Here is a 57,388-nt window from a genome sequence, read left to right as displayed (position 1 = left end):
GGCCCTGTTCGGCTGGTGGAAGTGGGACGACCTGCCCGAACTCCCGCCGGAGCTCATCTACTTCCCCAAGTGGTTCCCGCTCAACATCTACGACTTCGGCTGCTGGGCGCGGCAGACCATCGTGCCGCTCACGATCGTCTCCGCCAAGCGCCCGGTGCGGCCCGCGCCGTTCGCCCTGGACGAGCTGCACGCCGACGCACGCCACCCGAACCCGGCCAGACCGCTTGCCCCCGTGGCGAGTTGGGACGGCGTCTTCCAGCGGCTCGACAAGGCGCTGCACCTCTACCACAAGGTCGCGCCGCGCCGGGTGCGCAAGGCGGCGATGAACAGCGCGGCGCGCTGGATCATCGAGCGGCAGGAGAACGACGGCTGCTGGGGCGGGATCCAGCCGCCCGCCGTCTACTCCGTCATCGCGCTGCACCTGCTCGGCTACGACCTGGACCACCCGGTCCTCAAGGCCGGGCTCGACTCGCTCGACCGGTTCGCCGTGTGGCGCGAGGACGGCGCGCGGATGATCGAGGCGTGTCAGTCGCCGGTGTGGGACACCTGCCTGGCCACCATCGCGCTCGCGGACGCCGGACTGCCCGCCGACCACCCGCAGTTGGTCAAGGCCGCCGACTGGATGCTGGGCGAGCAGATCGTCCGGCCGGGGGACTGGTCGGTGCGCAGGCCCGGACTCACCCCGGGCGGCTGGGCGTTCGAGTTCCACAACGACAACTACCCCGACATCGACGACACCGCCGAGGTCGCCCTCGCGCTGCGCCGGGTCAAGCACCCCGACAAGGCGCGTCTGGAGAACGCCATCGACCGCGGGGTGCGCTGGAACCTCGGCATGCAGTCGAAGAACGGCGCCTGGGGCGCCTTCGACGTCGACAACACCAGCGCCTTCCCCAACCGGCTGCCGTTCTGCGACTTCGGCGAGGTCATCGACCCGCCGTCCGCCGACGTCACCGGGCACGTGGTGGAGATGCTCGCCGTCGAGGGCAGATCCCACGACCCGCGCACCCGGCGCGGCATCGAGTGGCTGCTCGCCGAACAGGAGGAGAGCGGCGCCTGGTTCGGCCGCTGGGGCGTCAACTACGTCTACGGCACCGGGTCCGTGGTGCCCGCGCTCGTCGCGGCCGGACTGCCCGCCTCGCACCGCGCGATCCGCCGCGCCGTCAGCTGGCTGGAGTCCGTGCAGAACGACGACGGCGGCTGGGGCGAGGACCTGCGCTCCTACCGCGAGCGGGGCTGGGCCGGGCACGGCACGTCGACCGCCTCGCAGACCGCCTGGGCGCTGCTCGCACTCCTCTCGGCCGGTGAGCGCGAGTCCAAGTCGGTGGAGCGGGCCGTGAGCTGGCTCGCCGAGACGCAGCGCGAGGACGGCTCCTGGGACGAGCCGTACTTCACCGGCACCGGCTTCCCGTGGGACTTCTCCATCAACTACCACCTCTACCGGCAGGTGTTCCCGCTCACCGCGCTCGGCAGGTACGTCAACGGAGAGCCGTTCACGGGCGGCTCCGGCAAGGGGAGCTGATGGCCAAGGCCACGGCCCGCCCGCCGGACCACGCGCCGCTGCTGATCGCCTGTGCGCTCGGCATCGAGCGCCTCGCCCTGCGCACGGGCGACCGCGGCGGCGCCCCGGGCGCCACCACCGTGCTGCGTACCGGCATGGGTCCCAAGAACGCCGACCGCGCCGTCACGAAGGCGCTGGGCAAGGAGGCCCTGCGCGACGCGGCGGTCCTGGCCACCGGCTTCTGCGCCGGGCTCGCCCCCGGCATGCACCCCGGCGACCTGGTCGTCGCCGAGGAGACCAGGGACGCGCGCGGCAGCACCCGTTGTGAGGGCACGGATCTGCTGGTCGCGGAGCTGGTGCGGGCCGTGCCGGGGCGCACGGTGCACACCGGACCGCTCACCGGCTCCGACCACGTCGTCCGCGGCCACGAGCGGGAAGACCTGCTCGCCACGGGCGCGATCGCGGTGGACATGGAGTCCGCGGCGACCCTGCACAGCGCCGTACGCGCCGGACGGCGGCCCGTTGCGGCCGTCCGGGTGGTCGTGGACGCCCCACAGCACGAACTCGTCCGTATCGGCACGGTGCGCGGTGGAATATCAGCTTTCCGTGTTCTTCGTGCCGTGCTTCCCGCTTTCTTCGAATGGCACCGTTCTTCGCTGCTCCCCCGGAGGTGAGCCAGATGGTCATGCCGCTGCGTCAGTCCATCAAGGTCGCTACGTATCTCTTTGAACAGAAGTTGCGCAAGCGGGACAAGTTTCCGCTGATCGTCGAGTTGGAACCGCTTTTCGCGTGCAATCTGAAGTGCGAGGGATGCGGGAAGATCCAGCACCCGGCCGGTGTGCTCAAGCAGCGCATGCCGGTGGCGCAGGCCGTGGGCGCGGTGCTCGAATCCGGTGCGCCGATGGTGTCCATCGCCGGTGGCGAGCCGCTGATGCACCCTCAGATCGACGAGATCGTGCGGCAGTTGGTGGCGCGGAAGAAGTACGTCTTCCTCTGCACCAACGCGATGCTGTTGCGCAAGAAGATCGAAAAGTTCAAGCCCTCGCCGTATTTCGCGTTCGCCGTGCACATCGACGGCATGCGTGAGCGGCACGATGAATCCGTCGCCAAGGAGGGTGTGTTCGACGAGGCGGTGGCGGCCATCAAGGAGGCCAAGCGGCGCGGCTTCCGGGTCACCACCAATTCCACCTTCTTCAACACCGACACCCCGCAGACCATCATCGAGGTCCTGAATTTCCTCAACGACGACCTCCAGGTCGACGAGATGATGCTGTCGCCCGCGTACGCCTACGAGAAGGCGCCCGACCAGGAGCACTTCCTGGGCGTCGAGCAGACCCGCGAACTCTTCAAGAAGGCCTTCGCGGGCGGCAACCGGCGGCGCTGGCGGCTGAACCACTCGCCGCTGTTCCTCGACTTCCTGGAGGGCAAGGCGGACTTCCCGTGCACCGCGTGGGCGATCCCGAACTACTCGCTCTTCGGCTGGCAGCGCCCCTGCTACCTGATGAGCGACGGGTACGTGCCCACGTACCGGCAGCTCATCGAGGAGACCGACTGGAACAAGTACGGCCGCGGGAAGGACCCGCGCTGCGCCAACTGCATGGCGCACTGCGGCTACGAGCCGACCGCCGTCCTCGCCACCATGGGCTCCCTCAAGGAGTCCATCCGCGCGGCCCGTGAGACGGTCTCCGGAAACCGCGGGTGACGTCATGACCTCTGGAGAGCCCGTCTCTTTGGGCCTCCCCGAGCTGCCGGTCCGGCCCATCTCGGAGCGTCGCGTCTCGCGGCGCATCGAGGTCGGGCCGGTGGCCGTGGGGGGTGGTGCGCCGGTATCGGTGCAGTCGATGACGACGACGCGTACGTCCGACATCGGGGCGACGCTGCAGCAGATCGCGGAACTCACCGCGTCGGGCTGCCAGATCGTGCGGGTGGCCTGTCCCACGCAGGACGACGCGGACGCGCTCGCCACGATCGCGCGCAAGTCGCAGATCCCGGTGATCGCCGACATCCACTTCCAGCCGAAGTACGTCTTCGCGGCGATCGACGCCGGGTGTGCGGCGGTCCGGGTGAACCCCGGCAACATCAAGCAGTTCGACGACAAGGTGCGCGAGATCGCGCGGGCCGCGTCGGCGGCCGGCACGCCCATCCGGATCGGGGTCAACGCGGGCTCGCTCGACAAGCGGCTGCTCGCGAAGTACGGCAAGGCGACGCCCGAGGCCCTCGTCGAGTCGGCGCTGTGGGAAGCGTCCCTCTTCGAAGAGCACGATTTCCGCGACATCAAGATCTCGGTCAAGCACAACGACCCCGTCGTGATGGTCAACGCCTACCGCCAGTTGGCCGCGGCCTGCGACTATCCGCTGCACCTCGGCGTGACCGAGGCGGGCCCGGCCTTCCAGGGCACGATCAAGTCGGCCGTCGCCTTCGGGGCGTTGCTGAGCGAGGGCATCGGCGACACCATCCGGGTCTCGCTGTCCGCGCCGCCCGCCGAGGAGGTCAAGGTCGGCATCCAGATCCTGGAGTCCCTGAACCTGCGCCAGCGGCGCCTGGAGATCGTCTCCTGCCCGTCCTGCGGGCGCGCCCAGGTCGACGTCTACAAGCTGGCCGACGAGGTGACCGCGGGGCTCGACGGCATGGAGGTGCCGCTGCGTGTCGCCGTCATGGGGTGTGTCGTGAACGGCCCCGGTGAGGCCCGCGAGGCCGATCTCGGGGTCGCGTCCGGCAATGGCAAGGGCCAGATCTTCGTGAAGGGCGAGGTCATCAAGACCGTCCCCGAGTCGAAGATCGTGGAGACCCTCATCGAAGAGGCGATGAAGATCGCCGCGCAGATGGAGGACGACGGCATCCCGTCCGGGCTGCCCGATGTCACCGTGAGCTGAGAACAACCAGAGAGGGGGCCCGAGCATGACCATTCTGGACACCATTCGGGGGCCGCGCGATCTGAGGGCGCTGACCGAGGACCAGCTGGACGAACTGGCCGAGGAGATCCGGGAGTTCCTGGTGCACGCGGTCGCCAGAACCGGCGGTCACCTCGGACCCAACCTGGGGGTGGTGGAGCTCTCCATCGCACTCCACCGGGTCTTCGAGTCGCCGGTCGACCGCATCGTGTGGGACACCGGACACCAGAGCTATGTGCACAAGCTGCTCACGGGGCGGCAGGACTTCTCCAAGCTGCGCGGCAAGGGCGGCCTCTCGGGCTATCCCTCGCGCGAGGAGTCCGAGCACGACATCGTCGAGAACAGCCACGCCTCCACGGCGCTCGGCTGGGCCGACGGCCTCGCCAAGGCCCGCCAGGTCCTCGGCGAGCGGGGGCACGTCGTCGCGGTCATCGGGGACGGCGCGCTGACCGGCGGCATGGCCTGGGAGGCGCTCAACAACATCGCCGCCGCCAAGGACCGGCCGCTGATCATCGTCGTCAACGACAACGAGCGTTCGTACGCGCCGACCATCGGCGGACTCGCCAACCACCTCGCCACCCTCCGTACGACGGACAGCTACGAGCAGGTGCTCGCCTGGGGCAAGGACATACTCCAGCGCACCCCCGTCGTCGGGCGGACGCTCTACGAATCGCTGCACGGCGCCAAGAAGGGGTTCAAGGACGCCTTCGCGCCGCAGGGCATGTTCGAGGATCTGGGGCTCAAGTACGTCGGGCCGATCGACGGGCACGACATCAACGCGGTGGAGTCGGCGCTGCGCCGCGCGAAACGCTTCCACGGGCCCGTCCTGATCCACTGCCTCACCGAGAAGGGGCGCGGATACGAGCCCGCGCTCGCGGACGAGGCCGACCGCTTCCACACCGTCGGCGTGATGGACCCGCTCACCTGCGAGCCGCTCGCGCCGTCCAACGGACCTTCCTGGACCTCGGTGTTCGGCGACGAGATCGTCCGCATCGGCGCCGAGCGCGAGGACGTCGTCGCCATCACCGCCGCGATGCTCGGCCCGGTCGGCCTGACCAAGTTCGCCGAGGCGTACCCCGACCGGGTGTGGGACGTCGGCATCGCCGAGCAGCACGCGGCGGTGTCGGCGGCCGGGCTCGCCACGGGCGGGCTCCATCCCGTCGTCGCGCTCTACGCGACCTTCCTCAACCGGGCCTTCGACCAGCTCCTGATGGATGTGGCGCTGCACAAGTGCGGCGTGACGTTCGTCCTGGACCGGGCCGGAGTGACCGGCGCCGACGGTGCCTCGCACAACGGCATGTGGGACATGTCGATCCTGCAGGTCGTGCCGGGCCTGCGGATCGCGGCGCCGCGCGACGCCGACCAGCTGCGGACACAGCTGCGGGAGGCGGTCGCGGTGGACGACGCGCCGACGCTGGTCCGCTTCCCCAAGGAGTCGGTGGGGCCCGCGATCCCGGCGGTGGACCGGCTCGGCGGCATGGACGTGCTGCTCCAAGAGGCGGACGCCGACGTCCTGTTGGTCGCCGTGGGTGTGATGGCGCCGGTCTGTCTGCAGGCCGCCGAGCTGCTCCAGGAGCGCGGCCTGCGCTGCACCGTCGTCGACCCGCGCTGGGTCAAGCCGGTCGACGCGGAGCTGCCGGGGCTCGCCGGGCGCCACCGCGTCGTGGCGGTCGTCGAGGACAACAGCCGCTCCGCCGGGGTCGGTGCCGCGGTCGCGCTGGCGCTCGGCGAGGCCGAAGTGGACGTACCGGTGCGGCGGTTCGGGATCCCCGAGCAGTTCCTCGCGCACGCCAAGCGGGGCGAGGTGCTCGCGGACCTCGGGCTCACACCGGTCGAGATCGCGGGGCGGATCAGCGCCACGCTGGCGGCCAAGGAGAGCGTGGGGGAGCAGGGTTCGGGCAAGGAGCACAGCGCATGACCAAGGAGTTCGACAGCAAGGGCGCCAAGGGATTCGACCTCGGCAGACTCCTCGCCGAGCGGGGCGCCGAGCGGTACGAACTGCACGCACGGCACCTCAATCACCAACTGCCGCGCATGCTGCACACCATCGGCTTCGACAAGGTCTACGAACGGGCCGAGGGCGCGTACTTCTGGGACGCGGAGGGCAACGACTACCTGGACATGCTCGCGGGCTTCGGCGTGATGGGCCTCGGCAGGCACCACCCCGTCGTACGCAAGGCGCTGCACGACGTCCTCGACGCCTCGCTCGCCGACCTCACCCGCTTCGACTGCCAGCCGCTGCCCGGGCTGCTCGCCGAGCAACTGCTCACGCACAGCCCGCACCTGGACCGGGTGTTCTTCGGCAACAGCGGCACGGAGGCCGTCGAGACGGCGCTGAAGTTCGCGCGGTACGCGACGGGGAAGCCGCGGGTGCTCTACTGCGCGCACGCCTTCCACGGGCTGACCACCGGATCCCTCTCCGTCAACGGCGAGGACGGCTTCCGCGACGGCTTCGCGCCGCTGCTGCCCGACACCGCCGTACCGCTCGGGGATCTGGACGCGCTGCGCAAGGAGCTGAAGAAGGGCGACGTCGCGGGGCTCATCGTCGAGCCCATCCAGGGCAAGGGCGTGCACGAGACGCCGCCCGGATATCTGCGCGCCGCCCAGGAGCTGCTCCACCGGCACAAGGCGCTGCTGATCGCCGACGAGGTGCAGACCGGCCTCGGCAGGACCGGCGACTTCTACGCCTACCAGCACGAGGAGGGTGTCGAGCCGGATCTGGTCTGTGTCGCCAAGGCGCTGTCGGGCGGCTATGTGCCGGTCGGCGCGACCCTCGGCAAGGACTGGATCTTCAAGAAGGTCTACTCGTCGATGGACCGGGTGCTCGTGCACTCGGCGAGCTTCGGCTCGAACGCGCAGGCCATGGCGGCGGGGCTCGCCGTGCTCTCCGTGCTGGAGGACGAGAAGGTCGTCGAGAACGCGCGGCTGACGGGGGAGCTGCTCAAGACGCGGCTCGCGGCCCTCGTCGACCGCTATGAGCTGCTGAGCGAGGTGCGCGGCCGCGGCCTGATGGTCGGCATCGAGTTCGGCAGGCCCAAGTCGCTGAAGCTGCGCGGGCGTTGGACGATGCTCCAGGCCGCCCGCAAGGGACTCTTCGCGCAGATGGTCGTCGTACCGCTGCTCCAGAAGCACCGCATCCTCACCCAGGTCTCCGGCGACCATCTGGAGGTCATCAAGCTGATCCCGCCGCTGACCGTGGGGGAGGCGGAGGTCGACCGCTTCGTCGGGGCGTTTACCGAGGTGATGGACGAGGCGCACAGCGGCGGCGGACTGATGTGGGACTTCGGCAAGACGCTGGTGAAGCAGGCGGTCGCGAACCGCTGAGGGGTCGTCCTGGCCGCGGCCGATGCCCCTTTTTGCCTCTCGGGCAAGAAATTTGCCCGGGAGGCAAGGCTCTGGCTCAATCAAGGTATGAGCCCTGCCGAGCCCGACGAGCCCGACGAGCCGCCCCCGGCGGACGAAGCGCTGCCCGCCGTCGCGCCCCAGCTGCGTGAGCTGCGCCGCCGGGCGTCACTCACCCTGGAGGCCGCGGCCCGCACCGCCGGACTCTCGCCCGCCCATCTGTCCCGCCTGGAGACCGGGCAGCGCCAGCCCTCGCTGCCGATGCTGCTCGCGCTCGCCCGCATCTACGGTACGACGGTCTCGGAACTCCTCGGCGAGACGGTCGCCGACCGGGACTCCATCGTCCGCGCGGCCGACATGGAGCCGACCCGGGCGGGCGGCTGGACCTACTGGCAGGCGGGCGCCCCGGGCCGCGGCATGCAGGCCCTGCGGGTGCATGTGCCGCACGGCGCGCAGGGCGACATCGTGCGCGTGCACCCCGGTGAGGAGTGGCTGTACGTCCTGCAGGGGCGCCTCAGGCTGCGCCTCGGGGACACGGCGCACCTCCTCGGGCCCGGGGACAGCGCGCACTTCGACTCGCTGACCCCGCACCGGATCGCCGCCGCCGACCGGGACGGCGCCGACCTCCTCTTCGTCCACACGTTGCTGCAGAGCCCCGCCACCGCGCTGTGCCTCGGCGGCCCCACTCAGGGAGAACCGACATGACGGAATCCGAACCGCAGGGACCTGTCCAGCCGGAACAGCCTGCGAAGAAGGCGATGCGCCTGGAGGAGAAGTTCCCCCGGGCGCTCTGGGTCCGCCTGATCATCTATGTCGCGGTGGGCCACATCTTCGCGGCCTTCATCTATCTGCTGTTCGAGCTGGGGGCACAGAACCAGTAGCCGCTCGCGCGCCCGTCCTAGTCGAGCAGGCGCTCGCGGAGCCGCTCGCGGGTCTCGGGGGTCACCTCGAGACCGTCGGCGAGGTAGGTGTCCACGTCGCCCCAGGTCTGCTCGATCGTCTCGAAGGCCGCCGCCAGATACTCGGCGCGGGCGTCGAAGAGCGGGCTGAGCAGCTCCATGACCTCGGGGGACATCCCGTTCGGGGCGTCGATGGTGCGCTGCACCCGGTAGCGCCGGTGCGCCGCGTTCGACGCCAGGTAGTCCGCCTCGATGGCGTCGCGCTCGACGCCGACGGCCAGCAGCGTCACGGCTATGGAGAGGCCCGCACGGTCCTTGCCCGCCGCGCAGTGCATCAGGGCGGGCACGCTGTCCTCGGCGAGCGCGTGCAGGACGCGGCTGTGCTCGGCCGTCCGGTCCTTGATGATCGTGCGGTACGAGGACGACATGCGGCCCGCGGCCTTGCCGTCGGCGAGCAGCGTGCGCAGCTGGTCGAGGTCGCCGTCGCGGACCATCTTCCAGAACTCGGCGCCGTCGGCCGGGTCGGTCAGCGGCAGGTTCACGTTGCGCACGCCGGGCAGCGTCACATCGGGGCCCTCGAGGCGCTGGTCGGCGGCGTTGCGGAAGTCGAAGATCGTGTGCAGGTCGAGCGAGGCGAGGAACGCGGCGTCGGCCTCGGTGGCGTGCGCCAGGTGACCGCTGCGGAAGAGCCTGCCCCGGCGGACCCGGCGGCCGTCCACCGTCGGCAGCCCGCCCACGTCACGGAAGTTGCGCACTCCGGCAAGCTCGGGCTCTGACAGCTCTGACAGCTCTGACAGCTCTGTCGGCGGGACCTGCTGCGTCACGGGCTCTCCTCGGGCTCTGCTGCCGGCGCGGCTCGCCGGTGGATGCGCCTTCGACGATACGACATGGGTGTCTCGGGCAATCACCCCTGCACAGGCGTTGCCCCGGCGGCGATCCGCGCATCAGGATGTGCCCACGCGCGCGTGTCGGCGCGGCTCGCGGGACCGGGGCGTGGGGGCTTGATGATCCAGATCGGTGCGGACGGCCGCACATGGCTGCTCTCCGGCCCGACCAGCAGTTACGCCCTGCGGCTCACGGAACACGACGAGCTGCTCCACCTGTACTGGGGCGCGCGGATCGGCATCGCCGACGCCGAGGCCCTGGCCGCCGAGTCCCTGCCGCCCGAGCGGGGCTTCGAGTCGCGGCTCGACGGGCACGAGGAGTATCCGGTGGAGGGCGGCCGCCGCTTCGTACGGCCCGCGCTGTCCGTCCGCGACGACATGGTCCGCGGGACGGAGTGGCAGGGCACCGGCTCGGCGGTGGACGGCGACGAACTCCAAGTGCACTTCCACGACCCCCTGCACCACCTCCGGACGACGCTGCACTACCGGCTGCGCGGCGACGTCGTGGAGCGGTTCGTCATCCTCACCCACGAGGGAGACCACCGCACACCGGAACTGGAAGTGCTGCGCGCCGACTCCGCGACCTGGACGCTGCCCTGGCGCGAGCGCTGGCGGCTCTCCCACCTGCATGGCCGGTGGGGCGCCGAGTCACGCCTGACGCGGAGCGACCTCACGTACGGCGAGCAGACCATCGGCAGCCGGCGCGGGCACACCGGGCACGCGCATCTGCCCTGGGTCGCGCTCGACGCGGAGGGCGCGAGCGAGGAGTACGGCGAGGTCTACAGCTGCGCCCTCGCCTGGTCGGGGTCCTGGCGGATCACCGTGCACCAACTGCCCGACGGCGCCGTGCAGATCAGCGGCGGCGTGGGACACGACGACGCCGGTGTCACCGTCCTGCGGCCCGGCACGGCGATCGTCACGCCCGTGTTCGCCGCGCTGTGGAGCGACGGCGGCTTCGGCGGTGCGAGCCGGGCCTGGCACGCCTACCAGCGCGCGCACGTGATCCCGGACGCGGGCACGGTCCGGCCCGTGCTCTACAACTCCTGGGAGGCCACCGGGTTCGACATCTCCGAGGAGCAGCAGCGGGTGCTCGCGCACCGGGCCGCGCGGCTCGGCGTCGAGCTGTTCGTCGTCGACGACGCGTGGTTCGGCGGCCGGGTCAGCGACCGGGCGGGGCTCGGCGACTGGACGCCCAACCCGGACCGCTTCCCCGGCGGCCTGACGCCGCTCGCCGACGAGGTGCACGCGCTCGGCATGCGGTTCGGGATCTGGGTGGAGCCCGAGATGGTCAACCCCGACAGCGACCTCTACCGCGCGCACCCCGACTGGGTGCAGCACCAACCGGGCCGCGCCCGCACGGAGTTCCGCAACCAGCTGGTGCTCGACCTCTCGCGCGCGGACGTGCGCGCGTACCTGTGGCGACAGCTCGACGAGCTGCTCTCCGGAGCACCCGTCGACTATGTGAAGTGGGACTTCAACCGGAGCTTCACCGACGCGGGACGGCCGGGCGACGCCGGTCTGTCCGAGCCGTGGTGGTCCCATACGTGGCACCTGTACGACCTGCTGGACCGGCTGCGGGCCGCGCACCCCACGGTGTCCTTCGAGTCCTGCTCGGGCGGCGGCGGCCGGGTCGACCTCGGCATCCTGTCCCGCACCGACCAGGTGTGGACCTCGGACAACACCGATCCGCTGGACCGGCTCGCCATCCAGCACGGCTTCAGCCAGCTGCACCCCGCGCGCGTGATGGCCGCATGGGTCACCGACAGCCCCAACGTCCAGCTCAACGACCGGGTCAGCTCGCTGCGCTTCCGCTTCGTGAGCGCCATGGCCGGGGTGCTCGGCATCGGCGGCGACCTCGCCCGGTGGAGTGAGGACGAATTGGCCGAGGCACGCGAATGGGTGGACCTCTACAAGGAGATCAGGCCCCTGGTGCAATTCGGCGACCTGTACCGGCTGCGTTCTCCGGAGAGCGGACTCAGCGCCGTGCAGTACGTCCTCGGGGACCATGCCGTCGTCCTCGCCTGGCTGCGGGCGCAGTCGTACGGCCAGGAGCAGGCGCCCGTACGACTGCGCGGGCTCGACCCTGAAGCGGTGTACGCGTGCCGGGACACGGGGGAGACGTACCGGGGCGCCGTGCTGCTCCGCCGCGGGCTGCGGACCGGGCTCCAGGGCGACCTGGACGCGGGGGTGTTCCGGCTGCGGCGCGTATGACGCGGGGTCGTGGAGGCGCAGCGATCGCGGGCACGGCGCTTATTCCGGCTTGGTTGAAACTTGACCGGTGGCTTATCTCACGCCCCGTCAACCCTTCCCTACGGTGGCGTAGCTCACTTAGGGAGGTGAAAGATGTGACTTTGTGAGCGCAGAGTCGACATCCTTCATCAATCACCCCATCAACAACGGCGTATTCAACTCCTATGCAGCGGTCGGCGACAGCTTCACCGAAGGCGTGGGCGACCCGGGCCCCGACGGCACGTTCGTCGGGTGGGCCGACCGTCTCGCCGTCCTGCTGGACGACCGGGTGCCCGAGGACACCTTCCAGTACGCGAACCTCGCCGTACGCGGCAAGCTCCTCGACCAGATCGTCGCGGACCAGCTGCCGCGGGCCAAGGAACTGGCCCCGGACCTCGTGACCTTCTGCGCCGGGGGCAACGACATCATCCGCCCCGGCACCGACCCCGACGAGGTCGCCGAGCGGTTCGAGCGGGCCGTCGCCGACCTCACGTCGGCGGTCGGCACCGTCATGGTGACCACCGGCTTCGACACCCGGGGCGTGGCCGTCCTCAAGCATCTGCGCGGCAAGATCGCCACGTACAACATGCACGTCCGGGCGATCGCCGACCGGTACGGCTGTCCCGTCCTGGACCTGTGGTCGCTCAAGACCGTGCAGGACCGCAGGGCCTGGGACGGCGACCGGCTGCACCTCTCCGCCGAGGGGCACACGCGCGTGGCGCTGCGGGCCGGGCAGGTCCTCGGGCTCGAGGTGCCCGCGGACCCGGACCAGCCCTGGCCGCCGCTGCCGCCGCGCGGCACGCTGGAGGTGCGGCGCGACGACATCCATTGGGCGCGCGAGTACCTGGTGCCGTGGATCGGGCGGCGCATCCGGGGCGAGAGCTCCGGGGACAACGTGGAGGCCAAGGGCTTCCGCAATCCGCACACCATCAAGATGCAGATCGAGACGGCCTCCTGAACCAGCAGGTCGACTCTGCCGACACCGAAGGCGTCCTTCTCCGGAAGGGCGCCTTTGTGGTGACCGTGGGGTCATCGCGGGCCCCGTGACCCGGCCCGCGCCGTGTCGTCCCGGTCCCTCCGGCCCTCCCGCGTCCTGATCCAGGCGACCAGGACCAGGCACGCGGCAAGACAGCCCGACGCGGTGATCAGCAGGGCCGTGTCGGCGGCCGCTTCCGAGCCCACGCCGTGGTCCTGGTCGGTGACGGCTCCGGCCAGGCCGACGCCGAGTCCGGCGGCCACGGTGATGACCGTCTTGGTGACGCCGGACGCCTCACCGGCCCGCTCCGGCCGGATGACCCCCTGAGTGGCGATGAGCGTCAGGGAGTTGGCCACTCCGAGGACCGCGCCGCCCACCGTGGCGACGGCGACGTACACCGTGAGGGACGAGGTCCGGGCGAGGCAGCCGAGGACGAGTGCGCCCGCGCACAGGCAGGCCGCCATCAGCCGGACCGCGGCGCGCGGCGGCACCCGCCCGGCGAGCGGTCCGGCCAGCGCCATGGCGAGGGCGGGGGCGAGGAACGCGGTGCCCGCCACGACGACGGAGAGGTCCCACTGGCCCTGGAGCGTCAGGGGCACGACGAACAGGAACATCACCGTCGTGGTGTTGGCGGCGGCACCGGCGAGCGTGAGCGCCATGTACGGGCCGTTGCGGAACAGCGAGAGCTGCACCAGCGGGTTGGCGGCGGACCGTTCACGGCGTACGAACAGGGCCAGCAGGGCCGCCGTGACGGCCGCGCCGGCCAGGGTGGCGGGCCACGGCCAGCCCGGTCCGCGGTCGATGACGACGCTGAGCGCCGCGAGCGCGGCCGTGGCGCTGAGCAGGCCGCTCCAGTCGACGGTGCGGGGCGCGCTGTCGTCGAAGCTCTCGGTGGTGCGTGCGGCGCAGAGCGCGCCGAGCGCCGCGAGCGGGACGTTGAGCCAGAAGATCGCCCGCCAGGACACCGTCTCGGTCAGGGCGCCGCCGACGAACGGGCCGCAGGCGGTGGCGATGCCGCCGATGCCGAGGGCCCAGCCGGTGGCGCGGCCGCGCAGGTCGGCCGGGTAGACGTTGGTCAGCAGGGAGAGACCCACCGGCATGATCATGGCGGCGCCCGCGCCCTGGGCGACACGGGCGCCCACGAGGACGGGCAGGGTCGGGGCGAGCGCGCAGACCAGCGAGGCGGCGCCGAACACGGTGAGTCCCGCGACCAGCAGCCGCCGGCGGCCGAACAGGTCGCCGAGCCGTCCTGTGCCCAGCATCAGCGTGCCGGTGGAGAGCAGATACGCGCTGATCACCCACTGGAGTCCGGCGCCGCCCGCGTCCAGGTCGCGGCCGATCCGCGGCAGCGCGAGGTTCAGGCCGAACGAGTCGAGCTGGATGCAGAACACGCCCACGGACATGGCGATCAGCGCCCACTTCCGGGCGGCGAAGGGCGGCGGCGCGCCGCCGGTGCCCTTCCTCAAGGTCGTGCCCTCACTCACGATGACCCACTGCTCCTCACGATGGCGTCGGGATGGTGCCTGCGGTGGGGGAGAGGGCGCAGCCGAAGAGCGCTGCCGAAAGCGGAGCGCCGCTGCTGGAGAGGTGGGAGACGTCTCGAAATGCCGTGTCGGCGGGGCCGGTTGCGAAGGTCGCCCTCGCGGGCCCTCGTGCCAGAGGACAGGTCCGCCGCTCGGTGAGCGGTCGAGACCAGATCACCGTAACGGACGCGGAGGTGCTTGCCAACACGGCCTGAACAGTGGCTGGTGGGGCACGGGGAAAGCATTGAGCCATCACGCGCGGGGCGGGGACCCGTCGGTGCGGGCGGGGTGGCGCGGCGCTTTCGGCCGGTGCGGGCGGCGTCGCGCGCACCGGTCCTTGCGTCGTCAACTCCCTGCTCAGCGGGGAGCGTTGAGCGATATCCGGAGTCATGTGCCGTGCGGCGCCCGCCCTTCGGCCGTACCCGGCGCGACCGCGAGGTGACCGTCCGTACCGGACGGTCGGGTTAATGGTGCCTACACCTACTGGGGCCCTGGTCAGTTGCCGTGAAACGCCTGAAAGATGCGGTTCCTTGACGGTGCGGCCTGAATCCAACCCCGGGGTATTGGCCGCCGCTTCAACTTCCTGTTAGTAATTTCATGCGGCAGACGAATGCCATTCCTGCACCTCCCCCCATGGACCCAGGCGGATGTGATGTCGTTAGATGCGCAGGGGATCGCTGCTCCGGCACGACGGACGGAGCCCACCCGCAGAACGCGCTACAAGGCGGAGATAGCGTCGGTTTCCCCGGAATCGAGCAGGAACACCTTCGAGCGGCACGACACATGTTTTCTCGGCGTCAGTCTCGAAAACAGCAACTTCACCACTGCCAAACTCACGAGCATGGTCAAGTGGATCTCCCGGAGGTTCAGCAAGTGCACCGTGCTCATCGGTGACAGCATTCACAGACTCACCCTGGAGTCGACCCAGGGAATGGCGCCCGACCGTGCCCGCGAACAGGCGCTCGCGCTCGGCCGGAGCTTTGTGGAGGCCGAGGGGAAGGTCTTCGACGAGTACCGCGAGATCACCGACTTCACCTTCCTGAACTGCAGTGACGTGCAGGACGGGGAGGAGTACGGCCAGTTCCACAACAAGCTCCTCGCCTTCTTCGACGAGAACGAGGAATTTCGTTCCTCGGTCGAGTCCTTCGGTCATGCCTATCACCGGAAGCGCGCCGAAGGCATCGGTGCTTCCGAATGGGAAAAGCGCATCCGGATGTCCAGCGACTACTTCCTCGAAGAGTTCGCCGTCTTCGCCTGCCTCAAGGAGCAGGGGCTGCCCGTCATGGTCTATCCCGGATCCTTCAGCACCCTGTCCGAGATAGCCAAGGGTCGGCATCCCGGAGCCCCTGAAGAGCTGCGTGACCTCGTCGTGGTCTCCCTCCACCTGAAAGGCCGGTGAGATGACAGCCGAAGCCCGTGATCTGATCCCCGACATACGGCGGGGAAAGATTTACCAGGACGTATACGCGAAGCGGTCACCCGACCATCCCGCACTCGGCGACGCCCGTCTCGAAAGGGCCCGCATAGCCGACGGTGCGCTTGACTTCGGGGATTCCGGGGCGCGCAACCGGGCCTTCCGGGACGGTGTCTTCCTCCTGGAGATCCCGCCCGGGCTCGATGTGTCGGCGGGTGACGCGTTCGCGCGGCAATTCCACGAGGGGCCCGCCGCGACGCCGTACGGCCGGTTCCGCGACATCGGCAGCGACCACTTCGGGGACCCGCTGCTCGGCTTCCACCAACGGATCAACCAGATCGAGCAGTTCCTCCTGGAGCGCCGGTTCTGGGCCGCCGACTATCCGCCGGAGATCGCCGCACTCGGCGAGGCCCTCACCCGGCTCTCCCGGCAGGTGCTGCGCTCAGTCCTCGCCGAGGTGGGCATTCCCGAGGAGGACTGGCGGCGGGCGACCGGCGGCTGCGCGCAGTGCGCAGGCTCGTACCATCTGACGTTCAATCACTACCGGCCCGCGCACGAGGACATCGGGCTCAGCTCCCACAAGGACGACGGGTTCCTCACCATCCTGCGGACGACCGCCCCGGGACTCGAGGTCAGCCGCGAGGACCACTGGGAGACCGTCCCCATCCGTCCGGACTGCTTCGTCGTCAACTTCGGCCTGTCCATGGAGATCCTGACCGCGGGCAGCCGCATGCCCGTCGCCGCGATCATGCACAGGGTCGCCCGCCAGCAGGAGGACCGGTCCAGCTTCGGGCACTTCAGCTCCAGCGGCTGCCTGCCCGGCGAGGACGAGGGCATCTACCGCTATGTGCGCGGCAGCGGCCTGGAGCGCGTCTGCGGCTCGCGCGAACTCATCGACGAGAACGACCACGAGATCTACGCCGGTACGGACGCGCCGGACGTCGGCAGCGGCACCGGCCCTCGCGGCGGCACCCGCACTCCGGAGACCGCGCACGCCACGGCGAAGGGCGCACGCCGATGACCGCCGCCACCCTGATGCTCCAGCGCGCCGCCGTCTCGGACACCGGCCTGCGCTTCGACACCCCCGACGGCCTGTCCCGCGCGCTGCGCGACGGCTGCTTCCTGCTCGCCGTCCCCGCCGGATTCGATCCGGGCCCCGGCATCACCCTGTGCCGCGAGTTCCATCGCGCGGCCGACGACGGGGCGGCGGAGACCCGGGCGTACCGCGGCTTCAAGGACCTGACGGGCATCTACTTCGACCGGGAGCACTTCCAGACCGAGCACCTGCTCATCGACGGCCCCGGGCGCACCCGGCACTTCCCGCGCGAACTCCTCGTCATGGCCGAGCAGATGAGCGCCCTGACGCTGCTGGTGCTGCGCGCCGTGCTGGCCGAACTCGGCATCGCCCCCGCGCTGTGGAGCGAGATCACCGGAGGTGCCGTCGACGGCATCGGCACCCACTGGTTCGCGGCGAACCACTACCGGCCGGAGCGGGTCCAGCCCGGCTGCGCCCCGCACAAGGACACCGGATTCGTGACCGTGCTCTACAACGAGGAATCCGGCCTCGAAGCGTCCGTCGACGGCGCCTGGGTGCCCGTCGACCCCGTGCCCGGCCACTTCGTGGTGAACTTCGGCGGCGCCTTCGAACTGCTCACCGCCGCCCTCGACCGGCCGGTACGGGCGATCCTGCACCACGTACGGCAGTGCACACCGGCCCCGGGCGCCGCGGACCGCTTCTCCTTCGCGGCCTTCGCCAACCCGCCCGCCGCAGGCGATCTCTACCAGGTGCGCCAGGACGGCACGGCCGCTCCGGTGCGCAGCTCCGAGGACTTCCTGCGCGAGTTCAACGAGCGGACCTGGTCCGACCGGCACGCCGACTTCGGCATCGGCGCGGCCGACGGCGGGACCGGCGAGGCCGTGGGCGCGAACGGCGGTACGTCATGAGCATCTCGGCGGACCGTCCCCGCACCCTGCGCAGGGCGGCCGGAACCATCGACCTGCCGCAGGGCCCCGGCGTCCCCTTCCCTGGCGTCGTCGCCCACCACGAAGGGCCCAGCCGGCTGCACGGCCACGCCCCGGCGTTCCACGAGGCGACCGTGGTGCGCGGCGAGCCCGCGTCGCACTACTTCCGCGCTTGTGGCATCAGCGCCCGCGCCGAGGAGAACGGCGGCCTGTGCTCGTTCTGGATGGGGGAGAAGCTCGCCCTCTACCAGATCACCAACGAGGCGCTCGTCGGCGACGACTCCCTGGCGCCCTCCACGGACGCCAACCGTGAGCTGTTCGGCGACTTCATGGGCTCCCTGCCGCACGACCACCCGGACCGCCCGGCCAAGCGGGCCGCGGTCGAACGCTCCCTGGGCAACGCCAAGTTCGTCGAGCGCCTCGAACCCGACATCCGACGGCACACCGCCGACCACCTCGCCCGCGCGGCAGGCCGCTCCGTCCCGCTCGACGACTTCGCGCTGTCCCTGACGGCGTACGTGGACAGCATGATCCCCGGCGTCCTCGACCTCACCCAGCGGCCGCTGCCCGACTATCTGGACTCCGCCGAGTACGGCCGTGTGGTGCGCGGCTTCTTCGACCTCGCCTCCGACGTCATCAGCAACGACAACCCGGCGGCGATGCGCGAGTTCGACGTCATCGTGCCCTTCGTGCGCGACCTGCTGACCGCCAACTTCGACGCCCTGGCCGCCGCGCCCGCGGCCAATATGATCCGGCGTCACTTCGCGCTGTGGGAACTGCCGTTCACACGCGAGGCCGTCGCCGCGCTCGACGCCGCGCGGATCAAGGAACTCGGCACCGTCATCGTCGCCACCTACGACACGACGGCGCTCAGCCTGACCTGGGCGATCGGCTATGTGGAGGCGACCCCCGAGGCCAAGGAGGCCGTCGTCGCGCAGGCCCGGCACGGCGGCGGGGCGGCGGGCAGCGCGCCGTCCGTGATCGACCTCGCGGTCCTTGAGGCCGTACGGCTCGGCGGCAGCAATCCCAGCGCCCTGTGGCGGCGTACGACCGAACCCTTCACCCTGCACCACAGGGGTGCGACGGTGACCGTCCCGGCGGGCACCATGATGTGGCTGGACCGACGGCAGGCCAACCGCGACCCCGCCGTCTTCCCCGAGCCGTGCCGCTTCGCCCCCGCCAACATCGAGGCCATCGTCCGCACCGACCGGGAGACCGTCTCCTCGCTGCTCTCCCGCGGCCGCTACGAGATCAACTCGTTCAGCATGGTCAACGCCGACCGCAACCCCCGCAAATGCCCCGGCCGGCTCTTCTCGGTGCGGATGCAGTCCATGGTCCTCGCGGAGCTGTACGGCCACTACACGGTCGCCACGCGCGGCGTCGACCTCGGCCTGAAGCGCCATGCCTCCATGCCGCGCCCCGCACGGCCCGGAACCATCACGATCCGGCCCGACGCCGCCGTGGCGCACGATCCCGCGACCCCGAGGGAGCCGACCCCATGACCGCCGCCAACTCCCCTACGGAACGGGCCCTCTTGCACCCCGACACCGCGAGGCCGCCGGTCAGCCTGCCGCCGATGCCCGGCGAGCGGCAGGCGCGGACCGCCTTCCCCGCGGTCGAGCTCGAACGCTCCAGGATCGACGGGGACGAGCTGCTCTTCGAGCGCGCAGGAGGCTTCGACCGCGCCCTGGCCATGGGGTTCTTCCTGCTGCGCATCCCCGAAGGACTCGACACCGTCGCCGGGGACCGGTTCGCCACGCACTTCCACGAGGACCCGGCGGGTGACGCCCTCGACCGCTACCGGGGCTTCCGCGACACCGACGTACCCGGCGACTACCAGGGCTACTTCGACCGTGAGCACGACCAGTGGGAGAACTTCTACATAGAGAAGGGCAATTGGACGCTGCTGCCCTCCGAGGTCGCGGCCCTCGGACACTGGATGACCGGCCTCGGCATCGGCGTCCTGCGCGCGGTCCTGCGGTACGTGGACGTCCCCGAGCACCTGTGGAGCCAGGTGTCCGGCGGCCTTTCCGACCACGGCGGGCACCAGATGCTCGCCTTCAACCACTTCCGCTCCCGCAAGGCGACCCGCGGCTGCAAGTTCCACCGCGACTCGGGATGGGTGACCGTGCTGCGCTCCACCGAACCGGGGCTGCTCGCGCTCATCGACGGGGAACTGGGTGCCGTGAACCCCGAACCCGGCCATTTCATCGTGAACTTCGGCAGCTCGCTGGAGGTGCTCACCTCCGCCCTGCCCCGGCCGGTGCGCGCGAACGTGCACGGCGTGGTCTCCACCGAGCGCCCCACGGGCCGCCCCGACCGCATCTCGTACGTCACGTTCCTCGACTCCGCCCTCGACGGCACCGTCTACCGGCTCGACGACGGCACGGCGCACCCCGTGCAGTCGGTCGCGGACTTCGCCGTCCAGGAGGTGAGCCGGACCTATGACGACGACGGCGCGCTGTAGCCGCGGCGCGGGCACGAGAGCGGACGCGGGCACCACGGCGGGCGCGGGCACAGCACCTTTGGGAACCGACCGAGACAGGAGCGTCGCAGCATGACGACGGACACCCTCACCCTCCCCGCGGCCGAGGTCGACGAGGGGGGCAGCCTGCGGTTCGCCTCATCGGCCGACGCCGAACGGGCGCTCGCCCTCGGCGCGTTCAACGTGGCGGTCCCCGGCGACCTCGACGTCGGCGCGGGACTCGCCTTCTGCCGCAGCTTCTACCAGCCCGCGGCAGGGCACCCCGGCGACCGCCACCGAGGGCACCGCGAACACGGCCACGCCGCCTCCAAACTGGGCTACGAGGACCGGCCCGACCAGGTCGAACAGCTCCAGCTCGAGAGCTTCCTGTGGCAGGAGTACCTGCCGGACGAGGTCACCGCGGTACTGCGGCGGATGCGGCAGCTGACCCTGGACGTCCTCTACGGAGTGTTCGACGTGGCGGGCGTGCCCGAGTGCGACCGCGACCTCATCACCGGCGGCGCCCGCCAGGACACGGGCCTGTGCTACACGACGGTCAACCACTACCGCGCGGGCCTGAGCGACCGCGCCGGGATCGTCGAGCACTCCGACAGCGGGTTCATCACCACGATCTGCACCGACCAGCCCGGCTACGAGATCCTCCACGAGGGCCGCTGGCTGCCGGTGCGCGAACACCCCGGCCACTTCACCGTCAACCTCGGCGACGCCTTCCGGGTCCTGACCAGGAAACTGCCGAGGCCCGTGACCGCCGTCTACCACCGCGTCCCGGAGCTGCGCCCGGACGCGGGCACCCCGGACCGCTCCTCCTTCACGGTCTACATGGGCCCCCGCTACGACATGTCGCTCTACCAGTACGACACCGGCGGGAGACTGCACGAGTACCAGGGCTTCCGCGACTTCTCGGTGGAGAAGGCGGGCAAGCTCGGCTACGCGTTCCACTCCCGCATATGAGCACGGCGGCGGGACACCCGCGCGCCAGCGCCGCCCGGCAGGGCTGGCAGCTGGCCGAACTGCGCGGAGGACAGCTGCACTTCACCGCCGCCGACGGACTGCAACGCGCGCTGAAGGACGGCTTCTTCTACGTGCAGCAGCCCGCAGGGACCGACCTGTCGGCGGGGGACCGCTTCGCGCGCTCTTTCTACCTGCCAGGAGACGCCGACGACTCCGGAGACGCCGACGCCTGTGGAGACGGGACGCGGGACCCCTACCGGGGATTCCGTCGCTGGACGGCCGGTCAACTCGGCCGTCACCAGGGCTACTTCTGCCGCGACGCCGACCAGACCGAACAGTTCTTCCTGGAGAAGGCCTGGTGGGACCGGGTCTATCCGGCCGCTCTCGCCCGGCAGGCCGAACGCATGCGTGACTTCGCGCTCGCCGTGCAGCGCGCGGTCCTCACCCGGCTCGACCTGCCGCGCGCGCTCTGGGACGAGGCCACCGGACACAGCCTGACCCCGCACGGCACCCACACTCTGACCTTCAACCACTTCCGTCCCGAAGTCGCCGCGCGCGGCCTGAACATCCACAAGGACTCCGGCTGGGTGACGGTCCTGCGCTCCACCGAACGCGGTCTGGAGGTGGACAGGGACGGCGACTGGCGGCCCATCGACCCGATTCCCGGCACCTTCATCGTCAACTTCGGCTGTGCGATGGAGATCCTGACCCGGCACACCGCGACACCGGTGGCCGCGGTGGCCCACCGCGTGGTGCGCCAGCCGCCGGGCGGCGCGGCCAGACCCGACCGCTTCTCGTACGCGCTGTTCGTGGACAGCACGCTCGACGACAGCGTCTGCCCCGGCCTGTTCGCCTACGAGCCGGGCAGTGGCCTGCGCCTGGAGGCGGGGTTCGGGACCTTCCTCGACGACATCCTCGACCACACCTACCGGGAGGACACCACAGGCCTGTACTGAGGCGGCCGCGCACCTGGCGGGCGGTACTGGACCGGTGAGGTGACAGGGCGGGAGTGGCGCGGACGAGGGCATGGGCGCCGGTGCTGGGATGACCGCGAAACCGTCCCTGGAGGGACGGAGAGCCGGAAGGAACCCCTCCTATGCATCCAGTACGTTCCGTCAGTGCCGTCGCCGTGGCGCTCGCCGCGCTCGGGCTGCCCGCCGCTCCCGCCGTCGCCGCCGCACCCGCCCCCGCCGCACCGGCCGTCGTGCCCGCCCCTGCGCCGAGGAGCACGGTGACCGTGACCGGCGCGGGCAGCGCGTCCGCCGCGCCCGACATGGCCGTCCTCACCGCGGGCGTCGAGGTCACCGAGGAGACCGCGGGCAAGGCGCTCGCCGCGCAGAGCACCGCGGCGGACGCGCTGCTGGCCGCCGTGCGCAAGGCGGGCGTGGCCGAGAAGGACGTCAAGACGGAGAACCTCGCCCTGTCCGCCGTCTACCAGGACGAGAACGGCGCCGCCAAGCTGATCGGCTATCAGGCCTCGCAGGTCTTCTCGGTCAAGATCCGTGCCATCGCCAGGACGGGCGCGGTGGTGCAGGCCGTCGTGGACGCGGCCGGTGACGCGGGCCGGGTCCACTCGGTGGCGTTCGACCTCGCGGACGCGGGCGCGCTGCGGTCGAAGGCGCGCGACGCGGCGTACGAGGACGCCCGCGACAAGGCCACGCAGTACGCCAAGTTGACCGGTCACCGGCTCGGCCGCCTCGTCTCCCTCGACGAGAGCGACGGCGGGCGCCCGCGCCCGGTGCCGATGCCGGTCGCCGCGTTCGCGAAGGAGGGAGTGCCCGTCGCGCCCGGGCAGATCCAGGACGAGGTCTCGGTGACGGCGGTGTACGAACTGCGGTAGGGGCGCGGAGGGCGCGGCCCCGGGGCGGGGGACCCGGGACACCGCGCCCTCCTGCGCCGTCATCCGGAGACCGGGCGCCGCGCGTCCCGCAGGTCGCAGGAGTCCTTGAAGCCCTGACTGGTCAGGCCGAGCGCGGAGTTGAAGCGGGAGCGGTAGTTCTCCACGGCGATCATCGCGGTCAGTTCGACGAAGGCGGGCTCCCCGAGTCGGGTGCGCAGCCGGTCGGCGAGGTCGTCCTCGACGGTCGGCGGGTTCGCGGTCATCGCCTCCGCGTACTCCATGACGTCCCGCTCCAGCGGGCTGTAGATGTCACTGTCGCGCCAGGCGGGCACGTCCCGGAGCTTCTGCGGGTCCATGCCGCGCTTGTGGGACTCCCAGTAGCCGAAGTCCATGCACCAGGAGCAGCCGATCGACGCGGCCGACGCCATCACGGCCAGCTCCTTGAGGTCGGCGTCCAGCTTGTTCCACTTCGCCACGCCCTGCTCGAAGCGGAGGTAGGTCCAGAGCGCGCGCGGGTTGTGGGCCAGGGCCTTGCCCGGGTCGAGGACCTTGCCGTAGACGCGCTTCGAGTACCACTCCATGATGCGGAAGAGCAGGGTGCGGCGAGGGGTGAGCGAGATGCGGGCCATGAGAGCCACCTCCGAGGTCGTACGGCGTGCTCCGGTGCCGGTCACCGGGGCACTGATGCGACGGATGAGGGGCACTCGGATGTGACATCCCGCCGACGGTCCGCCGACATCCCGCAGGCGGCCCGTCGTGGGGCCGCCGTGTGGCGCCGCCGTCACCCCTCCCAGCGGCCGCTGTCAGCGACGGTGGACATAATGGAGTGGCCTATCCACCCCTGTTCAGGAGGTCCTGTGTCCCGGTCCCTGATTCCCGGGCTCCGCTCGCTGCGGCCCGCCGCCTTCGGAGCGGATCCGACGGGTGCGCGGATGGCGCGGATCCGCAGGTCACCGAATTTCTCCGTCGCGGAGGGCACGTTCCAGAACCCCGTGGGGGCGCGGACCCGGCCGACCGGTTCGACCGTGGAGTTCGCGAAGATCTACTTCCGCAAGGAGGAGCGCCTGCGGCGCGGCCCCACGGGCACCGTCCCCGTGCACGCCACGACCCTCGCCGACCTGGCCAAGCCGCCGGCCGACGGGCTGCGCATCACCTGGATGGGGCACTCCAGTGTGCTCGCCGAGATCGACGGACGGCGGGTGCTGTTCGACCCGGTCTGGGGCGAACGGTGTTCGCCCTTCGCCTTCGCCGGGCCCAAGCGGCTGCACCCGGTGCCGGTGCCGCTGGAGGCACTCGGCCCGGTCGACGCCGTCGTCATCTCGCACGACCACTACGACCATCTGGACCTGCCCACGATCAAGGCGCTGGCCGGGACGGACACGGTGTTCGCGGTGCCGCTCGGCGTGGGCGCCCATCTGGAGCGCTGGGGCGTGCCCGCGGACCGGCTGCGCGAGCTGGACTGGCACGAGTCGGCGAAGGTGGCGGGCCTGACCCTGACCGCCACGCCCGCGCGGCACTTCTGCGGCCGCGGTCTGCGCAACCAGCAGCACACCCTCTGGGCGTCCTGGGTGGTCGCGGGGCCCGAGCACCGGGTGTTCCACAGCGGGGACACCGGCTACATGCCTGGTTTCCGCGAGATCGGTGCCGCCTACGGCCCCTTCGACGTCACCATGATCCAGATCGGTGCGTACAGCGACTTCTGGCCGGACATCCACATGACTCCGGACGAGGGCATGCAGACCCATCTGGACCTCCAGGGCGGGCGGCCGCAGGGCGTCATGCTGCCGATCCACTGGGGGACGTTCAACCTCGCCCCGCACGCCTGGTCGGCGCCCGGGGAGGGCACCGTCGCCGCCGCGCGCCGGGCGGACGCCAGGATCGCGCTGCCCTGCCCCGGCGAGCCCTTCGAACCCTCGTCGGACCGCGTGCCTGGCGTGCCGTGGTGGCGGGGTGTCGCGGTCGTGCCGGACGGCGGCTGGGCCGACGCCGGGGAGAGCGCCGAGCGGCGGGCGGTGACCGGCGGGGAGCCCGAGGCGGCGCCGGTCGGCTAGGAAGCGCGGAGCCCCGGCGGCCGAGGAGGCAGGGATGAGTGCGTACGGCCGGTGGACCAAGGACCACGGACTGCCCGCGTTCGCCCTGGCACCCGACGCGCCCCGCACGGAGTGGGACCGCGTCATCGATCCGCCCACGCGGCGCCGCTGGATCCACCTCGGCAACCGCCGCATCACGCTCGTCGCCGACACCGAAGGGCGCAGCGGCCTCTGGGACGAGCACGACGGCCTTCGCTGGCTCACCGAACCGGAGCCGCACGGCACCGGCGTGACCGAGGTGGCGGGTGTCCTGCGCTCGGACGACGGGGGCGGCGAGCTGCTCTTCGGGCCCGCCTACACGCGCGTGCGGATCGGCGCGGGCGGCGCGGACGTCGAGCGTACGGTGCTGTGCCCCGAGGGAGACGTCCCCTGGGTGCTCATCCGCGTCGACGTCACCAACCACCGTACGGAGGCGGTGCGTTGGCGGATCGCCGAGGAATGGGACGTACGGCAGCGGGAGTTGACGTACCTCGAGGTCGGGCCGCGCCCCGCGGACGTCCGCCACGAAGGGGGCGTGCCGCTGGTCCTGGAGCTGCTCGGGGCGGCGGGCGGCGCGCGGTGCACCGCCGATCGCGGGGTGCTCAGGGTCTCCTGCCCGGTCGATCTGGCGCCCGGTGAGCGGCGCACGGTCTGGTTCCGGTGCGGGGTGGCGGGCGCGGAGTTCGAGGGGGACCCCGAGGAGACGTACGACGCGAGTCTGCGCGCGCTGCGGGCCCGGCTTCCACGCGCGGACGCGGACGGGATGCCCGAGGCCGCCGTGGAGATCCCCTGGCACGCCGCCCTGCTCGCGGGCGGGGCCTGCGTCGACGGGCTGCTCGGCGGCCACACCCTGGACCAGGGCTCCGCCTACTCCTTCCGGCACGGCTTCAACGGCGCCGCGCGCGACCCGCTGCAGCATGCGCTTCCGCTCGTCCACATCGAGCCCGACCTGGCCCTTTCCGTGCTGCGCAACACCTGCGCGTGGGCGAGCCCCGACGGTGAACTGCCGTACGCGCTCGACCCGTCGCAGCAGCCCCGCACCGACCTCTACCGTCCCTCCGACCAGAACCTGTGGGCGCTGTGGCTCGCCGCCGAGTACGCGGCGGCGACGGGCGATCTCGCCGCCTTCGGGGCACCGGTCGGCTTCCATCCGTCGTACGGCGCCGCCGCGGTGCCCCTCGGGGAGCATCTGCGGCGCCAGTTCCGGTACGTGACGGATGGCGTCGGCGTCGGCGAGCACGGGCACCTGCGCATCCGCAACGCCGACTGGAACGACCTCGTCCTCGACGGCACGGGCATCGACCGGCGGACGATGATCGAGCACGGCGAGTCGGTGCTCAACTCCGCGATGGCCGCCTGGGTGCTGCCCGTGTACGCGGGACTCGCCGACCGGCTGGGCGACGCGGAAACGGCCGATGAGGCACGGGAGTTCGGCGAGCGGCTGCGGCAGGCGGTGGCGGGGGAGTGGAACGGCCGCTGGTTCCGCCGCGCGCACGGCCCGGGCGCCGCGCCCGTCGGCGAGCACGAGCTGTGGCTCGAAGTGCAGCCCTGGGCGATCCTCTGCGGCGCGGCCGACGAGGCACGCGCGCGTGAACTCCTCCAGACCGTCGAGGACTTGTGCGTACGGGACTCGCCGCTCGGCGCCCGGCTGATCGGACCCCCGGCCGACGACCCGGACCGCGGCACCATCTGGCACGCCGTCAACCAGACCCTGGTCTGGGCGGCGGCCCGGATCGACCCCGGACTCGCCCGCGCCCACTGGCGCCGCATGACGCTGCACGCGCACACGGCCGCGTACCCGGACATCTGGGAGGGCACGCTCTCCGGCCCCGACGCCTATCTGCCGCCCGAGTCGGGGCGGGCCGGGCACACCTGGGCGATGCCGGACGTCGGCGTCGCCATGCAGGCCTGGCCGGTCGCCAATCTGCACGCCCACGCCCAGCCGCTGCTCGGCTATCTGCGGCTCCTCGGGGTCGAGCCCACGGCATCGGGTCAACTCGGCGTACGCGGCGGAGGGTTCTTCGAGAGCCGCACGTTGACGGTGCGCCCGGACGGCTCGGGACGGCTGCGCGCGCGGGGTCCCGCCGAGGTCGTGACGGCCTGCGGAAGGACGTACGGCGGGGCGGGGCACGGCGGCGGGGGAGAGATCGTCTGGGGGTGACCCCATCCCCGTACGAGTCAGGAATCGGACCTGCGTACGAGGCTAATCGGACCCTCGTGCGAGGCGTCATACCAGAGCGGGATGCTCTCCGGCTGTCTTTGTCAACTGCCCACCGCACATGATGCGTTGCCGACTACCGTGTGTGGCCGTCGGGCGACGCAGGGATCACATCGCGGACCTGCCGACCGGCACGGCGATGCCGCAAAGAGGAGTCGGGCCGACCGCTGGACCCCCGTCGCAACGTACCGAGGACGCTGATGTCTCACCTACGCGCACCGGCCGCACACGCAGACCGCCGCGAGGGCGGACGGCACGGCAGGCCGGGCAGCCGCGCCGCCGCGCTGCCCGAGACCCACATACGGCCCCAACTCCTGCGCATCGCGGTGCTGCCCGCCGTCGCAGTGGGCCTGAGCGCCTGCGCGGCCGTGCTGTTCACGCTCCGCTCGACCGGCACCCGGCCGGGCCCCGTCCTGCTCGCCGTCCTCGCGGCCGCCGTCGCGGTCGGCCTCACCGGCATCGTTGTCGCCGCCGTGGCCGCCGACCGCGCCGCGCGGTCCGTGCGCGAGCGGGTCGGCATGCTGCGCCGTGCCGCCGCGCGCGGCCAGGCGGACCTGCGCGGCATCGTCGAGACGCTGCGCCGCGGCGACCAGCCGACCACCCGCAGGGTCGCCCGCCAACCCCGCCCCGGCGGCGACGAGTTCGACCTGCTCGCCGACGAGCTGAACCGCGCCCACGACGTCGCCGTCGGCGCCGTCGTGCAGGCCTCCCAGCTCTCCAGCCACGCGGGCAGCGAGCAGAAGGTCGAGGTCTTCGTGAACCTCGCCCGGCGCCTGCAGTCCCTGGTGCACCGCGAGATCTCCCTGCTCGACGACCTGGAGAACGAGGTCGAGGACCCCGAGCTGCTCAAGGGCCTCTTCCACGTCGACCACCTGGCGACCCGCATCCGCAGGCACGCCGAGAACCTCGCCGTGCTCGGCGGCGCCGTCTCGCGCCGCCAGTGGAGCAAGCCGGTCTCCATGACCGAGGTGATGCGCTCCGCCATCGCCGAGGTCGAGCAGTACTCACGGGTCAAGCTGGTGCCGCCGATCGACGGCACCCTGCGCGGGCACGCCGTCGCCGACGTCATCCACCTGCTCGCCGAACTCATCGAGAACGCCACGGTGTTCTCCGCGCCGCACACCCAAGTGCTGCTCCGCGCCAACCTCGTGACCGCGGGACTCGCCGTCGAGGTGGAGGACCGGGGGCTCGGCATGCCCCTCACCGAGCAGAACAAGATGAACCGGCTCCTCGCCGACCCCGACCAGGTCAACGTGGCGAGCCTGCTGCAGGACGGGCGGATCGGGCTCTTCGTGGTCTCGGCGCTCGCGCGCAGGCACGGTGTCGCGGTGCGGCTGCAGACCAACATCTACGGCGGCGTCCAGGCCGTACTGATCCTGCCCCAGGAGCTGCTGGGTGCCGAGCAGCAGGCCGAACCGGCCGAGCGACGGCGCCCCGCGGCCGAGGCGGCGTCGCGGGGCGCCGCAGGTGACGCACGAGCCGAGACGCCCGGCACACCGGGCGGCCAAGTCGCCCCGGACGCAACGGAGTTCCACGGCCCGCTCGACCCGCGCAGCACACCCGACGGCACACCGCCCCAGCACGCCGTGCCCACCGTGCCCGTCCCCGCACCCCGTGCCGAGCCGGTGTCCGTGCCCGTCCAGCCGCAGCAGCACGCACCGGCGACCGCGCGCACGGCCGAAGGAACCGGACCCGCCCCGCTGCCCGTGCGCGGCGCCCGTGGCGCACGGCCGACGCCCGCCGACGCGGTGCCCGGCATCAGACCGGCCGACCGGCAGGCCGCCGACGAACACGCGGGCACGCCGCCCACACCCCGCAACGGCGCCGTGCGCGGCCGGGTCGGCAAGCCCCAACTGCCCAAGCGGCGCGCCCAGGAGCACATCGCGCCGCAGCTGCGCGACGCCCCGTCGCCGCGCCCCGACGGGGAGCACCTCGTCGGCCACGACCCGGGTCTGATGGCCGCGTTCCAGCGCGGCATCGGCCTCGCCCAGGCACAGGACGTCCGCGACCCCGCCCCCGGGGAACACGGGTCCGGCGTCCCGCACGACGGGAGCGAACACAGCGGCTGACCGCACGACCACGCCAGAGCACCCCCCACCACCTCTGCCGACGCAGACCTACGTACGTTCGTACCCCAAGGAGTCGATCCACCATGGCGAGCGATGTGCCGACCGGCCATGTATCCGATCTCGACTGGCTGATGAGCGGCCTCGTCCAGCGCGTGCCGCACACCCACAGCGCCGTTCTGCTCTCCTCCGACGGACTCGTGAAGTCGGTCCATGGCCTCGACCCGGACAGCGCCGATCACATGGCGGCCCTCGCATCGGGGCTCTACTCCCTCGGGCGCAGCGCGGGCGTCCGCTTCGGCGACGGCGGGGACGTCCGCCAGGTCGTGGTGGAGCTGGACTCCACCCTCCTGTTCGTCTCCACGGCGGGCTCGGGAACCTGTCTCGCCGTGCTGGCGGGCCGGGACGCGGACGCGGCCGTGCTCGGGTACGAGATGGCGATGCTGGTCAAGAGCGTGCGCCCGTATCTGATCACCGCGCCCCGGCAGCAGGCCGGCGAACCCGCGCCGATGAGGCACTGAGCATGGCGGCCCCGCACGACGGGCCCTGGCTCGACGACGCCGCGGGGCGGCTCGTCCGCCCCTACACGGTCAGCAACGGGCGGACCAGACCGACCAGTCAGCTCAACCTGCTCTCCCAGGTGATGGCCACGGGGGCCGCACCTCTCGGGTACATCGGACCCGAACACACCACGGCCCTCGGCCTGTGCGAGGCGCCGACCTCGGTGGCCGAGATCGCGGCGCAGCTGAAACTGCCCGCGGTCGTCACCAAAGTGATCCTTTCCGATCTCATCGACTGCGGGGCCCTCACCACGAAGGCCCCGGACTTCTACCACAACCCCACTGACCGGTCCCTGTTGGAGGCAGTGCTCGATGGATTACGACGACAGCTCTGACCCCTTCCCCACCGCGCTGAAGATCTTGGTCGCGGGTGGCTTCGGGGTCGGCAAGACGACCTTTGTGGGCGCGGTCAGCGAGATCGCGCCGCTGAGCACCGAGGAGTTGCTCACCACGGTCAGCGAGGCCACCGACGATCTGTCGGGTGTGGAGAACAAGACCACGACGACCGTCGCCATGGACTTCGGACGCATCACGCTCGACCCGGAGCATGTGCTCTACCTGTTCGGCACACCGGGCCAGGAACGATTCTGGTTCATGTGGGACGAGCTCTCCGAAGGGGCGCTGGGCGCGGTGGTGCTCGCCGACACCCGGCGTCTTGAGGACTGCTTCGCCGCGGTGGACTTCTTCGAGCAGCGCGGCATGGGCTTCATCGTGGCGATCAACGAGTTCGACGGCGCGCACCGCTACGAGCCCGAAGAGGTGCGCTCCGCGATCGACCTCGACCCTCAAGTGCCCGTGGTGCGCTGCGACGCGCGGATCTCCAGCTCCGGGATCCAGACCCTCCTGACCCTCGTCAAACATCTGCTCAACCACGCCCCGGAGCCGAGCTTCGGAGCGCACACGTGATGTACGACCCGACCGGGCACCTGCTCCTGACCCCCGTCGACAAGGAGGCTCCCACGCGGGTGCGGCGGCTGCGCAGTCTCGGGCTCGGGGAGCGTCCCGAGCCGGACCTCGACAGGTTCGCCGACCGGCTCGCCGAGCTGACCGGCGCGCCGTACGCCATGGTCAACTTCATCGGCGAGGAACGGCAGTTCTTCGCGGGACTGCACACTCCGCGGGGCACGGACGGGGACGACTGCCGGTTCATGGCCCGCGACCACGGCTACTGCCCGCATGTGGTGGTGCGCCGCAAGGCCCTCGTCCTGGAGGACGTCTGCGACTATCCGCGGTTCGCGGGCAACCCCGTCGTCGACGATTTCGGCATCCGCTCCTATCTGGGCGCACCCCTCATCGACCGCACGGGAATGGTGCTCGGCACGGTCTGCGTCGTCGACGTCGAGCCGCGGCCCTGGGGGAGAGCCGGGCTCGGCACGATCAAGTCGATGGCCGCCGAGCTGGTCGGGCAGATCCACCGGCGGGAGGACGGCGTCATCTGACCGCGTTCACAGGAGCAGCTCGACCCCGTCGGGGAAGCGGACGCGGACGATGTCGCCGTCCACGGCACAGGTGATGGACTCGCGCAGCGCCTGCGGCCGGACGGTGTCGCGGGACAGCGCGACGAGGGTGACGTGCACGCTGTCCGTGCCCGGACGGGCCGCGCACGACAGGAACGGCGTCGCCGAGTGCGGGCCGTACGCGTCCGCCGCCACCTCGCGGGCGATGCCGGTCCCCTCGTCCCAGCCGTGCAGCGCGACCACGGCGCTGGTCAGGCCCGACTCCGTACGCGCGAGAGCCCAGCCGGGGCCGTGATCGGCATGCGGCCGCGTCCCGTCGGCCACCGGATGCCCACCCTCGCGGACGGAGAGCTCCGCCGGGGCCTGTACGCGGTGTACGCGGATCTCCCACGGCCCGTGCAGCGCGCTGGTCGTCCGGATGGGGAACGCGTCGTCCTGGCCCGGCAGTTGTGCGTCATGTCGTGAGGAGGCGACACGGCCCTCGCAGGTCAGCGGGTGGATACGACGGCGGCGCGAGGCCGTGCCGTCCGGTGCGATGAGCGCGAAGTGGCCGTCCACGGCACGCTCCCACGCGCGTGGGGCCGTCTCCGGGGCGGTCGCCGTGGAGTAGCCGAACTTGGCGTAGTGCGGATCGTCCTGGGCGGGGCCTTCGAGGGGATTGTGGTCGCTGCCGTGGTTGACCAGGCGGACGATGCCGTCGTGCCGGGTGCCGTGCAGCAGCCAGCCGGGCTGCGGGAGCGCCGTGTACTGGTCGGACTCCTCGACGGGCAGCGGGACTTCGCGTTCGGTCCACACCGGGTGGTCGGCGGGCAGCAGCAGACCGAGGAAGCCCTTGCTGGCCCAGTACGGGGACGCGGGGCCCGAGTAGGCCTGCGTCGCCGGCAGGAACGTGTCGTACCAGCCGAGCGGAAGCAGCCCCCGCTCGTCGGGCACGCCGCGCTCCACGAAGTGCCGTGCCGTGCCGGAGGCGAGCCGCCGGGTCAGGCCGGGCGCGAGGGGCGTGCAGTCCGCGAGGGCGCCCATCCACACGGGCGCGGCGGCCGCGAAGCGGTACGTCAGGGAGCGGCCCTGGTGGACCGGGGCGCCGTCGCCGCCGAAGAAGTGCGGGTAGGTGGTGAGGAACTGGGTGAGGCGCTCGCGGTAGACCTTGGCGCGGCCGCCGTCGTCGCCACCGGCCATCCGGGCCCACAGCAGCGGGTACAGGTGCATCGCCCAGCCGATGTAGTAGTCGAAGTTCCGCCCGTCGCCGTCGCTGTACCAGCCGTCGCCGCGGTACCAGTCCTCGATGCGGTCGAGGCCGCCGTCGATGTCCGACTGGCTGAACGGGGCGCCGACCGAGGCGAGGAACTGTTCGGACACCACCTGGAAGAGCCGCCAGTTGTTGTCCCAGGTGCGGCCCCCGACGAACCCGGAGAACCAGTCGACCACCCGCTCCTGGACCCGGGCGTCGAGCTTGTCCCAGATCCAGGGGCGGGTCTCGTGCAGACCGATCGCGATCGACGCGGCCTCCACCATCTGCTGCGAGCAGTCGGTGAGTTCGGGCCACGCCTCGCCGCCGGAGCGGTCCGTGCCCGTTGTCAGACCCTCCGCGTAGCGTTCTACGAGACGGGGATCCACCTCGCCGCCCGCTCCCGCGATCCGGAAGGAGGCAAGGAGGAATGACCGCGCATATCCCTCCAGGCCGTCCGACACGACCCCCGACCAGCTGCCCCGCCCCGGCAGGCGGTACTGCGCGAAGCCCGGCGTCGCGTAGGGCACGAGCGCGGCCAACTGCCGGTCGGCGAGCGCCTCCCAGTGCGCCCTCGTCCAGCCGGTGAGCGGGGAGAGGACGCGGTCGGTGGGCGGCAGGGACAGATGCGGTGCGGGCATGGGGTCCGTAACTCCTCGATGGGGGATGCGAGTCGGGTGACTTATTCGCGGTAGGTGCTCGCGTCGACGGTGGGCTTGTCCAGGCCGAGCGCGGCGATGCGGGACTTTCCGGCCGCGGTGACGGGGAAGCGCCACTTGCCGGTGAAGAAGTCGCTGAGGTCGCGTCCCGTGGCCCGGCAGGCGTAGACCGCGAGGTGGTCGTAGCGGTCCGCGTCCGTGGCGGCGGCTGGGTTGTCGGTGCGGATCAGCCGGTGCAGCTCGGGCCAGACACCCGTGCCGAAGGCCAGGCGCAGCTGCCACAGCGGGACGAGCTTCTGCCACACGTCGAGCGCCGTGTAGTCGCTGCCCCCGTCACGGGCCGCGAAGGCACGGTCGTAGCCGTCCTTGCCCGTGGAGTCCTTGCTGAGCAGCCGCGATGTCTGGCCGAGCGTGCGCTGCGCGGCGAGCGAGTAGAGGTTGCAGGTGACCTCGGTGAGCGCGCCCGGCTTGTACGCGGACTGCTGATGCTGATGGCCCAGCTCGTGGTACATCCCCCAGCCGCCGGTACGCAGCCCGTTCACGCCCGCGATGTACGTCATCGCGCCGCTCGGGTAGCCCGTGTACCCGTGCGTGGCGTACGCGCCGACGCCCGACCCCACCTTCGTGACGTTCACGAAGTGGTACGGCAGCGGATTGCGCGCGTGCGTGCCGGTGGTGCCGCTCAGACCGCTGAACGTGGCGTGCGAGGCGAGGAGTTGTTCGTACGTGTCCAGGAGCGACGCGTGGTTCTCGGCCCTGTACTGCAGGGCGGTGGCACGGGACAGCGTGACGATCGCGTGGGCCGAGCGGAGCTGGACGTACCCGGCCGACGTGTACGAGTCCAGCTGGGACTGGAAGGAGGACTCCGACGTCGACCCGTGCGTGAACGTGGGCATCGGCACGGAACCGGCCCCGAGGGTGACGGTCGCGCGCTGCCCGCTGCCGGTCAGGGTGAGATGGATCGGCCCGCCGTTCGGATCCGTGACGGTGTTCGTGCCCGCCTTGAGGGCATAGGCGCGGGGCGCGTTGGGGGTGGCGTAGTAGTCGGGGATGCCGACGTACAGGGTCGGAAGGACACCGTCCGGGGCGGACACGGACACCGTGACGGCGGTGCCCGCGGGCGCGTACGCCGCGGTGGTGAAGAAGTCACTGGCCCGCTGAGCGGCCCCGAGCCGTACCCGCTGCGACTCGGCGGAGACACGGGCGGTGAGCTGGACGGTGGCGGTGGCCCGCACCGTCGGACGCACGGCGTGGGCGGTGCCGGGCAGCAGGACCGCTCCGGTGGCGGCGGCGAGGCCGGTGAGGACGGTGCGGCGGGGGAGGGGAGTGGGTCTCATGGGGTGCACTCCTTGTCGGGTGAGGGGGACGCCCCGTAAGGGGCGCGGGGCTGTGACATGTGCGGCTCCGCCGCGTGGGCGCGACCGGCCAGGGCGCACCCGCATGCGTCGAACCGGCGGGCGCGCCCGGACTTCAGGCGAACTCTGCCGCATGGGTGCGCCCCCGGGAGCCGCCGACGCGGGCGGTCACGACGGCCCTGCGCCCAGGCGTGATCGTCACCGTGTCATCGGCACGGACCACTTTCCGTACAGGGAAGGGAAGTTCGACGGTGACCGTCGCCTCCGTGCGGCCGGGATCGGCGACGGCCACCGACACACCGCGGTGCCCGTGCCGGACGAGTACCGTGCCGGGCCCGGACGCGGTGAGGCCCCCGGCCCGTCCGGGGCCCCAGAAGTGCGCGGCGAGCAACCCGTCCCGCCGTGCCTCGACGGCCTGCACGGTCGCGTCATTGGCGACGACCCGAACCGGCCGGGCCCCGGCCCAGACGGCGGTCGCACCCGCACTGGCCCCGGGCAGCAGCACATAGGCGTACGAGGAGTCGGCGGGGGAGACCCCATGGTCGAGCCACAAGGTCAGATAGCGGCGCGCGACCGGCGTCGCGCTGCCCCCGGTGTCCGCACCGGTGTTGATGTCCCGCCACGCGCCGACCCGTTCGGTACGCAGGGCGCGCAGGCCGAGGTCGGCCGCGCGGCCGGGGTGGTCGGGGAAGACGTAGCCGCCGGTGCCTTCGAGGTGTGCCCAGCGCGCCCGGTCGAACCGTGCCGACCAGCCCTGCCGGTCCGGCTGGCGGCGGCCGTCGACGGTCAGCCGCCGGACGGGCCCGGCAGCGTACACGTTGCGGTTCTCGACGACCGTCTCGACCGTACGCCCGTCGCTCGCGCCGATGCCCGCGCCGAGCGCGACGACCGCGTTGTCGAGGCAGAACCACGTCTTGCGGGCCCGCAGGCTGCTGCCGTCGGCGAGGAGTTCCATGGCGGCGGCGCCGTAGCGGCCTGCGAGGACCGCGCCGCCCGCGACGGCGTTCTTGGGCCGGTACGTACTGGTGCCGCCGCCGGATCCGATGTCGGCACGCGCGCGCGTGTCCACCGTCGTGCCCGGCAGCCGGTACGGATCGACGGTCGCCCAGAAGGCGTCGCCGAACTGTCCGAGGTCGTCGGCGTCGTACAGATAGGTCATGCCGTCGCCGGTGTACCAGCCGTGCAGGTTCTCGCCGTTGCCCGCTTCGTAGGCGGCGATCCGCTTCGAGGAGAGCGAGAGGGCGAGCGCCCATCCGGGGCGCCGGTGCACCACCCGGTCCATGTCGGCGAACACGTGATGGCCGGTGAGCCGTTCCCCGGCGGGGACGGCGGGGTCGTCGAGGACGGCCTTGGCGCGGGCGAGCGCGGGGATGCCGACGAGGCCCAGGTACGGGGTGGTTCTGTTGCGCCGGATCCAGCCCTTGGCGAGCGCGCGCCAGCGGTCGGCGTACGCGGCCGGGGCGCCGGAGGCCAGCTGCAGGATGTGGGAGAGCGTCACCGCCCCGTCGTGGTGGTCGCGCGCGCGTTCCCTGGATATCGCCCGGCCGCGCACCGCGTCCATCATCAGCCCGTCGAAGACGACAGGCGCGAACGTCCGGTCCACCGCCTCGTACAGGACGGACGTCTTCGGGTCGGTGACCGCCCACGCGGAGTCCGCGAGCAGCGCGATCAGCTGGCCCGCGCTGCCGAGCAGCACACTGCCGTACGTACCCGTGTACGCGACGGAGCCGTGCTGCACGAACGATCCGTCCTCGTAGAAGCCGTCGCCCGAAGTGACGTACTGGAAGAGGCTGTTGCGGCCGCCGTCCCTGACGTCGGACAGGCCGTCGCGGGCGAGCGCCACCGTGGCCGGGTCCTTGGCGAGCAGGCCGCGCAGGGCGACGACGACGGCCTTGTCGGCACGGTTGGCGCCGGTCTCGGCCAGTGAGGGGGAGGTGGTGCGGCGGTCCGGGTCCGGGCAGAACGCCGCGACGGTCGCCGTGTACGCGTCCAGGTCGCCGGCGGGCAGTAGCCCCCGCAGCAGCACGCAGATGTCCATGAGCGCACGGGGTGCGCCGATCTCCCAGAACCACCAGTTGCCGGACTCGGGGCGGCCCGGGTGATAGGCGGTGGAGTGCAGGAAGCGCAGCGCGTCGAGGAGCGCGTCGGCGGCCTCCGCGCTGTCGCTGAGCGAGGTGCCGGGCGTGGCCCACGCCGTCGCGAGGGTGCGCAGACGGGTGTAGCTCTGGCCGAAGTTGCCGGGGTCGGTGGCCGGGGAGAGGTCGGCCCACAGCGCGGTCCTGCCCGGGGAGCGGTCCAACTGCCGCCACCAGTCGGACGCCTGGGTGTCCAGGGTCTTCAGCGCCGCGGCGAAGTCGGGGTCCGTCGGGTCGAAGTCGCCGCCGGTGAGCTGCGCGGCGGCGCGGGCGAGCAGCGGGTCGTAGGCGTCGTCGCGGGTGGCGCCCCATGCCGTACCGCCCGTCGTCGCCGACACGGCGACGGTGACGGCGGCCGTGGCCCCGGCCCCCGCCCCTGCCACGAGGAGCGTGCGACGGCTGGGTCCGGTGGGGTCGGAGGCAGGCGTGGGCATGCGAACTCCCAGAGGTGTCGGGGCACATGAGGCGATCCCGCGACAGCATGTAAGCGGTTGCTATGGTGCGCAAGAGGGGGCGGGGTCTTTCTATGTTCTTTCTTTTCCATGAGGGGGATGGGTGAGCGTCTCCCTCGGCTGCGGGATTCGTCGTGGCTGGTCGCGCAGTTCCCGGCGCCCCCAAAGGGGCGCTGGCGCTTAGGTGTTGACGGCGATGGTAAGCGATTACTACCTTGCCGCCCCATGGCTGAGAAAAGGACCCGAACCGTGCGTGCCGCCATCGCCACGGCGGCCGCGGCCGCCACCCTCGCGCTCGCCGCTCCCGCCCAGGCCGATCCGTTCACGCCGACGCCCGGCGCGGACGGCGTGGGCGATCCGCTGTTCCCGACGCTCGGCAACGGCGGCTACGACGTACGCCACTACGACCTCTCCTTCGACTTCACGCCCGTGACGTACGACTTCAGCGCCACCATGAGGATCCGGGCGAGCGCCACCCAGGACCTGTCGTCGTTCAACCTCGACGTGGACTCGCTCGCCGTCGACGCGATCGAGGTGAACGGGGAGAAGGCGCGGTGGGCGATCGGTCCCGGCATGTCGGGGCAGGAGCTGACCGTCACGCCCGCCCGTCCGCTGCGTGACCGCCGTTCCTTCGACGTCGAAGTGACCTACCACGGGAACGGGAAGACGAAGCCGATCGGTCAGCCCGGCTGGCGCCATATGTCCGACGGCGGCTTCGCGTCGGCCGCCCAGGCCTCCCGCGCCGACACCTTCGCGCCGGTCAACGACCACCCCTCCGACAAGGCGACATGGACCTTCCACCTCACCGCGCCCAAGGGCTGGACACCCGCGGCCAACGGCAATCTCACCGGCAGGCGCGGTGGCCCCGGCGCCAAGGAGACGTGGGACTTCTCCCTCAAGTCCCCGATGGCGCCTGAGCTGTTGGGGATCTCGGTCAACAAGCAGCGTTACGTGTACGGGCGCGGTCCGCACGGTGTGCGGCTGCGCCACCTCGTGCCCGAGGACCAGCTGGCGAAGTACCGGCCGATCGTCGAGGAGACCGGCGGACAGCTCGCCTGGCTGGAGAAGACCCTCGGTGTGCGCTACCCGTTCGACACGTACGGCGTGCAGATCGTGCGCGACGGCTACGGCGACGCCCTGGAGAACCAGACCCTCTCGCTGTTCGGCCCCGGCTGGTTCGAGCGTCCCACCTACTCCACGACCATGGTCCACGAGCTGACCCACCAGTGGTTCGGCGACTCCGTGACGCCCGCGACCTGGCAGGACGCCTGGCTGAACGAGGGGCCCGCCGTGTACTACGCGGCCGTGTGGGCGGACGACAAGGGGTTCCAGCCCATCGAGGAGAAGATGCGGACCGCGTACGAGAAGCTCGACGCGGTCCGCAAGACCGACGGCCCGCCCGGAAAGCCCACCGGGCTCGGCGGCTTCACCATCTACGACGGCGCCGCCGTGTCCCTCTACGCCCTCCACCAGCAGATAGGAAAAGGGCAGTTCGACGCGGTCATGAAGGCGTGGCTGACCGAGCACCGGCACGGCAACGCCTCCACCGAGGACTTCATCGCCAACGCGGTCGAGGTGACGGGCGACGCGTCCGTCGGCACCTTCCTGCGCCACTGGCTCTTCGACCTCGACAACCCGCCCATGCCCGGGCACCCGGACTGGGGCGGCGCCCGATGAGGCGGCGGCCTTCGGCCCTCGCGGCGGCCGTCGTCGGCGTGCTCGCGTTCGTGTTCGGCACACTGGCCGCGCCGGGAGCTGTCGCGGGAGCCGCCCCGGGAGCCATCGCGGGAGCCGCCGCGGAGCCCGGGCCGAGCGTCCTGCACGCCGCCCCGCACGGCAGCGGCGACACGTGCAGCGCCGCCCGGCCCTGCTCGCCGACCGGTGCCCGCGACGCCGCGCGCACCGTATCCGGCCGCGACGTCCGCATCGAACTCGCCGACGGCACCTATGAGTTGACCGAGCCGCTGAAGCTGGGTGCCGCCGACTCCGGGCGTGCCGGGCGCACGGTCACCTGGACCGCGGCGCCCGGCGCCCGCCCGGTGCTCTCCGGCGGCCGTACGGTCACAGGCTGGGCGGAGAATCCGGACGGCACCTGGACGGCCGCCGCCCCCGACGGGGTCACGCCGCGTCAGCTCTTCGTCGACGGCCGCCGCGCCGTCCGCGCGCGGGGCACGGCCTGCCCCGCCGCGACCTGCGACGCCTCGAAGGCGGGCATGACGGGCGCCGGGGCCACCGGGATCGCGAAGTGGCGGCAGCCGACCGCCGCCGAGGCGGTCATCAAGGTCCGCTGGCGCACGTACCGTTGCCGCATCGCGGGCGTCCAGGGTGACAACATCACCTTCGCGCAGCCCTGTTGGGCCAACTCCGCGAGCGGCACGAACCGCACCGGCCCGGCCTGGGACTCCACCACCGTCGACTCGGCCCGCTACCAGGGCGTCGCCTTCTTCGAGAACGCCCGCGAACTCCTCGACGAGCCCGGCGAGTTCGTGTGGGACGCCGAGGGCCGCACCGTCACCTACCTCCCGCGCGCGGGCGAGGACCCCCGCCACGCGCGCGTGGTCACCCCGGCGACCGAGCGGCTCATGGTCCTCGACGGCGCCCACGACATCCGCGTCGACGGCATCGGCTTCACCTACGCCGCCTACCACAAGACCGCCACCGACGAGGGCTACGCGGGCACCCAGGCGGGCCTCACCCTCACCGGAGCCACCGGACCCGTCGACCACGCGGGCCGTTACTACACCAAACCGGCCGCGGCGCTCACCGTGCGCGGCGGACGTCAAGTGGCGGTCACCCGCGCCGAGTTCAGCCACCTCGGCGGCGCGGGCGTCGTCCTCGAAGCGGGCACCAAGGACTCGTCCCTCACCCGCTCACGCTTCACCGACCTCTCCTCGGGGGCGGCCTACATCGGCGACACCGAACCGAAGCCCGACCCCGGGCTCGCCGGGGAGCGGAACACCGTCGCGTACAACACCATCCGGCGCACCGGGGTGGAGTACACGGACTCCGTGGGCATCTGGGCCGGATACGAGGCGCAGCTGAGCGTCGACCACAACACCCTCGACGACCTGCCCTACTCGGGGATTTCCGTCGGCTGGGGCTGGAACCAGCCCGAGGCCAGGGAGTCCGTCCTGCGGGACAACCGCATCACCGCCAACCGCATCACGAACGTCATGCGGGTCGAGCACGACCAGCACGACGGCGGCGCCATCTACACCCAGGGCGCCCAGCCCGGCACGGTCGTCTCCGGGAACTACATCAACCGCTCGGCGTACGGCAACACCGAGCGCGACGGCAACGGCATCTACCTGGACGAGCAGTCCTCGTACATCCGCGTCGAAGGCAACGTCCTGACCCGCGTCGGCTACAAGTGGGTCTCCAACTGGGCGGACTACGGCATCCAGAACCACGCCACCGGCAACTGGACCGACACCGCCGCACCGGCCCTGACCGGCACCGGATCGACGATGAAGGACAACCGCACCGGGCTCGACCGGCTGCCGCGCGAGGCCCTGGACGTGGCGGAGCGCGCGGGCGCGCACCGGCAGCGGGCCGAACAGCTGCGCCCGGACCTCGCCCGCGCGGGCGAGGCATCGCAGTCCTCGACGGACGGCGCCGCCCCCGCCGCGTACGCGATCGACGGGGACACCTCCACCGACACGCGCACGCTCGCCGGGCCGGGCGCCTGGTGGCAGGTGGACCTCGGCGGTGTCCGGCGGGTGCGGCAGGTCGAGGTGTGGAACGGCGCGGCCATGACCACGGCGGACTTCGGCGTACAGCTGTCACGGACCGCGGACTTTGCCGACGCGACGACCCGGCACGTGACGGGGAAGGCGCTGCGTCCCACGCTCCTGGAATTCACCGGGGGCGATGCCGCCAGATTCGTGAGGGTCAGGCTCACGGGCACCGGACGCGTGGGCCTCGCCCAGGTGCTCGTCCATCCCTAGCCGCGGACGCCTCGCCCGGATGCCCGGCCCGCGGCCGAACGGGGGACGGGCGGCCGGACGGGGCAACTCAGCCGAATCCAGTGGCAGTTGACGGAGAGCGGGGCGCGGTGGAGGTGCGGGGGAGCACGGGGCCGTATGGGTGGAAGAGGCCGTCGGGCGGAGCTGGACGGTGGGCGGCGAGGGAATTGTCCCACTAAGTGACCAGTCGCACTATCGGTCCGACGCCAAGCCCTCCATGAAGGGAACCGTGAGGTTCATGTTCCGCTCCTCAGGCCACCGCCCCCGTCTGCTGCGCACCGCCTCGCTGGCCGCCGCGGTCGCCGTCGTCGCCGCGCTCGCCGGTCCGGCCGCCGCCGCGTCGGCCACCCCCGTGAGCGCACGCACCACCGCCCCGGCGTCCGTGCCGGGCGACAGCACCCCGATCTCCTCGGGCCCGACATCCCTCGAGGTCGACTCGCTCCTCGACCTCGAAGGCGCCGCCTCGCTCAAGGTCGTGGGCGGCAGCCTGATCCACAGCAACCACCGCATCACCGGCGGCGTCGTCAGGCTCGGCGGCGTCGTCAGCCTCAAGGCCGGCAACAACCGCGCCACCGTGAAGAACATCTCCATCGACATCGCCACGGGCGTCGTCCGGGCGAACGTCGCGGGCAAGGTGATGATCCTCGGCACCATCGACACCAGCAGCCTGCGGCTGCGCTCGGAGCCGGGCTCGAACCTGCTCTACGTCGTCATCGGCCTGGTGGACGACAACAACATCGAACTCGGCGCGGCCGCCGCGGCGCGACTGCACGGCATCCTCGGCGTGCAGCTGGAAGAGGGACAGACCCTGCTCACCGGGTCCATCGGCGCGGCCGTGGTCCTGGACGCGGACCTGGCCGCCGACCTCAGAGTCGACCTGGGCGCGGCGATCGAGGCGGGTCTCGACGTCGACGTCTCGCTGGACGCCGACATCGACGTCTCCCTCGACCTGGACCTCGGTCTCAGCGTCAGCATCCTCTGACGGGCACACGCCCCACCGAACCGCGGAGGTCCGGCCCCTACTTGCTGGGGGGCCGGGCCTCCGTGCGTACGCACCCGCGCACACTCCTCGACACGGACAGCCGGGGCCGGATAGATAAGGATCAAGCTCATCCGCACCACGGGAGTTTCTGAGCCACGCACCCGCAACACCGGCACAAGCGAAGGAAGTTCCATGACCGACCTCCGTCTCGGCGTCCTCGGCTACGGGCTGCGCGGCTCGCTCGCCCGCACCGCCCACCGGCCGGGAGCGGGCTCGCGCGTCACCGCCCTCGCCGACCACGACGCCACCGCACGGGCCGAGGCAGCCGTGGCCTTCCCCGGCGCGCTGATATCCACCAACCACCGCAAGGTCGTCGAGGACCCGGACGTCGACGCGATCGTCGTCCTCACCCCCGACCACACCCACGCGGAGCTGGCCCGCGAGGCACTGCGCGCGGGCAAGCCCGTCTTTGTCGAGAAGCCCCTCGAAACGAGCGTCGAGGCGTGCGACGCGATCCTGCGGACCGCGTACGAGACGGGCACGCGCCTGTACGTCGGGCACAACATGCGGCACATGCCCGTGGTCCGGCTGATGCGCGACATCATCGAGCGCGGCGAGATCGGCGCGGTCAAAACCGTCTGGGTGCGGCACTTCGTCGGCTACGGCGGCGACTGGTACTTCAAGGACTGGCACGCCGAACGGCAGTACACCACCGGCCTGTTGCTGCAGAAGGCCGCGCACGACATCGACGTCCTGCACTGGCTCGCCAACGGCTACGCGCGCCAGGTGCAGGCCCTCGGCGACCTCATGGTCTACGGCGACAACCCGCACCGCCGCGCGCCCGGCGAGCCCAAGACGGACGACTGGTACACCAAGGAAGGGCACTGGCCGCCGCACACCCAGCGCGACCTCAACCCCGTCATCGACGTCGAGGACGTCTCGCTGGTCAACATGCGCCTGGACAACGGGGTGCTGGCCGCCTACCAGCAGTGCCACTTCACCCCCGACTACTGGCGCAACTACACCGTCATCGGCGACGCGGGGCGCCTGGAGAACTTCGGCGACGGGCCCGGCGGAGTGGTCAAGGTGTGGAACGCGCGCCGGTCCTCCTACCGGGGCGACGCGGACGCCGCGTACCCGGTGCCGGACGCGCAGGACGACGGCGGGCACGGCGGCGCCGACCCGCTGCTCGTCGACGAGTTCGTCCGCTTCGTACGCGAAGGAGGGCGCACCGACACCTCGCCCGTCGCGGCGCGGATGGCGGTGGCGGCCGGTGTGCGGGCGACGCAGTCGCTGCGGGACGGCGGGACGCCGCGCGAGGTGCCCGCGCTCGACCCGGAGCTGATCGCCTACTTCGAGCGCGGTCAGACCCGCTGACGCGCCGCTCCGTGGCGGGGGCCTGAAGGAAAGCTGCGGCGGCGCTTAAGAAATCCTCGATGGACCGGGGCGCCGCCGTAGGGAAGATTCCTGTCCCGTCGGAGGAACGAGTGACGTACGACGGGAGCCGTGGCGTTGAAGGCGCTGGTCAAGGAGAAGGCGGAGCCGGGACTCCGGCTGATGGACGTACCGGAGCCGGTCATAGGCCACGGCGACGTCCTGATCAAGGTGCTCCGCACCGGGATCTGCGGCACCGATCTGCACATCCGGGCCTGGGACGGCTGGGCGCAGCAGGCGATCGCCGCGCCGCTGGTCGTCGGGCACGAGTTCGTCGGTGAGGTCGTCGAGACCGGCCGCGACGTCGCCGACATCACGGCCGGTGACCTGGTCAGCGGCGAGGGCCACCTGGTCTGCGGAAAGTGCCGCAACTGTCTGGCCGGGCGGCGGCACCTGTGCCGTGCCACCGTCGGACTCGGCGTCGGAAGGGACGGCGCCTTCGCGGAGTACGTCGCGCTGCCCGCGTCGAACGTCTGGGTGCACCGCGTCCCCGTGGACCTCGACGTGGCCGCGATCTTCGACCCGTTCGGCAACGCCGTGCACACCGCCCTGTCCTTCCCGCTGGTCGGCGAGGACGTACTGATCACCGGGGCCGGGCCGATCGGCCTGATGGCGGCGGCCGTCGCCCGGCACGCGGGCGCCCGCAACGTCGTGATCACCGACGTCAGCGAGGAGCGCCTGCAGCTGGCCCGCAAGACCGGCGTCACGCTCGCGCTCAACGTCGCCGAATCCACCATCACCGAGGGACAGCGCGCGCTCGGGCTCCGCGAGGGCTTCGACGTCGGCCTCGAGATGTCCGGCAACCCGCGCGCGATGCGCGACATGGTCGCCAACATGACCCACGGCGGCAAGATCGCCATGCTCGGACTGCCGTCCGAGGAGTTCGCGGTCGACTGGTCCCGGATCGTCACCTCGATGATCACGATCAAGGGCATCTACGGCCGCGAGATGTTCGAGACCTGGTACGCGATGTCCGTCCTGCTCGAAGGGGGACTCGACCTGGCCCCCGTGATCACGGGACGCTACGGCCACCGTGACTTCGAGGCCGCCTTCGACGATGCGGCGAGCGGCCGCGGCGGCAAGGTCATCCTCGACTGGACCTCCTGACCCCCGGCCCGCAGCCCTCCGAACACCCCTAAGGAATGACGCATGTTCGACTCCGTACGCGAAGACCTCCAGGCCACCCTCGACGAGATCGTCGCCGCGGGACTGCACAAGCCCGAGCGCGTCATCGGCACCCCGCAGTCCGCCACGGTCGCCGTCACCGAGGGAGGCCGCCCCGGCGAGGTCCTGAACTTCTGCGCGAACAACTACCTCGGCCTCGCCGACCACCCCGAGGTCGTCGCCGCCGCCCACGCGGCCCTCGACCGCTGGGGCTACGGCATGGCGTCCGTCCGCTTCATCTGCGGTACGCAGGAGGTGCACAAGGAGCTGGAGGGGCGCCTGTCCGCGTTCCTCGGCCAGGAGGACACGATCCTCTACTCCTCCTGCTTCGACGCCAACGGCGGTGTCTTCGAGACGCTGCTCGGCGCCGAGGACGCGGTCATCTCCGACGCGCTCAACCACGCGTCGATCATCGACGGCATCCGGCTCTCCAAGGCCCGCCGCTTCCGCTACGCCAACCGCGACATGGCCGACCTGGAGAAGCAGCTCAAGGAGGCCACCGAGGGCGGCGTCCGCCGCAAGCTGATCGTCACCGACGGCGTCTTCTCCATGGACGGCTACGTCGCCCCGCTGCAGGAGATCTGCGACCTCGCCGACCGGTACGACGCCATGGTCATGGTCGACGACTCGCACGCCGTCGGCTTCGTGGGCCCCGGCGGTCGCGGCACCCCCGAGCTGCACGGCGTCATGGACCGCGTCGACATCATCACGGGCACCCTGGGCAAGGCGCTCGGCGGCGCCTCCGGCGGCTATGTCGCGGCCCGCGCGGAGATCGTCGCGCTGCTGCGCCAGCGCTCGCGCCCCTACCTCTTCTCCAACACGCTCGCCCCGGTGATCGCGGCGGCCTCGCTCAAGGTCATCGACCTCCTTGAGTCGGCCGGTGACCTGCGCGAACAGCTCGCCGCCAACACGGCGCTGTTCCGCTCGCGGATGACCGAAGAGGGCTTCGACATCCTGCCCGGCGACCACGCCATCGCCCCGGTCATGATCGGCGACGCGGCCGTCGCGGGCCGCATGGCCGAGCTGCTCCTGGAGCGCGGCGTGTACGTGATCGGCTTCTCGTACCCGGTGGTGCCGCAGGGCGCGGCCCGCATCCGCGTCCAGCTGTCGGCGGCGCACTCCACGGAGGACGTCAACCGTGCGGTGGAGGCGTTTGTCGCTGCGCGGGCCGAGCTGCAGGGGTAACTGGGGCAGGGGGCCTCGACTCACCTGCGGGCCGGTGGGGGCTTGGCGCGCAGTTCCCCGCGCCCCTTACGGGGCCGCCGGTTCGCATGGGGTCGGCGGTAGGGGAGAATCGTCCCCATGATCGAGGCGCGGCGGCTGCACATCCTCCGTGCGGTGGCCGACCACCGCACGGTCACGGCCGCTGCCGCGGCCCTCTACCTCACGCCGTCCGCGGTGTCCCAGCAGCTCGCCGCGCTGGAGCAGGAGACGGGCCACCGCCTGGTGGAGCGCTCGGCGCGCGGCGTACGTCTGACGGCGGCGGGCGAGATCCTGCTGACGCACACCAACGCGGTCCTCGCCCAGCTGGAGCGCGCGGAGGCGGAGCTCGCCGCGTACAGCTCGGGCGAGGCCGGGACCGTGACCGTGGCGTCCTTCGCCACCGGGATCGGCCTGGTCGTCGGCCCCGCGCTGGCCAGGCTCGCCGCCTCCGCACCCGGGATCCGCGTCCGGGTCCAGGACGCGGAGGGCGACGCGAGCCTGCCGATGGTGCTCGACCGGCAGGTGGACGTGGCGGTCGCCGTGGAGTACCGGGGCGCGCCGGGCGCGGACGATCCCCGGCTCACCCGCGTCCCGCTCTACGCCGAGCCCTTCGACGCGGTGCTCCCGGTCGGCCACCGGCTCGCGACGGCGGACCGCGTCGCCCTCGCCGAGCTGGCCAAGGACGCGTGGATCGGGCCCTTCGCGGGCAATCCCTGCCACGACGTGGTGGTCCTCGCCTGCGAACAGGCCGGGTTCCAGCCGCTCCTGGAGCATTGGTCGGACGACTTCCGCGCGGTGGTGGCACTCGCCTCTGCCGGTGCGGGCGTCGCCCTCGTGCCGCGCTCGGCGCTGCGCGGCATGGAGGTGCCGGGCGTGGTCGTACGCCCGGTCGAGGGCGCGGCCCCCACGCGCAGGGTGTTCGCGGCGGTGCGCTGCGGCGCGGAGGAGCATCCGCTGATCCGGCCGGTGCTTGACGCACTGGGGGAGGCGGCGGGCTGAGGCCCGCGGCCCGGGCCCGCGCGGCACCGTGGCGCTGTCGGCGCACCGCTCACGGCACCGCGTCCGGGCGGCGCGGCGGGGGTATTCGGGGCAGCAGCTCCCACAGCGGGCGCGATCCCGAGGCCCATGCGGTGAGGGTCCGGCGGTCCACCAGGTGCAGCTGCTGCGACCGTGCCAGGGGTGCGCATCGCGCGGAGAACCGGCCGTTCGTCACCAGGACCACCACGTCCGCGCCGTGCAGTTGGCGGGCCGTGCCGTTCAGGACGTGCAGATCGGGTGTGCCGACCGGCGAGCCCTGGTCGCCGTGTCTGCGGTGCTTGCACTGGATGACCCAGTGGCGTCCTGCCGGGTCGGTGGCCTTCACGTCCGCGCCGTTGTCGTTCGCGCCGCCGACCTGCACCGCGTCCTGACAGCCGTCCCTGCGCATCAAGTCGCGCACGGCGTACTCGAATTCACGGTGGTGCAGGGCGTCGAGCTGCCCTATCGCGAAGCGCAGGCCCTGCGCACGGGCCCGCTCCCACCGGGCGTCCTCGGACCTCCGGTGCAGCCAGGCACCACCCGCGGCGGCGGCCGCCGCTCCCGCGACGAGGAGCAACCACCAGTGCGCGAGCAGCCAGTTGACCGCCGCCACCGCCAGGCCGACCGCCACCGCGCCGGCCACGCACACCGCGAGGATCTCGCCGTCCCTGCCGCCCCTTCGTCGCGAGCGCCGTCGCACCGGATACCTCCGGCGGGCCGGTGAACGCCCACCCGTACGCGCCCCGCCTCCACGCCGCCTTGCGGCCGGCCGCCGCGTCATCGCTGGCCCCGTCGGTACGCCTCGGGTTCCGATCCGTGCTCCTCGGGCCCTGATCCGTGTGTCCCGGTCCTCGATCCGTGCTCCTCGGGCCCCGATCCGTGTGTCCCGGCCCTCGATCCGTGCTCCTCGGGCCCCGATCCGTATGTCCCGGCCCTCGATCCGTACGCCTCGGGCCCCGATCCGTAGGTCCCGGACCCGCGTCCATACGACCCGGACCCGCGTCCATACGCCCCGCTCCCCGCTCCGTACACCCCGATCCACGGCATGCCGCCGCCCCCCTCATCCAGCCGTCATCCCCGCCCGACAACCCATGCTGGCAGCCGCCACTGACAACGGGGCAGACGAAATCCACTCGGAGTGATCACCACGGCCGGGTGAGCCCGGGTCGGCTGGGGCAGCTGGGGCAGCCGGGTCAGCCCAAGGCGCCCCGGCCCGCCCCGCCGTGAAACTCAGGTCCGACCTATTGACCCTGCGCTCAGCGAGTCATTAGCGTTGCCGACAGCCTGCCAGAAAGCGCTTTCTGGGCGCGATTTCGCCGCCCCTGCCTCCGCAACTGCCTCCGAAGTTCGCCGAATATCAGGGGAGTTCCTCGTGAGCCAGCGCGTACTGCCCCCCACGCCCCCAACACCCGTGAAAGCGGCGGGCGTTGCCGAGCGGGAACGCCCCGGCCTGCGGCAGCGCGCCGCCGACGCGGCCGAGCGGAGCTGGCGTCCGCTCGCGCTGCTGCTCGTGTGCTTCGGCGCCTGGTGGCTGATCGCCGCCACCGCCATGGTCGAGCCCTATCTGGTCCCCTCGCCCGGCGCGACCTTCGACGTCCTGGTCGACAAGCCCGACTACCTCTGGCAGCACAGCTGGGTCACCACGTACGAGACGCTGCTCGGCTTCGTCATCGCGGTCGGCGTCGGGATTCTCTGTGCCGTCCTGATGGTCGCGTCGACGACCGTCGAGAAGACCCTCTATCCGATCCTGCTCTTCGCCCAGGTCGTCCCGAAGATCGCCATCGCCCCGCTGTTCGTCGTCTGGCTGGGCTTCGGCATCGCCCCCAAGATCCTCATCGCCGTTCTCATCGCCTTCTTCCCCGTCGTCATCTCGATGGTCACCGGGCTCAAGGCCGTGGACCCGGAGATGCTGCAGCTCTCCGCGACGATGGGCGCGCGCCCCTGGCAGACCTTCCTGAAGATCCGCTTCCCGGCCTCCCTGCCGCATCTGTTCTCCGGCCTGAAGGTGGCCGTCACGCTCGCCGTGACCGGTGCCGTCGTGGGGGAGTTCGTCGGGGCGAACGAAGGGCTCGGCTATGTGATCCTCCAGGCCAACGGCAACCTCGACACCCCGATGCTCTTCGCGGGGCTGCTCGTGATGTCGCTGATCGGGGTGGTCCTCTTCGTGCTCGTCGAGATCGCCGAGAAGCTCCTGCTCCCGTGGCACGCCAGCCGCAGGGACACGGCCGCCACCACGTACTGACCTGCTCCACATCGGCACGTACTGACCTCCCGTACGCGAGAAGGGCCGCTCATGCACGCGCGCAGACTCCTCACCGGCCTCGTCCCCCTGGCGCTCGTCGCGGTGTCCGCGACCGCCTGCGGCGGTGACGACGCCAGGACGAGCACCAGCGATTCCGGCAAGAGGCTCGACAAGGTGACGCTGACGCTCAACTGGTATCCGTACGGCGAGCACGCGCCGTTCTACTACGGCAAGCAGCAGAAGATCTTCGAGAAGCACGGCATCGACCTGGAGATCAGGGCGGGCCAGGGCTCGCAGAAGACCGTGCAGGCCACCGGCGCGGGGCAGACCGACTTCGGCTGGGCCGACACCCCCGCCGTGCTCGCCGGTGTCGACCAGGGCGTCAAGGTGAAGAGCCTCGGGGTGTTCCTGCAGACGACGCCCGCTTCCGTGCAGTTCTTCACGGCGCAGGGCATCGGGTCGCCCGCCGACCTCAAGGGGAAGACGATCGCGGGCACGGCCGGTGACGCGCTCACCAAGACGTTCCCGATCTTCCTGGCGAAGAACGGCATGGAGCTCTCGGACGTCAAGATCCAGAACACCGACCCGGCGGGGAAGATCGCCGCGGTGATCTCCGGCAAGACGGACGCGCTGCTCGGCTACGCGAGCGACCAGGGGCCGACCATGCGGAACAAGGCCAAGAAGGACGTCTCGTATCTGCGCTTCTCCGAGCACGGCCTGAACTTCTACTCCAACGGGCTCATCGCGGGCCCCAAGACCCTGCAAGGCAGGGGCGATCTGGCGCGGCGGATGACGGCGGCGGTCAGTGAGGCATGGGCGTCGGCCGAGAAGAGCCCGGGGCCCGCGGCCGCGGCGATGGAGGGCGCCTCCGAGCAACTGCCGCCCAAGAGTGTGCTGTCCGAGCAGTTCCAGACGACGCTGACGCTGCTCCACACGGACGCCACCGAGGGGAAGGCGCCGGGGGTCAACACGGCGGCGGACTGGAAGCAGACCATCGAGGTGTTCTCCGACGCAGGGCTTGTCAAGGAGCCCAAGTCCGTGACGGAGTACTGGGATTCGGCAAAGGGGATCAAGGGGTGACCGCGCCCAGAAACGCCACGCTCGGGTCCGGCACGCCAGGGAACTCCGGTACACCGGGGAGCTCCGGTACACCGGGGAAGTCCGGCACGCCGAAGAAGGCCGCGACACCGGAGAAGGACGTCATGTCAGGGAAGTCGCCGTCCGACCGGCCCGCCGTGCGGCTCGGTGACGTCGCCGTCCGCTTCCGTACGAAGAAGAAGGACGTCACCGCGCTGCGCGACGTCTCGCTCGACATCGGCAGCGGCGAGTTCGTGGCGATCGTGGGCCCCTCGGGCTGCGGCAAGTCCACGCTGCTCAAGCTGGTCGCCGGGCTGCTCGCGCCGTCGTCGGGCGAGGTGCTCCTGGGCGGCGAGCGGGTGCGGGGGCCGCGGCGCGACATCGGCTACGTCTTCCAGCGCGCCGCCCTCCTCGACTGGCGCTCGGCCCGGCGCAACATCCTGCTCCAGGCGGAGATGCGGAAGATCCCCGCAGCACCGGCACGCGCGCGTGCCGACGAACTGATCCGCATGACCGGGCTCGACGGCTTCGAGGACGCGTATCCGCACGAGCTGTCGGGCGGCATGCAGCAGCGGGTCGCGCTCTGCCGCGCGCTCCTGCACGAGCCGCCCGTGCTGCTCATGGACGAGCCCTTCGGGGCCCTCGACGCCCTGACGCGCGAGCAGATGAACGTGGAGCTGAACCGCATCTGGCGCGAGACCGGCACCACGGTCCTGCTGGTGACGCACTCCATCCCCGAGGCCGTGTACCTGGCGGACCGCGTCGTCGTGATGAGCCCGCGCCCCGGCACGGTGACGGAGGTGATCGACGTCGGGCTTCCGCGGGAACGGGAGTACGGGGCCACGCTCGCGTCCCCCGAGTTCCGCGCGGCGACCGGGCGGATCAGGGAGCTGCTCGGGGCGGTCTCCGCGCACGGCTGACGGGCCGTCGCCGGGGCCGGTGACCGAGGGGTGGACGACGCTTGCCGGAAATCCCAGATGCGGGATAGCGTGCCAAATATGGAACATGATGGAGTCGACGCGCGCCTCGCCGCCCGGCTGAACGAGCTGCGTGCCGAACGCGGCTGGTCCCTGGGGGAGTTGGCGGAACTGAGCGGCATCAGCCGCTCGACCCTGTCCCGTGCCGAGCGCGCGGAGATCAGCCCCACCGCGGCCCTCCTGAACCGGCTCTGCGCCGTCTACGGACGTACGATGTCGCAGCTCCTGAGCGAGGTCGAGGCCGAGCCCGCACAACTGGTGCGCGCCGTCGACCAGGCCGTCTGGGCGGACGACGACGCGGGCTTCATGCGCTGGTCGGTCTCGCCGCCGAGCACCGGGATGCGCGGCGAGCTGGTCGAGGGCCGACTGCAGCCCGGCGCCGACATCGCCTACGACAGACCGCCGGTGCCGGGCCTGGAACAGCACATCTGGGTGCTCGAAGGGACCCTGGAGGTCACGGTCCACGGCGAGGCCCACACGCTGGAGACCGGCGACTGCCTGCGCTACCGGCTGTGGGGCGCGTCGCGGTTCCGCTGCCCGGGAGACGCAGCCGTGCGCTACGCGGTCGTCGTGGTGACGCCGTGACCGCCGCGCCGACCGTCGCGCGCCTCACCGCGGACCAACTCCTCGCCCACGCCGACGACATGGCGGACCTGCTCGTACGAACGGTGCGGGGCGGCGCCTCGCTCGGCTTCCTCGCCGACCTGGACCGGACGGCCGCGGCGGCGTGGTGGCGCGGACTGGCCCCCGCGGTCGCCGAGGGGCGGCTCGCCGTCTGGGCCGCGCGTGACGCCGGCCGTGTCACCGGGACCGTCGGCATCGCCTTCGTGGACAAGCCCAACGGCCGCCACCGCGCCGAGATCACCAAGCTGATGGTGCACCCGGACGCGCGCGGGCAGGGCCTCGCCCGTGCGCTCCTGTCCGCCGCCGAGGACGCGGCGGCGGACGCGGGCGTGACCCTGCTGGTGCTCGACACCGAGACGGACAGCCCCGCCGAGACCCTTTACGGCACGGCGGGTTGGACCCGGGCCGGGACCATCCCCGACTACGCGACGGACCCGGCAGGCGGCCTCCACGCGACGACGCTCTTCTACAAGCGGCTCGGCGAGAGGGTCGGAGAGCGGGTCGGCGAGCGGGTCGGGTGACGCGCCGTACTCAGTAGCGCAGCGCCGCCAGATACGCGTAGCTGTTCCGTGCCGTCCTGAACGGATCCGCCGGGGTGTCGTGCTCGACGAGCCACTGCCGGACACCGCCCACGCGCGCGTGGGCGAACATCGCGGCGAAGTCGAGCGTCCCCGAGCCGACATCGGCGAAGCCGCCGTCCGCCGCCATGTCCTTCACATGGAGGGCGGGGAAGCGGCGCGGATGACGGCGGAAGTACGCCGCGGGGTCGGCGCCGCCCTTCACCGCCCAGTACAGGTCCAGTTCGAAGCCGACGAGTTCCGGATCGGTCTCGGTGACAAGGATGTCGTACAGGTGCACGCCGTCGACCACCACATGGTCCGTGCCGTGGTTGTGGAAGAGGAGCGGGCCGAGGCCCGCCTCGCGCGAGGCGAGCCCGATCCTGTTGAACTGCCGTGCTGCCTCCCGGAATCCGTCCGGCGTGTGCAGCGCGCCGGGCAGGCTCGGCACCACCGGCCGGCGCGCGCCCAAGGTGTGCAGATCCTCCAGGGCCTGCGGCAGCCCGCTGCCGGTGAGCGTGGGGTACGCGATGTGTTCCAGGACCGCGCGCAGGCCCGTCGCGTCGAGCATCCTGCGGATGTCGGCCGCGCCGTGCCCGTGCCGGCCGCTGACGCCCACGGTCGCGTAGCCGATCTCGGCGAGCCGCTCCAGAGTGCCCGCGAAGTCCTGGGCGAGGACGTCGCGCATCGTGTACAGGTGCATGCCGATGCCACCGCGCGGAATGCGTCGCCGGTGCGCCGACTCCGCCCAGGCCTGCGCGGGCCCCGCCCCTGCGGCCGCCGCGGCGAACCCCAGGGACGCACCCATGGACGTACGCAGAAAGGCGCGTCGGCTGCCCTCGCTCGGCGACGCGTCGGGGGATGCGTTCATGGTCGTCCTCACTCCGCCGTGACCTGGACGGCGCCGGTCGTCGTGTCGCCCTTGTCGTCGGTCACCGTCAGATGCGCGGTGTACGTCCCCGCGCGCGCGTACGCGTGGTCCGCTTTCGGGCCCTCTGTGCCGCCGGACGGCTTGGAGTTGTCGCCGAAGTCCCAGTGGTACGAGGCGGCGGTGCGGCCCACGGGCAGCTGCACCTCGCCCGTGAACGTCACCGCGAGGGGCGGCGCGCCACTGTCGGGAGCGGCGGTCACCGAGACCTTCGCCCCGGCGGGCTTCTCGACGCCGGGGCCGTTGAAGCGCAGCCAGTCGAGCGTGAGCAGGTCGGGCCCTTCGGCCGTCCAGCGCGGGTTGGTGAAGACCGCGTACAGCTTCGTCGTGCCGTCGTGGTCGGCGAGTCGGGTGGTCGGTGAGACGACGTCGCCCCAGCCGCCCGTGGCGGGCACGGTCACCTTGCCGAGCAGCGTGCCCGTGGGGGAGCCCGCGCGGAACTCGATGTCGCCGCCGAGCCCGCCCGACGCCGCCCCCACGGTCACGGAGTCGACACCCTTGAGGTGCACGGGGTCGAAGGAGACCCAGTCGCCGTCCTCGATCTCGATCAGCCGCTTGCCGCCCGACGCGTCCGCGCGGTCACCGGTCACGGCCCCGCCGTGCGCGCCGCCGGTGGCGGTCCGGTGCTCGGCCTCCCGGAAGGACGTCCGCAGCGTGAGCGACGCGGACCCCGTCAGGGCGGGCACGTCGCCCGCGCCCTTGTCCTCGTACTGGGCGGTGATGCCGTAGTAGAGGTTCTGCCCCGGCCCGTGGCTGTCACCGGCATCGGTGACGATCTTGCCCGCGCAGCCCGTGTAGTTGTCCAGTGGATGCAGATGGCTGTCGTGCCCCAGCTGGGACTGGACGACGACCTTCTTGCAGTCGATCGGCCCGTCCTCCCTGTCGGTCACCTTGACCTTGAAGGGGATGGTGTCCCCGAAGCTGAACGTCCCGCCGTTCGGCGGCTGTTGGACGGTCACCACGGGCCGGGTGTTGCCTACCGTGATGTCGTGCACGGCAAGACCGCTGAGCTCCCCGGGCCCCGTCACCTTCAGACGGGCGCTGAACCGGCCCTTCTTGGTGTACTCGTGCGTCGGGTTCGCCTCGGTCGAGTCGGTGGTGCCGTCGCCGTCGAAGTCCCATGCGTAGGTGACGGGTCCGCCCCCGGGCAGTCCGGAGCCCTCGCTGGAGAACTTCACGGTCAGGGGCGTGCGTCCGTTGTCCGGCGTCGCCGTGATCCGGGCGTCCGGCAGGCGGCCGTCCGCCACGTAGTCGATGCGGTAGATGCCCGAGCCTTCGTTGCTGCCGCCGCGGCCCGTGCCGCTGCCGAGGCCGAAGTCGATGACGTAGAGAGCCCCGTCGGGACCGAAGTCGGCGTCGAAGGGCTGATTCCATTTCATGTCGGAGAACACGGAGTTGATGGACTGGAGATCGCCCGCCTTCGCCGGTTCGAAGCGCGGATCGGTGAACGTCTGGCCCTTCTCCTGGATCGAGAAGGTCTTGAACCACTGCCGGGTCAGTTCGTAGGTGAGCCACTTCCCCTCGAAGTATTCGGGGAACTTCGTGCGGTACGGATTGCTGGCGTCGTAGTCGTAGACGGGACCGCTCATCGGGCCGCCGCCGCCCGTGCCGAGCTCGGGGAACTCCGCGGATTCCGAGTACGCGTACCAGACGTTCGCGGCCTTGGCGGGCGGCAGCTCCCGCTGACCGGTGTTGTTCGGCGAATCATTGACGATCTTCGCGCAGTCGAACTTCTCCTTCGACGTCTTCGTCGCGAAGTCGTAGTCGTTGAACGGGGTGTTGTCGCCGATGCAGTAGGGCCAGCCGTAATGGCCCGCCTCGGTGATCCGGTCGAACTCCACGGTTCCCTCGGGGCCGCGGTCCGCCACGGCCTTCCTGGCGTCGGGCCCGTAGTCGGCGACGAGCAGCGCGCCGCTCAGCGGGTCCGTGGTGATCCGGAAGGGATTGCGCAGGCCCATCGCGTAGATCTCGGCACGCGTCCTGTCCGTACCGGCCCGGAAGAGATTCCCTTCGGGTATGCCATACGTCCCGTCGTCCTTCGGCGTGATCCGCAGGACCTTGCCGCGCAGATCGTTCGTATTGCCCGCGGTGCCCTGCGCGTCCCAGGCGCGGCGCCCCTCGCGCTCGTCGATCGGCGTGAATCCGTCGGAGGCGAACGGGTCGGTGTTGTCGCCCGTCGCGACATAGAGATCGCCCTTCTTGTCGAAGGCGATCGAACCCGCCATGTGCGAATTGGCCCGGCCTTCGCCGCGCCACGTCGGAATCGTCAGAAGGCGCTTCTCGGACGCCGGATCGACCTTTCCGCCCGCTTCGGTGAAGCGCGACAGATTGATGCGTTTCTCCGTCTTGTCCGAGTGGAGCAGATACAGCCGGTGATTGTCCTTGAACCGTGGATCGAGCGCGAGACCGAGCAGCCCGTCCGACTGGCTCGTCATCTCCGGTGTGTACGCGAGGTCGAGCGCCGTGGAGATCTTCAGCGTCTCCTGATCGATGATCTTGAGCTTTCCGGTGCGCTGGATGAAGAAGACCCTGCGGTCGGGCGCCACCGCCAGCTCGAAGGGGTCGGCCAGATCGTCGGTGGCGAGCGGCGTGCGCTGGAAGCTGCCCGTCTTGGTCGCGGTGCAGTCGCCCGGCTTGTCGCCCGCGGCCCACTGGATGCCGCCGAGGATGTGCCGGAGGAAACCCTCCTCCTGGAAGGCCGACTTGGCGTGCCCGCCCGCCGTGTACCAGGAGCGGCCGCCGTCGTAGTTCTGGCACCAGGACCACGGGTGGTCGACGCCCTCGTCGAGGCCTGTGACGCCGTCGCGCACCTTGATCTGCGCGAGGGTGTGCACCTTCCCGGTGGGATTGGTGCGCCAGTTGTACCACTCCTCCGTACGCTCCCACAGCTCAGGAAGTCCCTTGGTGGACGGGTGTGAGTGGTCGAGGACCTTGACCCGCCCCGTCTGCACCTCCGGGTGCTTGTCGAAGATCGCGCCGACCAGGCCCTCGTACCAGCCCCAGTCCCGCTCGCTCGCCGACGCCGCGTGCAGGCCGACCCAGCCGCCGCCCGCCCGGACGTACTTCTGGAAGGCGGCGCGCTGCCCGGCGTCGAGCAGATCGCCCTGCTCCGGCGTGGAGTTGGTGTTGTTGAAGACGATCGCCTGGAAACGGGCGAGGTTGGCGTCGGTGAACGCCGCCGCGTCGTCGGTCGCCTCGACCTCGAACCCGTTCTCCCTGCCGAGCTTCTCGACCGCTTCGATGCCCGCGGGGATGGAGTCGTGGGCGTAGTTCGTGACCTTGGAGAAGACCAGGACACGGAAGGCGGGCGCGGCCGCGGCACGGGGCGGGGCGGCGAGGCCGAGGCCGACGACGAGGGCGAGCAGGGCGATGAGGACGAGCAGGGGTCTTGGCGCACTCTTCGGTGCCGTGGAACTCATGGCGCTCCCTGGGCTTGGCGGGTGGACGGCTGCCGGTCGCCGGGTGTGCGGTGAGTTTGCGTGTGCGGCTGCGCTGGAGCGGGATTGCGGGGCTCAGCTGAGCTGGAGCGTGGCACCGGGCGGTTAGAAAGCGCTTTCGCGGTGCGGGACTCAGGGTAGGTTCCGCTTCTGCGGAGGGTCAATGGGTCGGAAGGGGCTTGCGCGGGGCGGGAGTTGGAGGGGGTGGCGTGGGGTGGTGCTCTGTGTGGGGTGGCGGTCTGTGTGGGGTGCGGTGTGCGGGAGGTTGGGGTGGTGCGCATGCGGTCCTGTGTGCGGGAGGTTGGGGTGGCGCGCATGGGGTCCTGTGCGCGGGAGGTTGGGGTGGTGCGCATGAGGTCCCGCGCGCGGGGGGCGGAGTGCTGCGCATGCGGTCCCGTGTGCGGGAGGCAGGACGGTGCAAACGCCGTCCGTGTACGGGAGGTAGGACGGCGCAAATGCCGTCCCGCGCGCGGGAACACGGTCCGGCTCGGGGCGCTGACGCACCGGTGCGTCCGAGGTCGCACGCGCGCGGAGCATGCCGGCCCGCGAGTCCGGCCAGGCGTGGAACGCCCCCGAGGTCGCACGCGCGCGGAGCATGCCGGCCCGCGAGTCCGGCCAGGCGTGGAACGCCCCCGAGGTCGCACGCGCGCGGAGCATGCCGGCCCGCGAGTCCGGCCAGGCGTGGAAC

At 71.5% G+C, this 57,388-nt stretch carries 46 protein-coding genes (1 of these 46 only partly in view); 37 read left to right on the top strand and 9 right to left on the bottom strand.

Features of this window, described 5'->3' with window-relative positions:
- The 8 genes from shc to ACFWZ2_RS00250 all read left to right on the top strand — a co-directional run.
- Positions 1 to 1,519: the 3' portion of a squalene--hopene cyclase gene (gene shc, locus ACFWZ2_RS00285; protein ID WP_384539457.1), read on the top strand. It extends 485 nt beyond the left edge of the window; 1,519 of the gene's 2,004 nt are visible here — the last part of the coding sequence; its start codon lies beyond the left edge, outside the window; it ends in the stop codon at positions 1,517 to 1,519.
- Positions 1,519 to 2,172 (top strand): 1-hydroxy-2-methyl-2-butenyl 4-diphosphate reductase, encoded by a 654-nt coding sequence (locus tag ACFWZ2_RS00280; protein WP_384539454.1) that lies wholly within the window; start codon positions 1,519 to 1,521, stop codon positions 2,170 to 2,172. The genes shc and ACFWZ2_RS00280 overlap by 1 nt, the downstream gene beginning before the upstream one ends.
- 5 nt (positions 2,173 to 2,177) lie before the next feature.
- Positions 2,178 to 3,200, top strand: a complete 1,023-nt coding sequence (gene hpnH, locus ACFWZ2_RS00275) for an adenosyl-hopene transferase HpnH (protein ID WP_384539451.1) — start codon at positions 2,178 to 2,180, stop codon at positions 3,198 to 3,200.
- A gap of 4 nt (positions 3,201 to 3,204) precedes the next feature.
- Positions 3,205 to 4,371: a flavodoxin-dependent (E)-4-hydroxy-3-methylbut-2-enyl-diphosphate synthase gene (ispG, locus tag ACFWZ2_RS00270; RefSeq protein WP_384539448.1), complete on the top strand. Its 1,167-nt coding sequence runs from the start codon at positions 3,205 to 3,207 to the stop codon at positions 4,369 to 4,371.
- A 25-nt stretch (positions 4,372 to 4,396) separates the two neighbouring features.
- Positions 4,397 to 6,307 (top strand): 1-deoxy-D-xylulose-5-phosphate synthase, encoded by a 1,911-nt coding sequence (dxs, locus tag ACFWZ2_RS00265; RefSeq protein WP_384539446.1) that lies wholly within the window; start codon positions 4,397 to 4,399, stop codon positions 6,305 to 6,307.
- Entirely contained in the window at positions 6,304 to 7,713 is a 1,410-nt protein-coding gene (locus ACFWZ2_RS00260) for an aspartate aminotransferase family protein (RefSeq protein WP_384539443.1), read from the top strand. Before dxs ends, ACFWZ2_RS00260 begins: the two co-directional genes overlap by 4 nt.
- 87 nt (positions 7,714 to 7,800) lie before the next feature.
- Positions 7,801 to 8,436 carry a helix-turn-helix domain-containing protein gene (locus ACFWZ2_RS00255; RefSeq protein WP_384539439.1) on the top strand — a complete coding sequence of 212 codons (636 nt, stop codon included), beginning with the start codon at positions 7,801 to 7,803 and terminating at the stop codon, positions 8,434 to 8,436.
- Positions 8,437 to 8,489: 53 nt separating this feature from the next.
- A complete protein-coding gene (locus ACFWZ2_RS00250; RefSeq protein WP_055545828.1) occupies positions 8,490 to 8,612 on the top strand; it encodes a DUF6126 family protein in 123 nt (40 codons plus the stop codon).
- A gap of 17 nt (positions 8,613 to 8,629) precedes the next feature.
- Here the strand turns inward: ACFWZ2_RS00250 and ACFWZ2_RS00245 are convergent, their stop codons facing one another.
- Positions 8,630 to 9,454 (bottom strand): tyrosine-protein phosphatase, encoded by an 825-nt coding sequence (locus ACFWZ2_RS00245; RefSeq protein ID WP_384539437.1) that lies wholly within the window; start codon positions 9,452 to 9,454, stop codon positions 8,630 to 8,632.
- A 180-nt stretch (positions 9,455 to 9,634) separates the two neighbouring features.
- Here ACFWZ2_RS00245 and ACFWZ2_RS00240 point away from each other — a divergent pair, with 180 nt between their 5' ends.
- Both ACFWZ2_RS00240 and ACFWZ2_RS00235 read left to right on the top strand, forming a co-directional pair.
- Entirely contained in the window at positions 9,635 to 11,725 is a 2,091-nt protein-coding gene (locus ACFWZ2_RS00240; RefSeq protein ID WP_384539435.1) for an alpha-galactosidase, read from the top strand.
- Between the two features lie 178 nt (positions 11,726 to 11,903).
- Positions 11,904 to 12,701, top strand: a complete 798-nt coding sequence (locus ACFWZ2_RS00235; RefSeq protein ID WP_384540330.1) for an SGNH/GDSL hydrolase family protein — start codon at positions 11,904 to 11,906, stop codon at positions 12,699 to 12,701.
- Positions 12,702 to 12,772: 71 nt separating this feature from the next.
- Here ACFWZ2_RS00235 and ACFWZ2_RS00230 read toward each other — a convergent pair whose 3' ends face one another.
- Positions 12,773 to 14,203, bottom strand: a complete 1,431-nt coding sequence (locus ACFWZ2_RS00230; protein ID WP_384539433.1) for an MFS transporter — start codon at positions 14,201 to 14,203, stop codon at positions 12,773 to 12,775.
- 691 nt (positions 14,204 to 14,894) lie between these two features.
- Between ACFWZ2_RS00230 and ACFWZ2_RS00225 the strand changes: the two genes are divergently transcribed.
- From ACFWZ2_RS00225 to ACFWZ2_RS00190, 8 genes are all read left to right on the top strand, one after another.
- A complete protein-coding gene (locus ACFWZ2_RS00225; RefSeq protein WP_384539430.1) occupies positions 14,895 to 15,641 on the top strand; it encodes a tRNA-dependent cyclodipeptide synthase in 747 nt (248 codons plus the stop codon).
- Between the two features lies 1 nt (position 15,642).
- A complete protein-coding gene (locus ACFWZ2_RS00220) occupies positions 15,643 to 16,677 on the top strand; it encodes a 2OG-Fe(II) oxygenase family protein (protein ID WP_384539427.1) in 1,035 nt (344 codons plus the stop codon).
- Positions 16,674 to 17,600 (top strand): 2OG-Fe(II) oxygenase family protein, encoded by a 927-nt coding sequence (locus tag ACFWZ2_RS00215; RefSeq protein ID WP_384539424.1) that lies wholly within the window; start codon positions 16,674 to 16,676, stop codon positions 17,598 to 17,600. The genes ACFWZ2_RS00220 and ACFWZ2_RS00215 overlap by 4 nt, the downstream gene beginning before the upstream one ends.
- Positions 17,597 to 19,120, top strand: coding sequence for a cytochrome P450 (locus ACFWZ2_RS00210; RefSeq protein ID WP_384539421.1), 1,524 nt, complete (start codon positions 17,597 to 17,599; stop codon positions 19,118 to 19,120). Before ACFWZ2_RS00215 ends, ACFWZ2_RS00210 begins: the two co-directional genes overlap by 4 nt.
- Positions 19,117 to 20,085 carry a 2OG-Fe(II) oxygenase family protein gene (locus ACFWZ2_RS00205; RefSeq protein ID WP_384539419.1) on the top strand — a complete coding sequence of 323 codons (969 nt, stop codon included), beginning with the start codon at positions 19,117 to 19,119 and terminating at the stop codon, positions 20,083 to 20,085. Before ACFWZ2_RS00210 ends, ACFWZ2_RS00205 begins: the two co-directional genes overlap by 4 nt.
- 90 nt (positions 20,086 to 20,175) lie before the next feature.
- Positions 20,176 to 21,054 carry a 2OG-Fe(II) oxygenase family protein gene (locus ACFWZ2_RS00200; RefSeq protein ID WP_384539416.1) on the top strand — a complete coding sequence of 293 codons (879 nt, stop codon included), beginning with the start codon at positions 20,176 to 20,178 and terminating at the stop codon, positions 21,052 to 21,054.
- On the top strand, positions 21,051 to 22,010 hold the full coding sequence (locus tag ACFWZ2_RS00195) for a 2OG-Fe(II) oxygenase family protein (protein ID WP_384539414.1): 960 nt from the start codon (positions 21,051 to 21,053) through the stop codon (positions 22,008 to 22,010). The genes ACFWZ2_RS00200 and ACFWZ2_RS00195 overlap by 4 nt, the downstream gene beginning before the upstream one ends.
- Before the next feature lie 140 nt (positions 22,011 to 22,150).
- Entirely contained in the window at positions 22,151 to 22,894 is a 744-nt protein-coding gene (locus ACFWZ2_RS00190; RefSeq protein WP_384539411.1) for an SIMPL domain-containing protein, read from the top strand.
- Between the two features lie 59 nt (positions 22,895 to 22,953).
- On the opposite strand, the gene ACFWZ2_RS00185 is transcribed toward ACFWZ2_RS00190, so the two are convergent.
- Entirely contained in the window at positions 22,954 to 23,523 is a 570-nt protein-coding gene (locus ACFWZ2_RS00185; protein ID WP_384539407.1) for a carboxymuconolactone decarboxylase family protein, read from the bottom strand.
- Between the two features lie 192 nt (positions 23,524 to 23,715).
- Between ACFWZ2_RS00185 and ACFWZ2_RS00180 the strand changes: the two genes are divergently transcribed.
- The 7 genes from ACFWZ2_RS00180 (at position 23,716) to ACFWZ2_RS00150 (ending at position 31,246) form a co-directional block, all read left to right on the top strand.
- Positions 23,716 to 24,945, top strand: coding sequence for an MBL fold metallo-hydrolase (locus ACFWZ2_RS00180; protein ID WP_384539404.1), 1,230 nt, complete (start codon positions 23,716 to 23,718; stop codon positions 24,943 to 24,945).
- A gap of 34 nt (positions 24,946 to 24,979) precedes the next feature.
- On the top strand, positions 24,980 to 27,124 hold the full coding sequence (locus tag ACFWZ2_RS00175; protein WP_384539401.1) for a GH36-type glycosyl hydrolase domain-containing protein: 2,145 nt from the start codon (positions 24,980 to 24,982) through the stop codon (positions 27,122 to 27,124).
- A gap of 257 nt (positions 27,125 to 27,381) precedes the next feature.
- The gene (locus ACFWZ2_RS00170; protein ID WP_384539399.1) at positions 27,382 to 29,250 is read left to right on the top strand and encodes an ATP-binding protein; all 1,869 of its coding nucleotides are present in this window, start codon (positions 27,382 to 27,384) and stop codon (positions 29,248 to 29,250) included.
- Positions 29,251 to 29,333: 83 nt separating this feature from the next.
- Positions 29,334 to 29,768 carry a roadblock/LC7 domain-containing protein gene (locus ACFWZ2_RS00165; protein WP_384539396.1) on the top strand — a complete coding sequence of 145 codons (435 nt, stop codon included), beginning with the start codon at positions 29,334 to 29,336 and terminating at the stop codon, positions 29,766 to 29,768.
- Between the two features lie 2 nt (positions 29,769 to 29,770).
- The gene (locus ACFWZ2_RS00160) at positions 29,771 to 30,142 is read left to right on the top strand and encodes a DUF742 domain-containing protein (protein ID WP_384539393.1); all 372 of its coding nucleotides are present in this window, start codon (positions 29,771 to 29,773) and stop codon (positions 30,140 to 30,142) included.
- Positions 30,120 to 30,713 (top strand): ATP/GTP-binding protein, encoded by a 594-nt coding sequence (locus ACFWZ2_RS00155; protein ID WP_384539391.1) that lies wholly within the window; start codon positions 30,120 to 30,122, stop codon positions 30,711 to 30,713. The genes ACFWZ2_RS00160 and ACFWZ2_RS00155 overlap by 23 nt, the downstream gene beginning before the upstream one ends.
- Positions 30,710 to 31,246 carry a GAF domain-containing protein gene (locus tag ACFWZ2_RS00150; RefSeq protein WP_384539389.1) on the top strand — a complete coding sequence of 179 codons (537 nt, stop codon included), beginning with the start codon at positions 30,710 to 30,712 and terminating at the stop codon, positions 31,244 to 31,246. Before ACFWZ2_RS00155 ends, ACFWZ2_RS00150 begins: the two co-directional genes overlap by 4 nt.
- A 6-nt stretch (positions 31,247 to 31,252) precedes the next feature.
- Here the strand turns inward: ACFWZ2_RS00150 and ACFWZ2_RS00145 are convergent, their stop codons facing one another.
- The 3 genes from ACFWZ2_RS00145 to ACFWZ2_RS00135 form a co-directional block, all read right to left on the bottom strand.
- Positions 31,253 to 33,133: a DUF2264 domain-containing protein gene (locus ACFWZ2_RS00145; RefSeq protein WP_384539386.1), complete on the bottom strand. Its 1,881-nt coding sequence runs from the start codon at positions 33,131 to 33,133 to the stop codon at positions 31,253 to 31,255.
- 41 nt (positions 33,134 to 33,174) lie between these two features.
- Positions 33,175 to 34,488: a M60 family metallopeptidase gene (locus ACFWZ2_RS00140; protein ID WP_384539383.1), complete on the bottom strand. Its 1,314-nt coding sequence runs from the start codon at positions 34,486 to 34,488 to the stop codon at positions 33,175 to 33,177.
- Positions 34,489 to 34,621: 133 nt separating this feature from the next.
- Positions 34,622 to 37,075, bottom strand: coding sequence for a polysaccharide lyase 8 family protein (locus ACFWZ2_RS00135; protein ID WP_384539380.1), 2,454 nt, complete (start codon positions 37,073 to 37,075; stop codon positions 34,622 to 34,624).
- A gap of 243 nt (positions 37,076 to 37,318) precedes the next feature.
- Between ACFWZ2_RS00135 and ACFWZ2_RS00130 the strand changes: the two genes are divergently transcribed.
- From ACFWZ2_RS00130 to ACFWZ2_RS00100, 7 genes are all read left to right on the top strand, one after another.
- A complete protein-coding gene (locus ACFWZ2_RS00130) occupies positions 37,319 to 38,770 on the top strand; it encodes a M1 family metallopeptidase (protein WP_384539377.1) in 1,452 nt (483 codons plus the stop codon).
- Positions 38,767 to 41,040, top strand: a complete 2,274-nt coding sequence (locus tag ACFWZ2_RS00125; RefSeq protein WP_384539375.1) for a discoidin domain-containing protein — start codon at positions 38,767 to 38,769, stop codon at positions 41,038 to 41,040. The genes ACFWZ2_RS00130 and ACFWZ2_RS00125 overlap by 4 nt, the downstream gene beginning before the upstream one ends.
- 256 nt (positions 41,041 to 41,296) lie before the next feature.
- Positions 41,297 to 42,040 carry a hypothetical protein gene (locus tag ACFWZ2_RS00120; protein ID WP_384539372.1) on the top strand — a complete coding sequence of 248 codons (744 nt, stop codon included), beginning with the start codon at positions 41,297 to 41,299 and terminating at the stop codon, positions 42,038 to 42,040.
- A gap of 192 nt (positions 42,041 to 42,232) precedes the next feature.
- Positions 42,233 to 43,417: a Gfo/Idh/MocA family protein gene (locus ACFWZ2_RS00115; protein WP_384539369.1), complete on the top strand. Its 1,185-nt coding sequence runs from the start codon at positions 42,233 to 42,235 to the stop codon at positions 43,415 to 43,417.
- A gap of 135 nt (positions 43,418 to 43,552) precedes the next feature.
- Complete coding sequence (gene tdh / locus ACFWZ2_RS00110) at positions 43,553 to 44,581, top strand: L-threonine 3-dehydrogenase (protein WP_384540327.1); 1,029 nt, start codon at positions 43,553 to 43,555, stop codon at positions 44,579 to 44,581.
- Between the two features lie 42 nt (positions 44,582 to 44,623).
- Positions 44,624 to 45,823, top strand: coding sequence for a glycine C-acetyltransferase (locus tag ACFWZ2_RS00105; RefSeq protein WP_384539367.1), 1,200 nt, complete (start codon positions 44,624 to 44,626; stop codon positions 45,821 to 45,823).
- A gap of 117 nt (positions 45,824 to 45,940) precedes the next feature.
- Positions 45,941 to 46,840 (top strand): LysR family transcriptional regulator, encoded by a 900-nt coding sequence (locus tag ACFWZ2_RS00100; RefSeq protein WP_384539365.1) that lies wholly within the window; start codon positions 45,941 to 45,943, stop codon positions 46,838 to 46,840.
- 49 nt (positions 46,841 to 46,889) lie between these two features.
- Here the strand turns inward: ACFWZ2_RS00100 and ACFWZ2_RS00095 are convergent, their stop codons facing one another.
- Positions 46,890 to 47,639, bottom strand: coding sequence for a restriction endonuclease (locus ACFWZ2_RS00095; RefSeq protein ID WP_384539362.1), 750 nt, complete (start codon positions 47,637 to 47,639; stop codon positions 46,890 to 46,892).
- Positions 47,640 to 48,230: 591 nt separating this feature from the next.
- Between ACFWZ2_RS00095 and ACFWZ2_RS00090 the strand changes: the two genes are divergently transcribed.
- From ACFWZ2_RS00090 to ACFWZ2_RS00070, 5 genes are all read left to right on the top strand, one after another.
- Positions 48,231 to 49,100: an ABC transporter permease gene (locus ACFWZ2_RS00090; RefSeq protein ID WP_384539360.1), complete on the top strand. Its 870-nt coding sequence runs from the start codon at positions 48,231 to 48,233 to the stop codon at positions 49,098 to 49,100.
- A 51-nt stretch (positions 49,101 to 49,151) separates the two neighbouring features.
- The gene (locus ACFWZ2_RS00085) at positions 49,152 to 50,180 is read left to right on the top strand and encodes an ABC transporter substrate-binding protein (protein WP_384539358.1); all 1,029 of its coding nucleotides are present in this window, start codon (positions 49,152 to 49,154) and stop codon (positions 50,178 to 50,180) included.
- 122 nt (positions 50,181 to 50,302) lie between these two features.
- Positions 50,303 to 51,097, top strand: coding sequence for an ABC transporter ATP-binding protein (locus ACFWZ2_RS00080; protein ID WP_384540324.1), 795 nt, complete (start codon positions 50,303 to 50,305; stop codon positions 51,095 to 51,097).
- Between the two features lie 78 nt (positions 51,098 to 51,175).
- Positions 51,176 to 51,739 (top strand): helix-turn-helix domain-containing protein, encoded by a 564-nt coding sequence (locus tag ACFWZ2_RS00075; RefSeq protein WP_384539355.1) that lies wholly within the window; start codon positions 51,176 to 51,178, stop codon positions 51,737 to 51,739.
- A 59-nt stretch (positions 51,740 to 51,798) separates the two neighbouring features.
- Positions 51,799 to 52,299 carry a GNAT family N-acetyltransferase gene (locus ACFWZ2_RS00070; protein ID WP_384540321.1) on the top strand — a complete coding sequence of 167 codons (501 nt, stop codon included), beginning with the start codon at positions 51,799 to 51,801 and terminating at the stop codon, positions 52,297 to 52,299.
- A gap of 10 nt (positions 52,300 to 52,309) precedes the next feature.
- Here ACFWZ2_RS00070 and ACFWZ2_RS00065 read toward each other — a convergent pair whose 3' ends face one another.
- Positions 52,310 to 53,143, bottom strand: a complete 834-nt coding sequence (locus ACFWZ2_RS00065) for a sugar phosphate isomerase/epimerase family protein (RefSeq protein ID WP_384540318.1) — start codon at positions 53,141 to 53,143, stop codon at positions 52,310 to 52,312.
- 71 nt (positions 53,144 to 53,214) lie between these two features.
- Positions 53,215 to 56,682: a ThuA domain-containing protein gene (locus tag ACFWZ2_RS00060; protein WP_384539352.1), complete on the bottom strand. Its 3,468-nt coding sequence runs from the start codon at positions 56,680 to 56,682 to the stop codon at positions 53,215 to 53,217.
- Between the last annotated feature and the right edge of the window lie 706 nt (positions 56,683 to 57,388).

It is taken from the genome of Streptomyces sp. NPDC059002, from assembly GCF_042740435.1.
GTDB lineage: Bacteria > Actinomycetota > Actinomycetes > Streptomycetales > Streptomycetaceae > Streptomyces.
Note: the sequence above shows the minus strand (reverse complement) of the source record. Positions and strands in the feature narration are given on the sequence as shown.

Excerpts from the sequence above, each read along its gene's own strand:
- ACFWZ2_RS00280 (WP_384539454.1), top strand. The coding sequence starts at position 1,519 with ATGGCCAAGGCCACGGCCCGCCCGCCGGACCACGCGCCGCTGCTGATC.
- hpnH (WP_384539451.1), top strand. The coding sequence starts at position 2,178 with ATGGTCATGCCGCTGCGTCAGTCCATCAAGGTCGCTACGTATCTCTTT.
- ispG (WP_384539448.1), top strand. The coding sequence starts at position 3,205 with ATGACCTCTGGAGAGCCCGTCTCTTTGGGCCTCCCCGAGCTGCCGGTC.
- dxs (WP_384539446.1), top strand. The coding sequence starts at position 4,397 with ATGACCATTCTGGACACCATTCGGGGGCCGCGCGATCTGAGGGCGCTG.
- ACFWZ2_RS00260 (WP_384539443.1), top strand. The coding sequence starts at position 6,304 with ATGACCAAGGAGTTCGACAGCAAGGGCGCCAAGGGATTCGACCTCGGC.
- ACFWZ2_RS00255 (WP_384539439.1), top strand. The coding sequence starts at position 7,801 with ATGAGCCCTGCCGAGCCCGACGAGCCCGACGAGCCGCCCCCGGCGGAC.
- ACFWZ2_RS00250 (WP_055545828.1), top strand. The coding sequence starts at position 8,490 with ATGCGCCTGGAGGAGAAGTTCCCCCGGGCGCTCTGGGTCCGCCTGATC.
- ACFWZ2_RS00240 (WP_384539435.1), top strand. The coding sequence starts at position 9,635 with ATGATCCAGATCGGTGCGGACGGCCGCACATGGCTGCTCTCCGGCCCG.
- ACFWZ2_RS00225 (WP_384539430.1), top strand. The coding sequence starts at position 14,895 with ATGTCGTTAGATGCGCAGGGGATCGCTGCTCCGGCACGACGGACGGAG.
- ACFWZ2_RS00220 (WP_384539427.1), top strand. The coding sequence starts at position 15,643 with ATGACAGCCGAAGCCCGTGATCTGATCCCCGACATACGGCGGGGAAAG.
- ACFWZ2_RS00215 (WP_384539424.1), top strand. The coding sequence starts at position 16,674 with ATGACCGCCGCCACCCTGATGCTCCAGCGCGCCGCCGTCTCGGACACC.
- ACFWZ2_RS00210 (WP_384539421.1), top strand. The coding sequence starts at position 17,597 with ATGAGCATCTCGGCGGACCGTCCCCGCACCCTGCGCAGGGCGGCCGGA.
- ACFWZ2_RS00205 (WP_384539419.1), top strand. The coding sequence starts at position 19,117 with ATGACCGCCGCCAACTCCCCTACGGAACGGGCCCTCTTGCACCCCGAC.
- ACFWZ2_RS00200 (WP_384539416.1), top strand. The coding sequence starts at position 20,176 with ATGACGACGGACACCCTCACCCTCCCCGCGGCCGAGGTCGACGAGGGG.
- ACFWZ2_RS00195 (WP_384539414.1), top strand. The coding sequence starts at position 21,051 with ATGAGCACGGCGGCGGGACACCCGCGCGCCAGCGCCGCCCGGCAGGGC.
- ACFWZ2_RS00190 (WP_384539411.1), top strand. The coding sequence starts at position 22,151 with ATGCATCCAGTACGTTCCGTCAGTGCCGTCGCCGTGGCGCTCGCCGCG.
- ACFWZ2_RS00185 (WP_384539407.1), bottom strand. The coding sequence starts at position 23,523 with ATGGCCCGCATCTCGCTCACCCCTCGCCGCACCCTGCTCTTCCGCATC.
- ACFWZ2_RS00180 (WP_384539404.1), top strand. The coding sequence starts at position 23,716 with ATGGAGTGGCCTATCCACCCCTGTTCAGGAGGTCCTGTGTCCCGGTCC.
- ACFWZ2_RS00175 (WP_384539401.1), top strand. The coding sequence starts at position 24,980 with ATGAGTGCGTACGGCCGGTGGACCAAGGACCACGGACTGCCCGCGTTC.
- ACFWZ2_RS00170 (WP_384539399.1), top strand. The coding sequence starts at position 27,382 with ATGTCTCACCTACGCGCACCGGCCGCACACGCAGACCGCCGCGAGGGC.
- ACFWZ2_RS00165 (WP_384539396.1), top strand. The coding sequence starts at position 29,334 with ATGGCGAGCGATGTGCCGACCGGCCATGTATCCGATCTCGACTGGCTG.
- ACFWZ2_RS00160 (WP_384539393.1), top strand. The coding sequence starts at position 29,771 with ATGGCGGCCCCGCACGACGGGCCCTGGCTCGACGACGCCGCGGGGCGG.
- ACFWZ2_RS00155 (WP_384539391.1), top strand. The coding sequence starts at position 30,120 with ATGGATTACGACGACAGCTCTGACCCCTTCCCCACCGCGCTGAAGATC.
- ACFWZ2_RS00145 (WP_384539386.1), bottom strand. The coding sequence starts at position 33,133 with ATGCCCGCACCGCATCTGTCCCTGCCGCCCACCGACCGCGTCCTCTCC.
- ACFWZ2_RS00140 (WP_384539383.1), bottom strand. The coding sequence starts at position 34,488 with ATGAGACCCACTCCCCTCCCCCGCCGCACCGTCCTCACCGGCCTCGCC.
- ACFWZ2_RS00135 (WP_384539380.1), bottom strand. The coding sequence starts at position 37,075 with ATGCCCACGCCTGCCTCCGACCCCACCGGACCCAGCCGTCGCACGCTC.
- ACFWZ2_RS00130 (WP_384539377.1), top strand. The coding sequence starts at position 37,319 with ATGGCTGAGAAAAGGACCCGAACCGTGCGTGCCGCCATCGCCACGGCG.
- ACFWZ2_RS00125 (WP_384539375.1), top strand. The coding sequence starts at position 38,767 with ATGAGGCGGCGGCCTTCGGCCCTCGCGGCGGCCGTCGTCGGCGTGCTC.
- ACFWZ2_RS00120 (WP_384539372.1), top strand. The coding sequence starts at position 41,297 with ATGTTCCGCTCCTCAGGCCACCGCCCCCGTCTGCTGCGCACCGCCTCG.
- ACFWZ2_RS00115 (WP_384539369.1), top strand. The coding sequence starts at position 42,233 with ATGACCGACCTCCGTCTCGGCGTCCTCGGCTACGGGCTGCGCGGCTCG.
- ACFWZ2_RS00105 (WP_384539367.1), top strand. The coding sequence starts at position 44,624 with ATGTTCGACTCCGTACGCGAAGACCTCCAGGCCACCCTCGACGAGATC.
- ACFWZ2_RS00100 (WP_384539365.1), top strand. The coding sequence starts at position 45,941 with ATGATCGAGGCGCGGCGGCTGCACATCCTCCGTGCGGTGGCCGACCAC.
- ACFWZ2_RS00095 (WP_384539362.1), bottom strand. The coding sequence starts at position 47,639 with ATGACGCGGCGGCCGGCCGCAAGGCGGCGTGGAGGCGGGGCGCGTACG.
- ACFWZ2_RS00085 (WP_384539358.1), top strand. The coding sequence starts at position 49,152 with ATGCACGCGCGCAGACTCCTCACCGGCCTCGTCCCCCTGGCGCTCGTC.
- ACFWZ2_RS00080 (WP_384540324.1), top strand. The coding sequence starts at position 50,303 with ATGTCAGGGAAGTCGCCGTCCGACCGGCCCGCCGTGCGGCTCGGTGAC.
- ACFWZ2_RS00075 (WP_384539355.1), top strand. The coding sequence starts at position 51,176 with ATGGAACATGATGGAGTCGACGCGCGCCTCGCCGCCCGGCTGAACGAG.
- ACFWZ2_RS00070 (WP_384540321.1), top strand. The coding sequence starts at position 51,799 with ATGGCGGACCTGCTCGTACGAACGGTGCGGGGCGGCGCCTCGCTCGGC.
- ACFWZ2_RS00065 (WP_384540318.1), bottom strand. The coding sequence starts at position 53,143 with ATGGGTGCGTCCCTGGGGTTCGCCGCGGCGGCCGCAGGGGCGGGGCCC.
- ACFWZ2_RS00060 (WP_384539352.1), bottom strand. The coding sequence starts at position 56,682 with ATGAGTTCCACGGCACCGAAGAGTGCGCCAAGACCCCTGCTCGTCCTC.